Source organism: Streptomyces sp. CNZ287, from assembly GCF_007827615.1.
This window is the reverse complement of the sequence record NZ_VISV01000010.1, coordinates 113,633-170,485: the sequence shown is the minus strand read 5'-3', so window position 1 is coordinate 170,485 and position 56,853 is coordinate 113,633. Positions and strand designations below refer to the sequence as shown.

General features: G+C 73.7%; 48 protein-coding genes, 2 tRNA genes and 4 pseudogenes (2 of these 54 only partly in view). 32 read left to right on the top strand and 22 right to left on the bottom strand.

Features of this window, described 5'->3' with window-relative positions:
- On the bottom strand, positions 1–290 hold the beginning of the coding sequence (sigJ, locus tag FB457_RS19615) for an RNA polymerase sigma factor SigJ (protein WP_047017172.1). 646 nt of this gene lie to the left of the window's left edge; only the first 290 of its 936 coding nucleotides appear in the window; the start codon lies at positions 288–290; its stop codon lies off the left edge, out of view.
- A gap of 155 nt (positions 291–445) precedes the next feature.
- Between sigJ and FB457_RS19610 the strand changes: the two genes are divergently transcribed.
- On the top strand, positions 446–2,620 hold the full coding sequence (locus FB457_RS19610) for an MMPL family transporter (protein WP_173534865.1): 2,175 nt from the start codon (positions 446–448) through the stop codon (positions 2,618–2,620).
- A gap of 144 nt (positions 2,621–2,764) precedes the next feature.
- Here FB457_RS19610 and FB457_RS19605 read toward each other — a convergent pair whose 3' ends face one another.
- Positions 2,765–3,541: a FadR/GntR family transcriptional regulator gene (locus FB457_RS19605; protein WP_216725714.1), complete on the bottom strand. Its 777-nt coding sequence runs from the start codon at positions 3,539–3,541 to the stop codon at positions 2,765–2,767.
- A gap of 101 nt (positions 3,542–3,642) precedes the next feature.
- On the opposite strand from FB457_RS19605, the gene FB457_RS19600 reads away from it, so the two are divergent.
- The 3 genes from FB457_RS19600 (at position 3,643) to FB457_RS19590 (ending at position 5,976) form a co-directional block, all read left to right on the top strand.
- Positions 3,643–4,203 carry a gluconokinase gene (locus tag FB457_RS19600; protein ID WP_145782594.1) on the top strand — a complete coding sequence of 187 codons (561 nt, stop codon included), beginning with the start codon at positions 3,643–3,645 and terminating at the stop codon, positions 4,201–4,203.
- Positions 4,204–4,347: 144 nt separating this feature from the next.
- Positions 4,348–5,754 carry a GntP family permease gene (locus FB457_RS19595; RefSeq protein WP_145782592.1) on the top strand — a complete coding sequence of 469 codons (1,407 nt, stop codon included), beginning with the start codon at positions 4,348–4,350 and terminating at the stop codon, positions 5,752–5,754.
- 149 nt (positions 5,755–5,903) lie between these two features.
- A tRNA-Glu gene (locus tag FB457_RS19590) sits at positions 5,904–5,976 on the top strand.
- Between the two features lie 27 nt (positions 5,977–6,003).
- Here the strand turns inward: FB457_RS19590 and FB457_RS19585 are convergent.
- Positions 6,004–6,587, bottom strand: a pseudogene (locus FB457_RS19585) (GNAT family N-acetyltransferase).
- 112 nt (positions 6,588–6,699) lie between these two features.
- Here FB457_RS19585 and FB457_RS19580 point away from each other — a divergent pair.
- The 4 genes from FB457_RS19580 to FB457_RS19565 all read left to right on the top strand — a co-directional run bounded on the left by FB457_RS19580 (position 6,700) and on the right by FB457_RS19565 (position 9,415).
- Positions 6,700–7,494 (top strand): SAM-dependent methyltransferase, encoded by a 795-nt coding sequence (locus FB457_RS19580; protein ID WP_047017176.1) that lies wholly within the window; start codon positions 6,700–6,702, stop codon positions 7,492–7,494.
- A 45-nt stretch (positions 7,495–7,539) separates the two neighbouring features.
- Positions 7,540–8,217, top strand: coding sequence for a class I SAM-dependent methyltransferase (locus FB457_RS19575; RefSeq protein ID WP_047017177.1), 678 nt, complete (start codon positions 7,540–7,542; stop codon positions 8,215–8,217).
- 126 nt (positions 8,218–8,343) lie between these two features.
- Positions 8,344–8,862, top strand: coding sequence for a DinB family protein (locus FB457_RS19570; protein ID WP_047017178.1), 519 nt, complete (start codon positions 8,344–8,346; stop codon positions 8,860–8,862).
- Positions 8,863–9,004: 142 nt separating this feature from the next.
- Positions 9,005–9,415, top strand: a complete 411-nt coding sequence (locus tag FB457_RS19565; RefSeq protein WP_052770382.1) for a hypothetical protein — start codon at positions 9,005–9,007, stop codon at positions 9,413–9,415.
- Here the strand turns inward: FB457_RS19565 and FB457_RS19560 are convergent.
- Both FB457_RS19560 and FB457_RS35700 read right to left on the bottom strand, forming a co-directional pair.
- The gene (locus FB457_RS19560) at positions 9,390–10,325 is read right to left on the bottom strand and encodes a polyprenyl synthetase family protein (protein WP_486589084.1); all 936 of its coding nucleotides are present in this window, start codon (positions 10,323–10,325) and stop codon (positions 9,390–9,392) included. The genes FB457_RS19565 and FB457_RS19560 overlap by 26 nt on opposite strands.
- 138 nt (positions 10,326–10,463) lie before the next feature.
- Positions 10,464–11,399 (bottom strand): annotated as a pseudogene (locus FB457_RS35700) (4-hydroxy-3-methylbut-2-enyl diphosphate reductase); the annotation flags it as partial.
- A 397-nt stretch (positions 11,400–11,796) separates the two neighbouring features.
- On the opposite strand from FB457_RS35700, the gene FB457_RS19555 reads away from it, so the two are divergent.
- On the top strand, positions 11,797–12,711 hold the full coding sequence (locus FB457_RS19555) for an aromatic prenyltransferase (protein ID WP_052770383.1): 915 nt from the start codon (positions 11,797–11,799) through the stop codon (positions 12,709–12,711).
- A gap of 115 nt (positions 12,712–12,826) precedes the next feature.
- Positions 12,827–13,210, top strand: a complete 384-nt coding sequence (locus tag FB457_RS19550) for a peptidase inhibitor family I36 protein (protein ID WP_047017179.1) — start codon at positions 12,827–12,829, stop codon at positions 13,208–13,210.
- 73 nt (positions 13,211–13,283) lie between these two features.
- Here the strand turns inward: FB457_RS19550 and FB457_RS19545 are convergent, their stop codons facing one another.
- Positions 13,284–14,318 carry a LacI family DNA-binding transcriptional regulator gene (locus tag FB457_RS19545; protein ID WP_047017180.1) on the bottom strand — a complete coding sequence of 345 codons (1,035 nt, stop codon included), beginning with the start codon at positions 14,316–14,318 and terminating at the stop codon, positions 13,284–13,286.
- A gap of 134 nt (positions 14,319–14,452) precedes the next feature.
- On the opposite strand from FB457_RS19545, the gene FB457_RS19540 reads away from it, so the two are divergent.
- A complete protein-coding gene (locus tag FB457_RS19540; protein WP_047017181.1) occupies positions 14,453–15,280 on the top strand; it encodes an endo alpha-1,4 polygalactosaminidase in 828 nt (275 codons plus the stop codon).
- Here FB457_RS19540 and FB457_RS19535 read toward each other — a convergent pair.
- Positions 15,259–16,776: an MFS transporter gene (locus tag FB457_RS19535; RefSeq protein ID WP_145782588.1), complete on the bottom strand. Its 1,518-nt coding sequence runs from the start codon at positions 16,774–16,776 to the stop codon at positions 15,259–15,261. The two genes, FB457_RS19540 and FB457_RS19535, sit on opposite strands and share 22 nt — an antisense overlap.
- Before the next feature lie 79 nt (positions 16,777–16,855).
- Here FB457_RS19535 and FB457_RS19530 point away from each other — a divergent pair, with 79 nt between their 5' ends.
- Positions 16,856–17,677 (top strand): TetR/AcrR family transcriptional regulator C-terminal domain-containing protein, encoded by an 822-nt coding sequence (locus FB457_RS19530; protein ID WP_486589076.1) that lies wholly within the window; start codon positions 16,856–16,858, stop codon positions 17,675–17,677.
- Positions 17,678–17,738: 61 nt separating this feature from the next.
- The gene (locus FB457_RS19525; RefSeq protein ID WP_047017183.1) at positions 17,739–18,752 is read left to right on the top strand and encodes a Rossmann-fold NAD(P)-binding domain-containing protein; all 1,014 of its coding nucleotides are present in this window, start codon (positions 17,739–17,741) and stop codon (positions 18,750–18,752) included.
- A gap of 115 nt (positions 18,753–18,867) precedes the next feature.
- Here the strand turns inward: FB457_RS19525 and FB457_RS19520 are convergent, their stop codons facing one another.
- Positions 18,868–19,326, bottom strand: coding sequence for an Lrp/AsnC family transcriptional regulator (locus tag FB457_RS19520; protein ID WP_078898368.1), 459 nt, complete (start codon positions 19,324–19,326; stop codon positions 18,868–18,870).
- Between the two features lie 62 nt (positions 19,327–19,388).
- Between FB457_RS19520 and FB457_RS19515 the strand changes: the two genes are divergently transcribed.
- The gene (locus FB457_RS19515) at positions 19,389–20,090 is read left to right on the top strand and encodes an AzlC family ABC transporter permease (protein ID WP_047017184.1); all 702 of its coding nucleotides are present in this window, start codon (positions 19,389–19,391) and stop codon (positions 20,088–20,090) included.
- Complete coding sequence (locus tag FB457_RS19510) at positions 20,083–20,418, top strand: branched-chain amino acid transporter permease (protein ID WP_047017185.1); 336 nt, start codon at positions 20,083–20,085, stop codon at positions 20,416–20,418. Before FB457_RS19515 ends, FB457_RS19510 begins: the two co-directional genes overlap by 8 nt.
- A gap of 158 nt (positions 20,419–20,576) precedes the next feature.
- Here FB457_RS19510 and FB457_RS19505 read toward each other — a convergent pair whose 3' ends face one another.
- Positions 20,577–23,318, bottom strand: a complete 2,742-nt coding sequence (locus FB457_RS19505; protein WP_047017186.1) for an NPCBM/NEW2 domain-containing protein — start codon at positions 23,316–23,318, stop codon at positions 20,577–20,579.
- 103 nt (positions 23,319–23,421) lie between these two features.
- The gene (locus FB457_RS19500; protein ID WP_047017187.1) at positions 23,422–25,062 is read right to left on the bottom strand and encodes a metallophosphoesterase family protein; all 1,641 of its coding nucleotides are present in this window, start codon (positions 25,060–25,062) and stop codon (positions 23,422–23,424) included.
- 60 nt (positions 25,063–25,122) lie between these two features.
- On the opposite strand from FB457_RS19500, the gene FB457_RS19495 reads away from it, so the two are divergent.
- Complete coding sequence (locus FB457_RS19495) at positions 25,123–25,473, top strand: metallopeptidase family protein (RefSeq protein WP_186462007.1); 351 nt, start codon at positions 25,123–25,125, stop codon at positions 25,471–25,473.
- A 98-nt stretch (positions 25,474–25,571) separates the two neighbouring features.
- Here the strand turns inward: FB457_RS19495 and FB457_RS19490 are convergent, their stop codons facing one another.
- The gene (locus tag FB457_RS19490; RefSeq protein WP_253911344.1) at positions 25,572–26,123 is read right to left on the bottom strand and encodes a hypothetical protein; all 552 of its coding nucleotides are present in this window, start codon (positions 26,121–26,123) and stop codon (positions 25,572–25,574) included.
- Positions 26,124–26,457: 334 nt separating this feature from the next.
- Between FB457_RS19490 and FB457_RS19485 the strand changes: the two genes are divergently transcribed.
- Complete coding sequence (locus FB457_RS19485) at positions 26,458–28,617, top strand: DEAD/DEAH box helicase (protein WP_253911345.1); 2,160 nt, start codon at positions 26,458–26,460, stop codon at positions 28,615–28,617.
- Between the two features lie 128 nt (positions 28,618–28,745).
- Positions 28,746–28,818 (top strand) — tRNA-Lys (locus FB457_RS19480).
- Positions 28,819–29,625: 807 nt separating this feature from the next.
- Here the strand turns inward: FB457_RS19480 and FB457_RS19475 are convergent.
- The 3 genes and pseudogenes from FB457_RS19475 to FB457_RS19465 all read right to left on the bottom strand — a co-directional run bounded on the left by FB457_RS19475 (position 29,626) and on the right by FB457_RS19465 (position 30,780).
- Positions 29,626–29,958: a hypothetical protein gene (locus FB457_RS19475; RefSeq protein WP_145782586.1), complete on the bottom strand. Its 333-nt coding sequence runs from the start codon at positions 29,956–29,958 to the stop codon at positions 29,626–29,628.
- Between the two features lie 34 nt (positions 29,959–29,992).
- Positions 29,993–30,142, bottom strand: a pseudogene (locus tag FB457_RS36280) (NADP-dependent oxidoreductase); the annotation flags it as partial.
- Between the two features lie 188 nt (positions 30,143–30,330).
- On the bottom strand, positions 30,331–30,780 hold the full coding sequence (locus tag FB457_RS19465) for a winged helix-turn-helix transcriptional regulator (RefSeq protein WP_047017294.1): 450 nt from the start codon (positions 30,778–30,780) through the stop codon (positions 30,331–30,333).
- A gap of 89 nt (positions 30,781–30,869) precedes the next feature.
- On the opposite strand from FB457_RS19465, the gene FB457_RS19460 reads away from it, so the two are divergent.
- From FB457_RS19460 to FB457_RS19445, 5 genes are all read left to right on the top strand, one after another.
- Positions 30,870–31,313 carry a VOC family protein gene (locus FB457_RS19460; protein WP_078898389.1) on the top strand — a complete coding sequence of 148 codons (444 nt, stop codon included), beginning with the start codon at positions 30,870–30,872 and terminating at the stop codon, positions 31,311–31,313.
- 9 nt (positions 31,314–31,322) lie between these two features.
- Positions 31,323–31,661 carry a hypothetical protein gene (locus tag FB457_RS19455; RefSeq protein ID WP_145782584.1) on the top strand — a complete coding sequence of 113 codons (339 nt, stop codon included), beginning with the start codon at positions 31,323–31,325 and terminating at the stop codon, positions 31,659–31,661.
- A gap of 64 nt (positions 31,662–31,725) precedes the next feature.
- The gene (locus FB457_RS35295; RefSeq protein ID WP_186462006.1) at positions 31,726–31,866 is read left to right on the top strand and encodes a hypothetical protein; all 141 of its coding nucleotides are present in this window, start codon (positions 31,726–31,728) and stop codon (positions 31,864–31,866) included.
- Positions 31,867–31,905: 39 nt separating this feature from the next.
- A complete protein-coding gene (locus FB457_RS19450; protein WP_145782582.1) occupies positions 31,906–32,376 on the top strand; it encodes an NUDIX domain-containing protein in 471 nt (156 codons plus the stop codon).
- A 109-nt stretch (positions 32,377–32,485) separates the two neighbouring features.
- Positions 32,486–32,902 (top strand): hypothetical protein, encoded by a 417-nt coding sequence (locus FB457_RS19445; protein ID WP_047017297.1) that lies wholly within the window; start codon positions 32,486–32,488, stop codon positions 32,900–32,902.
- A 36-nt stretch (positions 32,903–32,938) separates the two neighbouring features.
- Here the strand turns inward: FB457_RS19445 and FB457_RS36275 are convergent.
- Together FB457_RS36275 and FB457_RS19440 are read right to left on the bottom strand one after the other, a co-directional pair.
- Positions 32,939–33,149, bottom strand: a pseudogene (locus FB457_RS36275) (IS5/IS1182 family transposase); the annotation flags it as partial.
- 27 nt (positions 33,150–33,176) lie between these two features.
- Positions 33,177–34,202 carry a zinc-binding dehydrogenase gene (locus FB457_RS19440; protein ID WP_145782580.1) on the bottom strand — a complete coding sequence of 342 codons (1,026 nt, stop codon included), beginning with the start codon at positions 34,200–34,202 and terminating at the stop codon, positions 33,177–33,179.
- 141 nt (positions 34,203–34,343) lie between these two features.
- Here FB457_RS19440 and FB457_RS19435 point away from each other — a divergent pair, with 141 nt between their 5' ends.
- On the top strand, positions 34,344–34,799 hold the full coding sequence (locus tag FB457_RS19435) for a MarR family winged helix-turn-helix transcriptional regulator (protein ID WP_052770418.1): 456 nt from the start codon (positions 34,344–34,346) through the stop codon (positions 34,797–34,799).
- Between the two features lie 112 nt (positions 34,800–34,911).
- On the opposite strand, the gene FB457_RS19430 is transcribed toward FB457_RS19435, so the two are convergent.
- On the bottom strand, positions 34,912–35,892 hold the full coding sequence (locus FB457_RS19430) for a helix-turn-helix domain-containing protein (RefSeq protein WP_145782578.1): 981 nt from the start codon (positions 35,890–35,892) through the stop codon (positions 34,912–34,914).
- Positions 35,893–36,003: 111 nt separating this feature from the next.
- On the opposite strand from FB457_RS19430, the gene FB457_RS19425 reads away from it, so the two are divergent.
- Entirely contained in the window at positions 36,004–36,945 is a 942-nt protein-coding gene (locus FB457_RS19425) for an MBL fold metallo-hydrolase (protein WP_186462005.1), read from the top strand.
- Complete coding sequence (locus FB457_RS19420; protein ID WP_145782576.1) at positions 36,942–38,168, top strand: MFS transporter; 1,227 nt, start codon at positions 36,942–36,944, stop codon at positions 38,166–38,168. Before FB457_RS19425 ends, FB457_RS19420 begins: the two co-directional genes overlap by 4 nt.
- Before the next feature lie 253 nt (positions 38,169–38,421).
- Here FB457_RS19420 and FB457_RS19415 read toward each other — a convergent pair whose 3' ends face one another.
- The 5 genes from FB457_RS19415 to FB457_RS19395 are packed head-to-tail and all read right to left on the bottom strand — an operon-like array spanning position 38,422 to position 44,897.
- Complete coding sequence (locus tag FB457_RS19415) at positions 38,422–39,441, bottom strand: hypothetical protein (protein ID WP_047017299.1); 1,020 nt, start codon at positions 39,439–39,441, stop codon at positions 38,422–38,424.
- Positions 39,438–41,939 (bottom strand): Hsp70 family protein, encoded by a 2,502-nt coding sequence (locus tag FB457_RS19410; protein WP_145782574.1) that lies wholly within the window; start codon positions 41,937–41,939, stop codon positions 39,438–39,440. The genes FB457_RS19415 and FB457_RS19410 overlap by 4 nt, the downstream gene beginning before the upstream one ends.
- The gene (locus FB457_RS19405) at positions 41,936–42,574 is read right to left on the bottom strand and encodes a hypothetical protein (RefSeq protein WP_145782573.1); all 639 of its coding nucleotides are present in this window, start codon (positions 42,572–42,574) and stop codon (positions 41,936–41,938) included. The genes FB457_RS19410 and FB457_RS19405 overlap by 4 nt, the downstream gene beginning before the upstream one ends.
- Positions 42,575–42,603: 29 nt before the next feature.
- Positions 42,604–43,797, bottom strand: a complete 1,194-nt coding sequence (locus FB457_RS19400) for a hypothetical protein (protein ID WP_145782571.1) — start codon at positions 43,795–43,797, stop codon at positions 42,604–42,606.
- Positions 43,794–44,897 (bottom strand): serine/threonine-protein kinase, encoded by a 1,104-nt coding sequence (locus FB457_RS19395; RefSeq protein ID WP_047017303.1) that lies wholly within the window; start codon positions 44,895–44,897, stop codon positions 43,794–43,796. Before FB457_RS19395 ends, FB457_RS19400 begins: the two co-directional genes overlap by 4 nt.
- Positions 44,898–45,340: 443 nt before the next feature.
- Between FB457_RS19395 and FB457_RS19390 the strand changes: the two genes are divergently transcribed.
- The 6 genes from FB457_RS19390 to FB457_RS19365 all read left to right on the top strand — a co-directional run.
- The gene (locus FB457_RS19390) at positions 45,341–47,410 is read left to right on the top strand and encodes a BTAD domain-containing putative transcriptional regulator (RefSeq protein ID WP_145782657.1); all 2,070 of its coding nucleotides are present in this window, start codon (positions 45,341–45,343) and stop codon (positions 47,408–47,410) included.
- A 5-nt stretch (positions 47,411–47,415) separates the two neighbouring features.
- Positions 47,416–49,596 carry a TOMM precursor leader peptide-binding protein gene (locus FB457_RS19385; protein WP_145782567.1) on the top strand — a complete coding sequence of 727 codons (2,181 nt, stop codon included), beginning with the start codon at positions 47,416–47,418 and terminating at the stop codon, positions 49,594–49,596.
- The gene (locus tag FB457_RS19380) at positions 49,583–51,637 is read left to right on the top strand and encodes a TOMM precursor leader peptide-binding protein (RefSeq protein WP_145782565.1); all 2,055 of its coding nucleotides are present in this window, start codon (positions 49,583–49,585) and stop codon (positions 51,635–51,637) included. The genes FB457_RS19385 and FB457_RS19380 overlap by 14 nt, the downstream gene beginning before the upstream one ends.
- Positions 51,638–51,701: 64 nt before the next feature.
- Positions 51,702–53,330 carry a nitroreductase family protein gene (locus FB457_RS19375; protein WP_047017306.1) on the top strand — a complete coding sequence of 543 codons (1,629 nt, stop codon included), beginning with the start codon at positions 51,702–51,704 and terminating at the stop codon, positions 53,328–53,330.
- 10 nt (positions 53,331–53,340) lie between these two features.
- A complete protein-coding gene (locus FB457_RS19370) occupies positions 53,341–56,130 on the top strand; it encodes a lantibiotic dehydratase (protein ID WP_145782563.1) in 2,790 nt (929 codons plus the stop codon).
- Positions 56,127–56,853 carry the 5' portion of a lantibiotic dehydratase C-terminal domain-containing protein gene (locus FB457_RS19365; RefSeq protein WP_145782561.1) on the top strand. It continues 362 nt past the right edge of the window, so 727 of the gene's 1,089 nt are visible here — the first part of the coding sequence; the start codon lies at positions 56,127–56,129; its stop codon lies off the right edge, out of view. Before FB457_RS19370 ends, FB457_RS19365 begins: the two co-directional genes overlap by 4 nt.

Here is a 56,853-nt window from a genome sequence, read left to right as displayed (position 1 = left end):
TCGCGCCGTGCCCGCGCGCTGCTCAGCGCGTCCAGCGCCAGCCGGCTGACCGTCGTCGTCAGCCAGGCCGTCAGGTCGCGGACATGGCCGGGGTCGTCGAGCCGCCGCAGCCGCAGCCACGCCTCCTGCACGCAGTCCTCGGCCTCCACCAGGGAGCCGGTCATCGTGTACGCCACACGGAGCAGCCGCGGCCGGTTGGCCTCGAAAGACCGCGCGAGCCGTTCTTCCGTGTCCCGCGGGGCGCCCTCTAGGGTGTCCGGTGCGGCTTCCTGCGCGTCCCGATTCGTCATTCCCCTGTCCCGTTCAGCCGAAGGGCCGGTCACATGGTGACACGGCCCGGTTCCGACGAGTGTCCATGTCACACCTCGAAGGGCTACGTCGTCAACAGGCTACGGAAGCCCGGGGCCACCCCGGGGACGCTTGACGACCCTCCGGGGAAGAGACCATGACGATGACCGATAATCGAGAAGAGACCGCGGAACCGCCCCTGCAAAAGGGGGTGTTCGTCCGGGTCGGGGGTTTCGCCTACCGACGCAAATGGATCGCCGTGATCCTGTGGGTGGCGGTCCTGTTCGGCGTGTACGGCGTGGCCACCGCCGTGGGCGACACCTACAAGGACGACATGTCCCTCCCGGGCACCGAGGCGCAGGCCGCCGCCGACCTGCTGGCGGAGCACGGTGCGGAGCGCGCCGGGGACACCATCGACATCGTCCTGCACGACGAGGGCGGGCTCGCCCAGGTGCAGCAGCGCGTCGACCCGATGCTCGCGGAGGTCGCGGAGCTGCCCAACGTCGGCGGCGTCCAGAGCGTCTACGAGAACCCGAACGCCATCTCCGAGGACGGCACGATCGGCTACGCCACCGTGCAGCTCGAGGTGCCGTCGGTGGACATGCCGGTGGAGGACACCGAGCGCATCCTCGACGCCGCACAGGAGATCGAGGGCGAGGGACTCCAGGTCGAGCTGGGCGGTGAAGCCGTCCGGGCGCTGGCGGAGGGTGAGACCGGCGTCGGCGAGATGGTGGGCCTCGTGGCCGCGCTGGTCATCCTGGTGGTGATGTTCGGCACCTTCATCGCGGCCGGCCTGCCCATCGTGATCGCCCTCTTCGCGGTCGGCTCGACGGTCGGGGTCATCATCCTGGCGTCGCACCTCTTCACCATCGCGTCCTGGACGCCGCCGGTCATGTTCCTCGTCGGCCTCGGCGTCGGCATCGACTACGCGCTGCTGATCTTCGCGCGCTACCGGACCGAGCTCGTGAAGGGCGTGGAGCCGGAGCGGGCCACCATCACGGCCATGGACTCCGCGGGCCGGTCGGTCTTCTTCGCCGGCTGCACCGTCCTCCTGGCGCTCCTCGGCCTCACCGCCCTCGGGCTCGGCTCGATCCAGGGCATGGCGCTCTCCGTGGCACTGACCGTGCTGATGACGATGATCGCCTCGCTGACCCTGCTGCCCGCGCTGCTCAGCATCTTCGGCAAGCGCTTCGCCCGCCAGTTCCTCGCGCGGGCCGAGAAGCGCAAGGCCAAGGGCAAGGCCCAGGACGGCGAGCGGTGGCGGAAGCTCGCGACGGCGGTGCAGAAGCGCCCGCTGGCCGCCCTGCTGACGGCGGCGGTGCTCCTCGGCGCCCTCGCCTTCCCGGCGCTGAGCATCCGCCTCGGCTTCAACGACGCGGGCAACGACCCGAGCGACTCCACCAGCCGCCAGGCGTACGACCTGCTCTCCGACGGCTTCGGCCCCGGGTTCAACGGCCCGCTGCTGGTCGTGACCGAGGGCGGCGACGGCACCGCGGAAGAGGCCGCCACCGCGGCGGCGCAGACGCTGGGCGAGACCGAGGGCGTCGCCGCCACCGCGCCCCCGATTCCCACGCCTGACGGCGAGGCCGCGATGGTCCTCGTCTACCCCGTCACCTCGCCGCAGGACGAGAAGACCACGGAGCTGGTCGGCACCCTCCGCGACGACGTGCTGCCGGGGCTGACGGCGGACAACGGCGCGGAGTACTTCGTGGGCGGCGGAACGGCCGCGTCCGAGGACTACGCCGGCAAGCTCGCCGACCGGATGCCCCTGTTCATGATCATCGTCGTGGGGCTCGCGATCGTCCTGCTCATGGCGGTCTTCCGATCGATTCTCATCCCGCTGAAGGCCGCGTTCCTCAACCTCCTCAGCATCGGCGCCGCGCTGGGCGTGATGAAGCTGGTCTTCCAGGACGGGCGGTTCGGCTTCGAGGGCGGACCGATCGAGGCGTACGTGCCGGTGATGATCTTCGCGATCGTCTTCGGCCTCTCGATGGACTACGAGATCTTCCTCATCTCCCGCATGCACGAGGAATGGGTCAACTCCAAGGACGGCGACCCCTCGCGCGCCGTACGGGAGGGCCTGGCCCACACCGGCTCGGTGATCACGGCGGCGGGCTCGATCATGATCGTGATCTTCGCGGCCTTCATCCTCAGCCCGACCCGGATGCTCCAGCAGTCGGGCCTGGCCTTCGCGGTGGCGATCTTCGTCGACGCGGTCATCATCCGGTGCATGATCGTGCCCGCGGCGATGGAGCTGATGGGCAAGCGCGCCTGGTGGCTGCCGGCGCCGCTCGCGAAGATCCTGCCGAAGGTGGAGCTGGAGAAGCACTGACGGCCTCCGGCTCACAGGAGCCGGAGAGCCGAGGGGCCCCGCCGGTCGTCGAAGGACGACGGGCGGGGCCCTTTGCCGTACGGGGACGGGCGTACCGGACGCAGGCGCGCGTCACCGGTGGGCGTGAGGTGCCCGTACGTGCGCTCACCCCCTGCGCGTACGCGGCTCCCACAGCGGCAGCATCGCGTGCCGCACCTCCGCCAGCAGCTCCCGCATCCCGGTCTCCGCGTCCCGCGGCCGGCCGCCCGCGACCGCGTCGGCGACGGCCTCGTGCAGCTCGAGGGCCGCGGGCTCGGGGTGGTGGGGCATGAGGCCGAGCTGGGTACGGCCCTGGAGGACGACGGCGACGACGTCGGCGAGCGCGCCGAACATCTCGTTGCCGCTGGCCTGGAGCAGCAGGGTGTGGAAGGCGATGTCCGCCTCCAGGAAGCGGTCGAGGTCGCCGGCCTCGCCGAGGGTGCGGAGGGTGGCGGCGATCTCGGTGGCCCGTTCGCGTTCCGCGGCGGAGGCGCTGCGGGCGGCGGCACCGGCGGCGAGCGGCTCGACGGCGATGCGGAGTTCGGTCAGCGAGCGGAGCTGGGCGTTGCGGCCGGGGCCTGAGAGGCGCCACCAGATGACGCGGGGGTCGTAGACGTTCCACGAGGCGCGGGGCTGGACGGTGATGCCGACCCGGCGGCGGGAGCGGACCAGGCCCATCGACTCCAGGATCCGCATGGTCTCGCGGGCGACGGTGCGGGAGACGCCGAAGCGCTCGCGGATCTGCTCCAGGGTGAGCACGTGGCCCTCGGGGAGGGCGTTGCCGGTGATCTCCTCGCCGATGGTGTCGAGGACCGAGCTGTGCAGGACGGCGGAGTCGGTGGCGGGGGGCGGCGGGGACGTCGCGTTCTCCCGCTTCCCATGGCCAACGCCCTGTAGCTCCACCGCTGAAGAGTATCCCGGGCAGGGTCCTTCCCCGATCTCGCACATTGGTGCTACCTTTCCCGGCGATTGGTAACACCATTCTTGGTTCCAGGGAGGTCTTGATGTCCCCGCCTTCCACGCACCGGCGGGCCACTCCGGGCACCCACACCGGGCTCGTGGTCATGGGCGTCTCCGGCGCCGGCAAGAGCACCGTCGCCCGGCTTCTGGCCGACCGGCTCGGCTGGGCGCTCGCGGAGGCCGACGACTTCCACCCCCGTACGAACATCGCGAAGATGCGCGCCGGTACACCCCTCACCGACGCCGACCGCGAGCCGTGGCTGCGGGCGATCGCCGCGTGGCTGGCGGGGTGGGCGGACGCCGGTGAGAACGCGGTCGTCACCTGCTCCGCCCTCAAGCGCGCCTACCGCGACATCCTCCGCGAAGCGGGCCCGCGCGTGCGCTTCGTCCACCTGCACGGCGACCACGACACGCTCGCCCGCCGACTGGGCGGCAGGTCGGGGCACTTCATGCCGCCGGCGTTGCTGGATTCGCAGTTGGCGGACCTGGAGCCGCTGGCGGGGGACGAGGACGGGGTGGCGGTGGACATCGGGGGGACGCCGGAGGAGGTGGCGGAGGAGTCGCTACGCCGCCTGGGCCTGCCCCAGCCCCCACCGGCCGGCTAACGCCTCGCCCCTCAACCCGCTCACCCCTCACCCTCCCCTCAACCCGCTCACCCCTCACCCTCCCCTCAACCGCTCACCCGATCCGCCCCCTCACCCCCGACCGCAACCCCGTCCCCGTACCCGAGAAGCGATGGAGCTTTTCCGATGACGACGGTGCATCTCGCCCAAGAGGTCGAAGACTGGACCCAGACGATGTCCGCGGGCCCGCTGCTCGCGATAGCCGGCGCGGCCGTGGCCGTGCTCCTCTTCCTGGTGATCTACCTGCGCGTGCACGCCTTCCTCGCGCTGGTCACCATCAGCATCCTCACCGCCTTCGCCGCCGGCATCCCGGCCGCCCAGGTGATCCCCGTGGCGACCGCCGGCTTCGGCACGACGCTGGGAAGCGTCGCGCTGCTCGTCGGTCTCGGCGCGATGCTGGGCCGGCTGGTGGAGGTGAGCGGCGGCGCGCAGAGCCTCGCGGACGCCATGATCCGGAAGTTCGGCGAGGACCGCGCCCCGTTCGCGCTCGGCGTCGCGTCGCTCATCTTCGGCTTCCCGATCTTCTTCGACGCCGGCCTCGTCGTGATGCTGCCGATCGTCTTCACCATCGCCCGCCGCCTCGGCGGCGGCGTCCTGCGCTACGGGCTGCCCGCCGCCGGCGCGTTCTCCGTCATGCACGTCTTCGTGCCGCCGCACCCCGGCCCGGTCGCCGCCACCGAGCTGCTGGGCGCGGACGTGGGTCTGGTCGTGGCGATCGGCGTGGTCATGGCCATCCCGATCTGGTACGTCACCAGCTACCTCTACGGCCTGTGGATCGGCGAGAAGATCGTCCTCCAGGTGCCGGACATCCTCACCGGCGGCCCGCAGGAGGAGAAGGACACCGACCCGCCGAGCGCGGCCACCGTCATCGGCCTGCTCCTCCTCCCGCTGGTGCTGATCTTCGCCAACACCGGCCTGGACACCGCCCGCGCGGCGGGCTGGGTGGAGGACACGGAGTCCTGGTACAACGTCGCCCGCGCCCTCGGCTCGACGCCGGTGGCGCTGCTGCTGACGGTCTTCGTCGCGTCGTACGTCCTGGGGACGCGCCGCGGCAAGGGCCTGGAGATGATCGAGAAGCTCGTCGACTCGGCGCTCGGCCCGGTCTGCGCGATCATCCTCATCACCGGCGCCGGCGGCATGTTCGGCGGCGTCCTGCGCGCCAGCGGCATCGGCGACGCCCTCGCCGACGCCATGAGCGACCTGGGCCTGCCGGTCATCATCGTCGCGTACGTCGTCGCCACCGCACTCCGCATCGCCCAGGGCTCCGCGACGGTCGCCCTGACGACGGCCGCGGGACTGATCCAGCCGGTGGTGCTGGACGCGGACTACAACGCGGTACAGCTCGCGGCGATCGTGCTGGCCACGGCGGCGGGGTCGGTGACGGCCAGCCACGTGAACGACTCGGGCTTCTGGCTGGTGGGGAGGTTCTTCAACATGGACGTGAAGACGACGCTGAAGACCTGGACGGTGATGGAGACGACGATCGGCCTCTCGGCCTTCGGCCTCGCCTCACTCCTCTTCGTCATCGCCTGAGCCGCCCGGGTCCCTCCGGGCCCCCCGTCCCACGGCCCGCCGGATGCGCGCGAGGGCTGGGCAGGAATCGTTTTGGCGATCTCCCCCGCCATCCCATATCCTGCTGGAGCCCCCGAGCGCAGCTCAGCCAGCGCCCCGGCGGGCCGTCGGCCCTCATCGTCTAGTGGCCCAGGACGCCGCCCTTTCAAGGCGGTAGCACGGGTTCGAATCCCGTTGGGGGCACCCACACACCAAGGCCCTGACCAGCAGCTATGCGGTCGGGGCCTGGTTGTCGGCGGCTCCTGGCCGCAGGTGCAGAACCATGGACTCGTACAGAGGGGCGGAGGCACTGGGCTGCGACGTGCCGAGCTTCCGGTACCCCCACGACTCGTACGCGGCCCGCGCCGGCGCCGCCTCGGGCTCCGGCCGCACGGTGAGCGTCACCCGCTCCACCGCCAGGCCGTCGAGGAGCGCGGCGTGCAACCGGCGGGCGACCTCCTGCCGCCGCCAGGGCTTGCGCACGGCCGGCTCGATCACGGCGAAGGTGCGCTGCCCGTCCGCGGCGGTGAACTCGGCGGGCGGGGGCCGGGGGAGGTTGCGCCACCACCCGGTGCCGGGCGGCAGGCGGAAGCCGTAGGCGAAGCGGGCGACCTCCTCGCCGCGGTCGAGGGCCAGCGCCACACGGAAGCCGGGCCGCCGGACTGCACGGCGAACAACTCGGCGAAGCCCGCGACGTCCTCCGGGCCCTCGCGGTACGGCGGCTCGGCGTAGATCTCCCAATACGCGGGCAGGAACGCCTCAAGCTTCGCCGCCGCCGCGGACCCCTGGTAACACCGCACCGTCACCTCAGCCATGCGGCTCCCTCCACGTGGCTGTCGCCGTGCGCGATGACGGGCAGGAGGGTCGAACCGGGGTCGTACTGCCGTTCTGCCGTACTACTGTGGCGCACGTCGAGAGGAGCGCAGTGTGGCAACGGAGGGCTTCCGTTTCGAGGAGATCGACGTCAGCAGGCCGCATCCGGCGCGGATCTACGACTACCTGCTGGGCGGCAAGGACAACTACGAGGTCGACCGCCAGGCCGGCGAACAGCTCGTCGCCGCCGCCCCCGAGGCGCGGATCGGGCTGCGCGCCAACCGGGCGTTCCTCCAGCGCGCCGTCCGCCACGTCGTCGCCGACGGCATCCGCCAGATCCTCGACATCGGTACGGGCCTGCCCACCGCGCCGAACGTGCACGAGACCGCCCAGGAGACCGCGCCGGAAACCCGGGTGGTGTACGTCGACAACGACCCCATCGTCCGCGCCCACGCCGACGCGCTCCTCAGCCAGGCCGGCGCGACGAGCATCGTGCAGGCCGACGTCCGCGACGTGCGGTCCATCCTGGACCACCCCGACGTCCGCCGGGTCCTCGACTTCGACGAGCCGGTCGCGGTGTTCCTCGTGGCCGTGCTCCACTTCCTCACCGACGCGGACCGGCCCCGGGAGATCGTCGCCGCCCTGCGCGACGCGCTGCCGTCCGGCAGCTTCCTGGTGCTCTCGCACGCCACCGGCGACTTCGCCGACCGCACCGACGCGCAGGCCGTCTACGACAAGGCCACCGCGGGCCTGAACCTGCGCACGTACGCGGAGATCGAGCCGTTCTTCGACGGCTTCGGCCTGGTCGAACCCGGCTTGGTGCAGGTCCCGTTCTGGCGCCCGGACATGCCGCCGCCCGAGCGGTACCAGGAGATCGGCATCTACGCGGGCGTCGGCCGCAAGGACTGACCGGCGCCCCGCGGCGTTGTCAGACCCCTGCCCTACCTTTACGGGATGCGCGCTGACACCCCCCGTATCGACCGCCCCGCAGACCTCGACGCCGTCCGCACGTCCTATGACCACGTGGCCGACAACTACGTGCAGTTGATGCGGACGACGGGAATGGGCGACATCCGCCGGTACCCCTGGCTGAAGGCCGCGGTCGACGTGTTCGCCGACGCCGTGGGCGACTCCGGCCCCGTCCTCGACGTCGGCTGCGGGCCGGGCCAGGTGACCGCGTACCTTGCCGAACGCGGCCTGGACGCCTCCGGCGTGGACCTCTCGCCCGGCATGATCGAGAACGCCCGCCGGCTGCACCCGCAGTGCCGCTTCAGCGTCTCCTCCGCGACCGACCTCGAACTCGCCGACGGGTCGCTGGGCGGCGTGCTGGGGTGGTGGTCGCTGTTCAACCTTCCGCGGGACGTCCTGCCGCAGGTGCTCGGTCTGTTCGCGCGGGCGCTGAAGCCGGGCGGGCACTTCCTCACCGGGACGCACGTGGGGGAGGGGGATCTGGTCCGGACGGAGGCGTACGGCAAGGAGGGCGTGCGCTGGACGACGCACAGGTGGCGGCCGGAGGAGTTCGTCGCCGTGATCGAGGGAGCGGGGCTGCGGCCGGTCGCGGAACTGCGGCTGCCGGCCGACGGGCAGACCGGTCCGGGGGTGGTGGTCATGGCGAAGAAGCCGGAGGCGTAGGCGGGGAGGGGGCGGGGGCCGGCCCTGCCGGTCCCTCGCGTGGCGGGGGCCGGTTCCCGCGGGGCCCGCCCGCGCCCCGCAGAAAACCCTGCGACACCCTGACCCCGCGCGCTAGCGTCCCCCACCATGTCTCATGTCTTCGAACGCCCTCCCCTCCTCGCCGACGAACACACCTCGCTCACCGGCTGGCTCGAACTCCAGCGCAGAATCCTGCGCTGGAAGTGCGAAGGACTGAGCGAGGCGGACGCGCACCGCTCCGTCGTCCCGACGTCGCCGCTCATGACCATGGCGGGGCTCCTCGTCCATATGCGCTGGACCGAGCACGCCTGGCTCGACGTCATCTTCCTCGGCGGGGACAGCTCGCGGAACCCGGCCTTCGACGAGTCCGCGGGGGAGGACGCGGACTGGTCCACCGCCGGCGTCACCCTCGCGCAGGCCGTCGCGGACTACGAGGCCCAGTGCGCGCGTAGCGACGAGATCATCGCCGCGGCCTCCCTGGACGACGTCGCCCGCCACCCCGGCTTCCCCCGGAAGCGCGCCAACCTCCGCTGGATCCTCACCCACCTCATCGAGGAGACCGGACGGCACGCGGGCCACGCGGACATCGTCCGCGAACTCGTCGACGGCACCAAGGGCTACTACTGACGACAGGCCGGAGGGAGCGGCATGGCGGCGTCACGGGCGCGCCTGACCCGGGACGGTCTGCGGGTGCGGATCGTCGTACAGAAGGTGCGGGTGGCGGGGACGGAGTACCGCGTGGTCCGGCCGGCCGAGCCGCTTATCCCGCGTGAAGGCGGAGGAGTTCTCCAAGGGCCGCATCGACCCCTACGGCGGGCGGGGCTTCTCGGAGGGCGTCCCCTCCATCTGCCTCACGCCGGAGCCGGGCGCGTTCGCCCGCCGTACCGAAGAGATCACCGTCTCCTGGAAGATCGAGGAGGACGACGAGGACCCGGCCGGCGCCGACACCGACGAGCCCGAGGGGACGTCCGCGTTCTTCACGCTCGAAGTCAGCGATCCCCGCTATCTGGAGCACTTCGCCAAGAACGCGTTCTTCCAGACCGCCTTCACCGGCCATCTCCCGGGCGCGTGGCCCCGCCCCGCCCGAGGTACGGGCCCGCGCCTTCGTCCCCGGCCGACCCGGGGGCGAGGGCGCGGTGTCCGTCCGTCGGTGATCAGGTCTCGCGGTAGGCGACCTTGACGGCCATCTCCTTCAGCCGCTCCCGCCAGCCCGGTGCCAGCGGGGCGTCCTCCAGGGCCTTGTGGGCCGTCGACACCAGGTCCTCGATGCGCTGTTCCACTTCCTCCCGCATCCCCGACGCCCGCAGCGCCTCGTGCAGGCGGTCCGCGTCCCAGTCGCCGCCGTCCGCGACCAGGCGCGCCACCTCCGCGTCCTTCGTCGCCGCGAGCGCGAGCAGCAGGTTCATCTTGTGCTGGCGGATGTCGAGGCCCGCCGGCTTGCCCGTCACCTCCGGGTCGCCGAAGGCGTCGAGGAGGTCGTCGCGGAGCTGGAACGCCTCGCCCGCCGCCACGCCGTACGCCTCGAAGGCGTCGTCCAGGTCGTCGCGGCCGGCGATGACCGCGCCCAGGGCCAGGGGCCGGTGGATCGTGTACTGGCCCGACTTGCAGACGGCGACGTAGCGTGCCAGCGCCGGGTCCGGGACGAGTTCGGCGGCCAGGGACATGTCGAGCTGCTGGCCGAAGATCATCTCGGTGCCGAGGTGGTTCCACACCCGGCGCGCCGGGCCCGACAGCGCCTCCACGGCCGTGTGGGCGTAGCCGTACGCCAGGTCGCCCGCGATGATCGCCGCGCCGTCGCCGTAGCGGCGGGGCTCGCCCGCCCAGCCCTGGTCGGCGTGGACGGCGGCGTGCCTCATGTGGACCGTGGGCCGGCCGCGGCGGGTCGGGGCGTTGTCCATGACGTCGTCGTGGATCAGGGCGAAGGCGTGCAGCAGCTCCAGCGCGGCGCCCGCCGAGACGACCGCGTCCTCTGCCTGCGAGCCGTCGAGCACGCCGCCGGCGGCGAGATAGCCGCTGATGCAGAACGTCGGCCGCAGCCGCTTGCCGCCCGCCGCGACCAGGTGGGCGATCGCGTCGATCGGCCGCGTCATCCGGGCGTCGACGTCGTCCCAGGTCTTGCGCTCCGCCGCCAGCAGGTCCTCGATCCGGGCGGAGACCCGGGTGAGGAGCTGTCCTGTGGCCGCGCCCGGGTCCGCGGCGGGCTCCGCCCCGTCCTTCTCGCCCGTCGTGCGCGTCAGGCCCGCAGGCGGCCGGAACACCACGTTCTCCTTCGCGGTCACGACCGCATCGACCTCCCCGTAGCCCAGTTCCGCGAGCCGTGCCACCACCTGTTCGACCAGCACCTCCGGCACGCTGGCGCCCGAGCTGACGCCGACCGTCTCCGCGCCCTCCAGCCAGGCCGGGTCGAGCGAGTCGACGGACGGGAGCAGCCGCGCCGGGGTGCCGGCGGTCTCGGCGACCTCGACCATCCGTACGCTGTTGCTGGAGTTCTCCGAGCCGACGACCAGCACGAAGTCGCTCTCGGCCGCGATGGCCTTGACGGCGTTCTGCCGGTTCTGGCTCGCGTAGCAGATGTCCTCGCTGCCCGCGCCCACGATCCCGGGGAAGCGCTCCCGCAGGATGTCGACGATCTCCGAGGTGTCGTCCACCGAGAGGGTCGTCTGGGTGAGGAACGCCGACCGCGTGCCCTCGGGCAGCTCGATCCGCCGCGCCTCTTCGGCGTCCTCCACGATGAGCGTACGGTCCGGCGCCTCGCCGTACGTGCCCTCGATCTCCTCGTGGTCCGCATGGCCGATCAGCAGCAGGGTCCGCTCGTCCCGCGCGAACCGCCGCGCCTCCTGGTGCACTTTCGACACCAGCGGGCAGGTCGCGTCGATCACGTTCAACTGCCGGTCCGCGGCGTTGCTGCGCACCTGCGGGGAGACGCCGTGCGCGGAGAAGATGCAGACCGCGCCCTCCGGCACCTCGTTCTCGGAGTCGACGAAGATCGCGCCGCGCTCCTCGAGTTCACGTACCACATGCTCGTTGTGCACGATCTGTTTGCGCACGTACACCGGTGCGCCGTGAATGTCCAGCGCACGCTCCACGATCTCGATTGCCCTGTCGACACCGGCGCAGAAGCCTCGGGGCTCGGCCAGGAGGACCCTGCCTCGGGGAGTTGGCATGTTCGCCTCTCGGTATTCTTCGTACATCTTCGAGGTCGACGCGGATGGGTCCCGTCCGTCGCCGGGAAATCCCCGTTCCGGCCATGGTGCCGTCAGCATCTGGTAGCTGCCTTGTGCGGCACTGGGGGCTGAGTTGGTGCCGACTTGGGCCTGCCGGACACCGCGGGTCCCGGTGCATAGTGCCGGCTACCGCCGCCGCCCGTGGCCGGCGCCAAGTGGACGCCAAGCGGATTCACAGTCCGGGCCCGTAGGCTCGGCGAAAATCGGGGGAGTGGAGCAGCAGGCGGCGGCCACGGTCTGGGGACACCCCCCGATGAATGCCGATGTGCCGACCTGGCTCCACCCAGTCCGACCAGGCCCCCCACGTAGTCACTCGTGATTGAAAGCGGAGGATTCCATGTCCGGGGCTAACGACGTCGAACGTGTCTATTCCGCCATGGAGGAAGCGGCCGGGCTCCTGGGTGTGCCCGTCGCACGGGAAAAGGTCCGGCCGGTCCTGACCGCGTACCAGGACGCGCTGGCGGACGCCGTCGTCGTCTTCTCGATGGCGGGCGGCCGCCGGGCGACGGAACTCGACTTCAGCATCTCGGTACCCACGGACCACGGCGACCCGTTCACCACGGCGCTGCAGCGCGGCCTTACCGAGAAGACCGGCCACCCCGTCGACAATCTCCTCGCGGAACTGCGCGAGGGATTTCCGCTCGGCATGTACGCCATCGACGGAATGGTCAGTACCGGATTCAAGAAGACGTACGCCTCCTTCCCGACCAACGAGCCGCAGCCGCTGGACGATCTGCTCGACGTGCCGTCGATGCCGGCCAGTGCGCGGGCGAACGCGAAGCTCTTCGCGAATTACGGGCTCGACAAGGTTCAGATGGTTTCCGTGGATTACCCGAAGCGGCAGGTGAACCTCTACTTCAGCGAGTTGAACACCGATTACCTGCAACCGGCGCAGGTGAAGGCGCTGGCCGCGGAGATGGGCCTGATCGAGCCGAGCGAGCTGGGGCTGGAGTTCGCCAAGGGATCGTTCGCGGTGTACCCGACGCTGAGCTACGACACCGACGCCAGCGACCGCCTCTGCCTGGCCGTCATCAGCTCCGACCCCACCCTGGCGCCGACGACGTCGGAGCCGGAGGTCACGCAGTTCTCGACGTACGCGAACAACGCCCCCTACGCGTACGCGGGCGAGAACCGCACCCTCGTCTACGGGCTCACGTTGACGCCCAAGGAGGAGTACTACAAGCTCGGTTCTTACTACCAGATCACGGACTATCAGCGGAAGCTGGTCAAGGCGTTCGAGGCCCTGGACTGAGACACTCCGGTAACCGGGCGGCGGCGACCCGCCGCCGCTCGCGCATGCTCCCCGCCGCCCCGGGTTGCCCGTGGGCGGCGGGGTGTTCGGGTTCTGCCCCCCACCGAGGAGAGAGATGACCAAGAAGCTCCACGCCGCCCTCGTCACCGCCGCGGCCGCCGCTGCCCTGCTGGCCGCCCCGGGCGCGTCCGCCCAGGCGGTGGCCGACGGCTACGACCGCTGTCCGGCCGACCACTACTGCCTCTTCTCCGGCCTGGACGGCACCGGCGACATCGTGGCACTCCAGGACGACACCCCGAACCTCGCCGCGGTCGGCATGGACGACCGCGCCAAGTCGGACTGGAACCGGACGGGGTACTGGATCAACCTGTGGTCCGACGCCGACTACACCGGCTGCATGGCGGTCACCAGCCCGGGCGGCAAGGGCAATTTCTTCTCCTCGTTCCGGGACTTCTTCAGCTCGGTCGAGATCGACGAGCCCAACGGCATGTCCTGCTGACGACGCCGGTACGCGCCGCACGCGCGCTACGCCCCGCGCCGGGAACCCGCCCGGCGCGGTGGTGCGCGCCGGTTCACTCCGGCCCGTAGCGGATGACGTGTGTCGGCAGGACGGTGCGCCGCGGCGGCCAGGAGGCGGTGGGGCCGCCGTTGATGCGGTCGATGAGGAGCCGTGCGGCCTGCCGGCCCATCTCGTCCGCGTCGTACGACACGATGGTCAGCGGCATCCCGAGGACGTCGGCGAGGTCGAAGTCGTCGAACCCGGCGAGCACGACCGGCAGTTCGAGGGCGCGGACCGCGCGGATGGCGCCCTGGGTGAGGCGGTTGTTGGTGCAGAAGAGCGCCGTGGGCGCGGTGCCGGATCCGGGCGCGCCGCCCGGGGCCAGCAGCTCCCGCGCCGCCCGCTCCGCCGTCGCCACGTCCGTCAGCCCGCGCCGGACGAGCCCGTCGTCCGGCTCCAGACCGGCCGCCTCGTGGGCGGCGCGGTAGCCGCGGAATCGCTCGGCGCCGGTGTGGATGGCCGGCGGGTTGCCGAGGAAGCCGATCCGGCGGTGGCCCGCGGCGAGCAGCCGGGCGGTGGCGTCCCGGGCACCGCCGAAGTCGTCGACGAGGACGCAGTCCGCCTCCAAGCCGGACGGCGGCCGGGAGACCAGCACCACCGGCATGTCCCGCAGCGCCGCGGGCGTGAGATGGCTGTGGCTGCCGCCCGCCGGGACCACGATCATGCCCGCGACCTGCCGCGACGCCAGATCCTCCACCAGCCCGCGCTCGCGGTCCAGGTGTTCGCCCGTGTTGCCGAGGAGCATGCTCAGCCCGTGCTCCGAGGCGACTTCCTGGACGCCGAGCGCGAGCCGCGAGTAGAACGGGTTGGCGAGGTTGGTGACGATCAGCCCGATCATGCCGCTGCCGCCGAGACGCAGGCTGCGCGCGGTCGCGTTGAGCCGGTAGCCGAGGGCGTCGACGGCGGCCAGGACGCGGCGCCGGGTCTCCTCGCTGACCCGGGCGTCGTCCTTCAGCACCCGCGAGACCGTCATGGTACTGACCCCGGCGCGGTGGGCTACGTCACGCATCGTCGGTGCCCCGGCGTCGCCCGGTCGCTGCTGGGACATGCCCGATTCCTCCGCCCGCTCCGCCCCGGTGTCCGCGGGCAGTCGGGGCCGCGAACCCGCCAATTCTAGGGAGGCGCCGCGGAGGTGGCGGCAGGGCCCGCCCGGGCCGTCGGCGTCCGCGCGATAGTGGCGGGGTGACCCGTGTACGCACCCGCCGTGCCGGCGCCGCCCTCGCCGGCGCCGCCGTCGTGGCCGCCGCCCTCCTCGTGGCCCTGGTCGTCGTCCCCCGGGACGACGGCGACGGGGCGCGGGAGCCCGTGCTGCCCCCGCCGGGCGCCGGGGTCGACTACCAGATCGGCGGCGCGTACGACCCGCCCCCGGGCGTGGAGGTCGTGGTCCGCGACCGCGGCGACGCCCCCGCCCCCGGCGCGTACAACGTCTGCTACGTCAACGCCTTCCAGGCCCAGCCGGGGGCCGAGGACCGGTGGGACACCGACCTGCTGCTGCGCGACGCGGCCGGCGAGGTCGTCTACGACGAGGACTGGGGCGAGGCCGTCCTCGACCTGCGCACCGCGGGCAAGCGCGAGCGCATCGCGGCGAAGGTCGGCCGGTGGATCGACGGCTGCGCCGAGCGGGGCTACCAGGCCGTCGAGCCCGACAACCTGGACACGTACACCCGCTTCCCGCGCCTGCTGACGGCCGGCGACGCCCGCGCGTACGCCGCGCTCCTCGCCGACCGCGCGCACGCGCGCGGGCTGGCCGTCGCGCAGAAGAACACCGCGGAGCTGGCCCCCGACCGGGCGCGTACCGGGCTGGACTTCGCGGTCGCGGAGGAGTGCGGCGAGTACGACGAATGCGCCGCCTACTCCGCGGCGTTCGACGACCGGGTGCTGGTCGTCGAGTACACGCCGGACGGGCTCGCGGCGGCCTGCGGCCGGTGGGCCGACCGCCTGAGCATCGTCCGCCGCGACCGCGCGGTCTCCCCCGAGGGCGCCGCGGGCTACGTCCGCGAGACCTGCTGAGCGACGGCCGCCTCCGGCTCCGCGGCGGCGTGTCCGGGCTCGCGCTCCGGCCCGGCCCCCGGCTCGCGCTCCGGGCGCGGCGTCGTCAGCAGCGACGTCAGGCACGCCGCGCCCAGCAGCACCGCCGCCCCCACCGTCAGCGCCGTCGTGTACCCGTGCACCGTGGCCGCCGCCGCCGTGGTGCCGCCCGCCGACGTGAGGTGCGCGGCGGCGGCGCTCGCGGCGAGGGTGTTGAGCAGCGCCGTGCCCAGCGCGGCGCCCAACTGCTGGGACGCGTTGTACGCCGCCGAGGCCGCGCCGATCTCGTGCGGCCGCATGTGCGCGGTGGCCAGCGCCGCCGTCGGCGGCATGACGCAGCCGAGGCCGAGGCCGGTGAGCACCAGCGCCGGTACGAGGTACGCCCCCAGCACCGCCGAGGTCTCCGCCGTCAGCCGGGTGAGGATCAGCATGCCGAGCGCCGCCGCGACCAGCCCCGGCACGATCAGCGCCGCGGGCGCGACCCGCCCGTGCAGCCGCCCGGCGATGAGCATGGAGCCGGCGAGCGCGGCGGCGGCGTTCACGATGAGCGTGAGCCCCGACTCCACGGGCGAGTAGCCGAGGACCGTCTGCGTGTAGTAGCTCATGAACAGGTAGAAGCCGAACATCGCGACGAACATCAGCGTGATCGCCGCGAACGCCCCGCCCCGTGCGCGGTGCAGCAGGACGCGCATCGGCAGCAGGGGATGCGGCGCCCGCAGCTCGACGGCGACGAACGCCGCCAGCAGCAGCACCCCGGCGCCGAGCAGCGCGAGCACCTTCGGGTCGCCCCAGCCGTGCGGTTCGGCATCGCTGAAGGCGTAGACGAGGGCGGCGAAGCCGGTGGTGCTGAGCAGCACGCCCGGCACGTCGAGCCGCCCCCCGGTGCGCAGCGGCGGGGCGTGCGGCACGAACGCGGTGCCGAGGGCGGCGAGGAGCGCGACGGGCACGTTGACGTAGAGGCACCAGCGCCAGCCCGCGTACTGCGTCAGCAGCCCGCCGGCGATCAGCCCGACCGCCGCGCCAGCCGCGCCGACCGCGGCGAACACCCCGAAGGCGCGCCCGCGTTCACGTGGCCCGGTGTACGCCGTCGTCAGCAGCGACAGCCCCGCGGGCGCGAGGAGCGCGGCGAAGACGCCCTGGAGCGCGCGGGCGCCGAACAGCATCCCCGGCCCGGTCGCGGCGCCGCCGAGGGCGGAGGCGGCGGCGAAGCCGACGAGGCCGGCGGCGAACGCGCGGCGGTGGCCGAGGAGTCCGCTGACCCGGCCGCCGATCAGCAGCAGGCCGCCGAAGGCGAGCGCGTACGCGGTGACGGCCCACTGGCGGTTCGCGTCGGTCATGCCCAGCGACTGCTGGGCGGAGGGCAGGGCGATGTTCACGATCGTGCTGTCCAGCACGACGAGCAACTGGGCCGTGCTGACGGCCAGCAGGGTCCACCAGCGGCGCCGGCCCCCGGCGCGTGCGTGCGTCTCATCCGGCACGGGATCCCTCATTCTCTAACGACGTATGAGTTCCCTAACAGTGTTAGGGAGCACCGCACACCGTACTACACTGGGCCGGGTGGGCAGCGAGAGGAAGCCGCGTGACCAGCGGAAACGTGGCGCAGGAGGCGAAGCGCAGAGCATCTGGCTGCGCCCCGGGCGGACGTCGGCCAGGGGAGAGCCGCCGCTGACCCGGGCCCGGATCGGGACCGCGGCCGTCGCGCTGCTGGACGAGGACGGCATCGACCGGCTCACCATGCGCCGCCTCGCCGACCGGCTCGCGGTCGTCGCGCCCTCCCTGTACTGGCACGTCGACACCAAGGACGACGTCATCGACCTCGCGGTGGACGCGATCTTCGGCGAGGTGGAGCCGCCGGCGGCCGGGGCGGCGGCCCCCGATACCGACTGGCGTGAGGGCGTCGCCGCCGTGCTCGGCACCTGGCGCGCCGTGCTGCTGCGCCACCCCTGGTCCGCCGCCGTCCCGGCCCGCCGCAAGCCCGGCATCGGCCCCCACTTCCTCGCCTGGATGGAGGTGTTGCAGGCCACGCTCGTACGGGCCGGCTTCACCGGCCGCGACCTCCTCGCCGCCACCTGGGCGCTGCACAACCACGTTCTCGGCTCCGCCTCCACGCAGGTGGCGCTGGACGTGACGGGCGAGGAGCGGGACAGCGCGCAGGAGCGGGTGCGCGCCGCGGCCGACCGCTACCCGACGCTCGCCGCCAGCGACTACCTCCGCGACGACGACTGGAACGGCACCTTCGCCGCCGGGCTGGACTTCATCCTCGACGGCCTGGAGGCGCGGCTCGCGCGGACGGCGGCGGGCACGGCGGGGGCGCCGGGTAGCGCGGGGGCGCGGGGCGGTCCGGGCACGGGGCGCGGGGGCGTAGCGCGTTCGCGGTGACCGGCTCTGCTGTCGGCGTAGCGATGCTGTGCCGGGGCGGGATGGGTGCTTGGGTGCGGGGATGGACATTCTCGTGCTGGGCGGTACGGCCTGGGTGGGCCGTGAGGTGTCGCGGCTGGCGCTCGCGCGCGGGCACCGGGTGACGTGTCTCGCACGCGGCGAGAGCGGCGGGGTGGCGGACGGCGCGGAGCTGGTGGCCGCCGACCGGCGGGACCCCGGCGCGTACGACGCGCTGCCGGCCCGTACCGCGGACCGCCCCTGGGACGCCGTGGTCGAGGTGTCGTGGCAGCCCGGCTTCGTCCGCGGCGCCCTCGCCGCGCTCGCGGACGTCGCCCGGCACTGGACCTACGTCTCCTCCGGCAACGTCTACGCCACCCACCACCGGCCCGGGGCCGACGAGTCCGCGCCGCTGATGGAGCCCACCGACCGCGACGAGGTCGACCGCGAGCTGTACGGCGAGGCCAAGTCGGCCTGCGAACAGGCCACCCGGGCGGCGGTCGGCGGCGACCGGCTCGTCATCGCCCGCGCCGGCCTCATCGGCGGCCCCGGCGACCACACGGGCCGTACGGGCTACTGGGTCGCCCGCGCCGCCCGCGACCCCGAGTCCCCGATGCTGGTGCCCGCGGGGCCGCATCTGTCGACGCAGGTCGTGGACGTCCGCGATCTCGTCGCCTGGCTGCTCGACAACGCGGACTCCGGCCGCACCGGCACGTACGACACGGTCGGCCCGGTCGTCTCGCTCGACGACTGGATCCGGCTCTCGCGGGAGGTCGGCGGGCACACGGGGCCGGTGGCCGCGGCCGGTTCGGCGTGGCTGCGGGGGCAGGGTGTGGAGCAGTTCATGGGGGCGGAGTCGCTGGCGATGTGGCTGGACGAGCCGGGCTGGGAGGGCTTCACGTCGCGCAGCGGCGCCGCGGCGGTGGCGGCGGGGCTGACGCACAGGCCGCGCGCACAACTGCTGGCGGACACGCTGGCGTGGGAGCGGGAGCAGGGGCTCCACCGGCCGCGGCGGGCGGGGCTGAGCCCGGCCCGGGAGCGCGAACTGCTGGCGGCGCTGGCGGAGGCGGAGGCGTAGGGGCCGCTCCGGGTCAGTGCTGCCCGCCTGGCAAGAGATCCCACGAATTGAATGCGATTTCCCCGCCTGCTGCATGTCAGGCCGTTTATCTGACGAGATCGCACGCGCCGGTAAATCAGTCCACGACCTTGATCTTCTTCATCGTGGGCTGCGAGATGACCCGGGCGACGCCCGGGATCCCGATGATCTTCCCGGTCTGGAACCGCTCGTACGCCGCGTAGTCCGCGACCAGCACCCGCAGGAAGTAGTCCGGCGTGCCGAACACCCGCCGGAACTCCACCACCTCGTCGTACGCGCCGATCGTCGCCTCCAGTCCGGCGAGGGTGTCGAGGTCGCTCACCGACACCTCGATCGACACGATCACTTCGAGCCCGCGCCCCGCCGCCTCCTCGTCCACCCGCGCCCGGTACCCCGTGATGATCCCGGCCTCCTCCAGCCGCTTCACCCGCCGCAGGCAGGGCGGCGGCGTCAGCCCGACGCGGCGGGCCAGCTCGACGTTCGTCAGCCGGCCGTCCCGCTGGAGCTGACGCAGAATTTCACGATCAAGCTCGTCAAGTTTTCGTTCATTGCTCATCGCGCCAGACTAGCGCCATAATCCGCAACCATATGAGCCGCGGAAGTTTCTAGGATCGGCACATGCCGCACCAGCTACGCGCCGATCTCTCCCGGGCGCTCGCCGACTCCGGGTCCGTCGGGCTCGGCGCCTTCCCCATGGGCGTCGCGTTCGGCGTCCTCGTCGTCCACTCGGGCCTCGACTGGTGGTGGGCGAGCGTCTTCTCGGGCCTGATCTACGCCGGTTCGCTGGAGTTCCTCTTCCTCGGCCTGGTGCTGGCCGCCGCGCCGCTGGGGCAGATCGCGCTGACGGCGTTCACGGTCAACTTCCGGCACGTCTTCTACGCCCTGTCCTTCCCCCTGCACCGCGTCCGCGGCCGCGCGGCCAGGGCGTACAGCACCTTCGCGCTCTCCGACGAGGCGTACGCCGTCACCGCGCACCCCGCCGCGCAGTCCTACCCGGGGCGCCGCGTGCTGTGGCTCCAGGTCTTCATCCACCTCTACTGGGCCGGCGGCGCCACCACCGGCGCCCTGCTCGGCGCCGCCGTCCCCGCGGGCGTCGAGGGCCTGGACTTCGCCGTCACCGCGCTCTTCACCGTGCTGGCCCTCGACGCGCTCCGCGACCGGCCCGGGCTCGCCGTGCCCGCGCTGGCGCTGTGCTGCGCGCTGACGGCGCGGTTCGCGGTGCCGGGCGGGCAGCTCTTCGCCGCGTTCGTGCTCTTCGCCGCCGCGCTCCTCGCCCGCTACGCCGCCGTACGGCGGCGGGAGGCGGGCGCACGTGCCTGACACCCCCGCCGCCGGATACCTGCTCGCCGCCGTCGCGGTCGCCGTCGCCGTCACCTGGGCGCTGCGCGCGCTGCCGTTCGCCGCGCTGGCGCCGCTGCGGTCCAGCCCGCTCGTGGCGTACCTCGACGCGGCGATGCCCGTGGGCGTCATGGTCATCCTCGCCGCCTACACCCTGCGCCACCTCGCGCCGCGCGACCCCGGGGCGGCGTGGCCGACGGTGCTCGCGCTGGCCGCCACCGTGGCCGTCCACCTGTGGCGGCGGAACGTGCTGCTGTCGATACTCGGCGGCACGGCGGTCCATGTGGTGCTCGCCAGCGCGGTGTTCTGAGCACCTCCGACCTCTGTGCCTGCCTTGTCCCGGTGAGTGCGGGATCGCCGGGGAAAAGTGGATTGCTCTCGACTCCCGTGCGGGGAATGGGCTTTGCGGCCGGCACATGCCGCGGCCCGGCGGACGAATCCGCCGGGCCGCGAGGGGGGTGGTGCCGCTCAGCCGCAGGTGACCTTCGGGTCGGCCCAGTCCGCGTGGTCGTAGCTGATGCCGTCGCCGCCGTCCGCCACCTCCAGGGTGAGGAGGTCGACGCCGGTCACGTCGGCCGTCACGGACTGCGCGGCGTCCGTGCCGCGCAGGGTGCCGGTCGCCGTCAGCTCGGTGCCGTCGCCGAGGACCCGGAAGCTCACCGAGCCGCGGTCGCCGACCTCGTCGTCCACGCCGACCTGCGCGGCGAAGGAGGTGCACGCGCCGCCGAGGTAGACCGTCACGCGGGACGGCGCGTGAGCGCCGAGGCCCTTGGCGTACGTCGTGCCGCCGATGGTGAGCGGCGCGCCGTCACCGGCGCCGTCGTCACCGACGCTGGTGTCGATCTCGACCGGGCCCCAGCCGTTCGACGCCGTGAGCAGGTGCAGGTCGCCCACGTGCGCCTCGCCCTGTGGCACCGGCGGGGCGACCAGCACCCGCACGGCCCGCTCGACGTGCACCCGGGGCTCCGCGGGGCCCGCCCCCGGCGCGCTGTACTCCGCGACGACGGGCACGTCCACGTACCCCGGCTCCGCCGACTCCGGGACGCGTACCGTCCAGCTTCCCGACACCGCCTGCCCCGGCCGGAGCGCCGGGCGCGCCACGTCCTCGCCCGCCGCCGTCCAGCCGGCCCGCGGCCGGGCGCCGAGGGTGACGTTCCGCAGCGTCGCGGACTCCCCGTCGGCGGCGGCGAAGCGGCCGGTGACCTCGATCTCGTCGCCGGACGACACGGTCGCCGAGCCGGGAGTGATCGCGAGCCCGGTCGCCGGCGTGGTCCGTACCGGCTCGTCGCACGTCGACCGGCCGTTCTCGGCGGCGCAGACGACCGCCACGAACCCGCCGTTCTCCGCCACCGGCACGGTCAGCCGGGCGTCGCCGCCGACCCTGCGGGTCTCGCGGGCCAGCCCGTCCGCGCCGTCCGTCACCAGCTCCACCAGCAGCCGCTCGCCGTCGTCCGCGCCGAGCCGGCCGAGGTCCACCTCGGCGGTACCGGCCGCGCCCGCGTGGATGCCGCCGACGAACCAGCGGTCGCCGGCGCGGCGCGCCAGCACCGCGTCGTCGCCCGGCCGCCCGCCGAGGTAGCGGGTCTCGTCCCACACCGTGGGCAGTTGGTCGAGCACGCGCTCGGCCTCGGGCAGCGTGGCGTACGTCTCCGGGCTGTCCGCGGGGTGCTGGAGCCCGGACTCGTAGACGACGGGCAGCGCCAGCTCGTGCGCGTCGCTGTGCGTCCTGTTGGTCATGGAGAAGGTGCCGGGCGTGACGTCGGCGGAGCCGACGACGTTCCGGGTGAACGGCAGCATCGTGTTGTACGTGGGCGTGAGCGGCTGGTTGAAGGAGTAGTACTCGTGCCCGCGCACCGCCTCGTACGTCATCAGGTGCGGCCAGGTGCGCTGGAGGCCCTTCGGCAGCGTCGCGCCGTGGAAGTTGACGAGCAGCCTGTGCTCGGCGGTGGCGGCGAGCACGTCCTCGTACCAGGCGTGCCTGCCGACGCCCTCGGGCTCGCCCCCGCCGGAGTTCATGAAGTCGACCTTGACGCCCTTGACGCCCCAGTCGTTCAGCTCGCCGAAGACGGTCTCCATCTCCTGTGGGGTGTCGACCTCCCACCAGCGGAACCAGAGCAGGATGTCGACGCCCTTGGTGCGCGCGTACCGCACCAGCTCCGGCACCCACTCGCGGCTCCAGCCCTCGTCGACCAGCGTGTACTCCCAGCCGTGCGCGGCCGCGTAGTCGACGTAGTCCTTCTGCCGCTCGAAGTCCCGCGGACTGTCGTGCTCGACGAGCCAGGACCAGGAGACGGTGCCGGGCCGGATCCAGGAGGTGTCGGAGAACTCGGCGTCCGGCGCGAGGTCGCTGACGAGCGTCGACTCGGTGACGGTCGCCAGGTCCCCGACGATCGCCGTACGCCACGGGGTCGCCAGGTCGCCGGGGGAGACGACCTCGGCCTCGGCGAGCGCCACGTCGTACGCGCCGCCGCCGGCATGCGCGAGCTTGCTGCCGGGGTACGTGGAGTCCATGCCGGACTCGGTGAGCAGCACGTAGTCGTCGGCGGCGACCTCGAAGAGCGCGGGGTAGCCGTAGTCGTCCGCGGCGGCGCCGCCCGCGGTGGTCTCGCCGCGTACCTCCTCGTACCAGGAGGTGTGCGGCAGCAGCCAGGCGGGGGCGTCGGCGGGCAGCCGGTAGCCGCTGGCCTCGCCGGTGACGACGGTGCCCTCGGAGTCGGGCAGTTCGTAGCGGAAGGCGACGCCGTCGCGGGCGACGCGGACGACGAGGTCCATGCGCACGCCGCCGTCGCCGCGCAGCGCGAAGCGGGACTCCGTCATGGGGGAGTCCACGCGGCGCTGCTTGCCGGTGGTCATCTCGTACCGCTCGCGCAGGCTGCGGTCGTCGCGGCCGAGGACGTCGAGCCCGCGGGTGAGGTCGGCGCCCTTGGTGCGCAGGCCCAGCGGGGAGTCGGGGAGGACTTCGTCCCCGCCCCGGCGGACGGTGAGCGTGAGGGCGCCGGTCGCGTCGTCGCGGACGACGTCGGCGGCGAGTTGATCGTTGTTGCCTTGTGGTGGGGCCACGGTCCAGACATCGGAGGTCGTGGCGGTAGGGGTCGGGGAGTCGGGGACGGGCGTCGCCGCGGCGGGTGACAGCCAGGCGGTGGCCAGGACAGTGAACGCGGTCAGCATGGTGCCGGCCGGCCGCCGTCCCAGCGGGCCGAAGAGGGGCACGGGTGCTCCTTACACATCGGATGAGCAGGAGGAACCGATGAACTGACGTGTTGCACTCTGTTGGTTCGCGTCTGGTTGAGTTAATTCTTGTGAGGGAGGGCTGTCAAGAGTCCTCGCCGGGCGGGCCCGACGGGTCCGTCCCATCGGCGCCACCGGGCTGGTTCTCCTCCACGAGATGGCGGCTGACCTCCGCCGACGTCAGCCCCAGCCCGCCCAGCGTGATCTCGTCCCACGCCTGCAGCCTGCGCGTACTCCGGTCGAGATAGAGCACGGACGCGCTCACCTTCTCCGGTACGTCCTGCTCCACCGCGCGCAGCCCGCCGCCGCCCGCCGAGCCCTCGACCATCAGCCGCGTGCCGTCCGGCAGGTCGTGCTGCTTGCGGTTGTGGCGGTGGCCGGCCAGCGCCAGCGGCACCAGACCGTCGACCTGCTCCAGCGCCACCGGGTTGTGCGCGATGGCCAGGTCCGCGGGCCGGCCCCGGTCCCGTAGCCCGGCGAGCGCCGCGGCCAGCCGCTCGCCGGCCGCCGTCTCCGCGGGGTCGCCGGCCGCGGCGACGGAGCGGTCCGGGGTGAACTGCGGGTCCCCGATCCCCGCGATCCGCACCCCCGCCACGACCACCGACTCGCCGTCGTCCACGACCCGCGCGTTCTTCTGCCGCTCGACGGCGGCCTGGGTCGCGAGCGAGTCGTGGTTGCCGCGGACCCACACGTACGGGACGCCGAGCGTGGCGATCGGGTCGAGGTAGACGTTCTCCGCCTCCGAGCCGTGGTCCATCGTGTCGCCGGTGTCGATGACCGCGTCCAGCTCGTACTGGTCGACCAGCGAGCGGATGATGCCCCACGCGGCGGGGTTGAGATGCATGTCGGAGACGTGCAGGAAGCGGACGGTGGAGGGGTCGGGGCGGTACGCGGGGAGGGTGGACGCGGCGTCGTACAGCTTGCTGACGTTGGTCACCAGGCGGGCCAGTTCCTGCTGGTACACGTCGAACTCGGTGACGATGCTGCGCGCGTCGCCGATGACGCTGGGCGCGCTGGTCAGCAGCCCGGAGTACTTCGGCTCCAGCACGGACTTGGGGTTCCACGTCGCGAAGGCGGCGGCGCCGGACGCGGCGAGCAGCGCGAGCGCCAGCCCGCCGGCGGCCAGCGCCCGGCGCGGCGTGCGGTAGACGGCGAGCCCGAGCGCGGTCGCCCCGACGAGGGCGGCGCCCCCGGAGCGTACGCCCAGATCGAACGTGCTCCGGAGGATGTCCGCGGCCACCTCGTCCTCCAGCCCGGAGAACTCCTCGGGGTGCGCGACGAGCGCGCGGGAGCGGTCCGGGTCGAGCCGCTCGACCTCGACGTCGAGGCGGAGGGGGGCGTCGTGGCTGTCCATGTCGATGGCGCCGAGCGGCGAGACGCTGATGCGGGTGTCGCCGGTGACGCTCGGCGTGAGCGCCATCCGGGTGTCCACGGGCCCCACCGACGTCTCCACCCCGCCGACGACGAGCAGCCCGAGCCCGGCCCCGACGACCGTGACGGCGGCGAGGCCGAGGGCGCGCGCGTACGGGTGGGGGCGCTGGACGAGGGACGACTCGACCCGGCGCCGCCGGGGGGCGCGCGGCGGGCGCGCCGGCCGCGCTCCGCGCGCCCGGTCGGCCAGGCGGCGGACGGCGGCGGGGAAGCGGCGGACACGGGCGGGGGCGCGGCGGAGCCGCTCGAACAGTGCGCGGACGGGCGAGACCGCAAAAGGCACTTCGCGGGCCATTCGCAACGTATGCCCGGTGTGACCCGTCACTATTCGGCGGCCTGAAGCAGAATGGGCCGCGTGCTGGACATGTCGAACGAAGAGTTCGAGGAACTGGTCGCGCAGGCGCTCGACCGGATCCCTGCGGAGCTGACCCGGCTGATGGACAACGTCGCGGTCTTCGTCGAACCCGAGCCGCCGCCGGACGACCCCGGCCTGCTCGGCCTCTACGAGGGCACTCCGCTGACGGAGCGCGGCGAGTGGTACGCGGGGGTGCTGCCGGACCGGATCACGATCTACCGCGGACCGACGCTGCGGATGTGCGAGTCGCGGGAGGACGTGGTCGCGGAGACGGAGATCACGGTGGTGCACGAGATCGCCCACCACTTCGGCATCGACGACGACAGGCTGCACGCGCTGGGGTACGGCTGAGGCGCGCTCCCGGGGCGGCGCGCGGCGATCACGCAACTCACCGTGCGGGACGGCCTGATGACGGCGGTCCGCGCATCCGTCTACGGCGGTGGCGGCCGTCAGGCGGAGGGGAGTCGGGGGGAGGAGCCGCCGGCGCCCGCGGCCGCGCCGCCGCCGGTCGTGTCGTCGCCGGTGGGCGTCGGGGTCGGGGTCGGTGTGGGGGTCGGCGTCGGGTCCGGGACCGTGGGGGTCGGGGACGGGGTCGTCGGCTGGGGGCGGGGGCGCGGGGTGGTGGGCCGCGGGGGGTCCGGGGTGCCGCGGGTGCCGCCCGCGTCTGCGGGTTCGCGGGTGCCGGGGGACGGCGACTCCGGGTCGGCCGCGCCGTCGCTCCTCCGGCCCGTGGCGGAGGGCTCCTTCTGGTCGCCGTCGCGCTCGCCGGCGGGCCCCCGGGCCCCGCCCGCCTCGCGGGTGCCGGTGCCGCCGGCCGCGGCGGACGGTGCGTCGTTGACCCGTACGCCGCCGTCGGGCTCGGTGCCGCTGCGGCCCGAGCCGGGGTCGGGGGCGCCGGGCCTGCCGGAGCCGGAGACGGTCATGCACCCGCCGAGCGCCAGCACCGCCAGCGTGGCGGCTGAGATCCGCAGGGCGGCGGCACGGGCTGTCGGCTCAGGCATGGGGAGCCCCTTTCAGGACGTGTCGTACGCTCAACTCCCCAGCGCCCGCGGAGGACACGGGGCGCGTCGCGGGGCGCACCGACCGGCGCGTACCCGATCCGCGCGCCCTGGGGCACCACCCCGCGAGCCGTGCCCGCGGAACGGATTTGCCAGCCGGGCCCCCGGGTGCGTACTCTGGTAGATCGTTTGATCCCATTTGCCCGGCGCCCCACCGAAGCGCGCCGTGTGTGGCGCGTTCCCTTCCCTGCCGTGGCAGACCGCAAGAGGCGGTCCGTGTACCTCCGCCGCGGAGTCGTGGCGCGTGCCGACGACTGCGGAAGGCTTTAACTCGTTCATGTCTGAAACCCCTGTGCTCGCCCCTGCCCTCGACGAGGCGGAGACGCCCGAGGTGACCGAGATCACCGAGGCGCCCGAGACCGCCGCCGCCGACGGAACCGGCGACACCACCGTCACCGGGGAGACCGGCGACAGCACCGACACCGGCGGTACCGTCACCGGCGATGCCCCGGAGGCCGCCGCGCCGACCTTCGGCGACCTCGGCCTGCCGCGCGGCGTGGTGGCCAAGCTCGCGGACTACGGCGTCACCACCCCGTTCCCGATCCAGGCCGCCACCATCCCCGATGCCCTCGCCGGGCGCGACGTCCTCGGCCGCGGCCGTACCGGCTCCGGCAAGACCCTCTCCTTCGGCCTGCCGCTGCTCGCGACCCTCGCCGGCGGCCACACCGACCCCAAGCGCCCCCGCGGCCTCATCCTCACCCCGACGCGTGAGCTGGCCATGCAGGTCGCCGACGCCCTCCAGCCGTACGGCGACGTGCTGCGGCTGTCGATGAAGGTCGTCTGCGGCGGTACGTCCATGGGCCGCCAGATCGGCGCGCTGGAGCGCGGCGTCGACGTGCTCGTCGCCACCCCCGGCCGGCTGCGCGACGTCATCGACCGCGGCGCCTGCTCCCTCGACCGGGTGCAGATCGCCGTGCTGGACGAGGCCGACCAGATGGCCGACCTGGGCTTCCTGCCCGAGGTCACCGAGCTGCTCGACCAGGTGCGGCCCGGCGGCCAGCGGATGCTGTTCTCGGCGACGCTGGACAAGGGCGTCGGCACGCTCGTCGAGCGCTACCTGGTCGACCCGGTCAGCCACGAGGTGGACCCGTCGGCGGGCGCGGTGACCACGATGACGCACCACGTGTTCGTCGTGAAGCCGCGCGACAAGGCGCCGGTCACGGCCGCCATCGCGGCGCGCAAGGGCCGCACCATCGTCTTCGTACGCACCCAGCTCGGCGCCGACCGCGTCGCCGACCAGCTCCGCGAGACCGGCGTGCGCGCCGCCGCGCTGCACGGCGGCATGACGCAGGGCGCGCGCACGCACACGCTGGCGGACTTCAAGGACGGCCGGGTGCACGCGCTGGTGGCGACGGACGTCGCCGCGCGGGGCATCCACGTCGACGGCATCGACCTGGTGCTGAACGTCGATCCGGCCGGCGACCACAAGGACTACCTGCACCGCGCGGGCCGCACGGCCCGCGCCGGCGAGTCCGGCACGGTCGTCTCCCTCGCGCTGCCGCACCAGCGCCGCACGGTCTTCCGCCTGCTGGAGGACGCGGCGGTGGACGCCTCGCGGCACATCATCAGCGGGCGCGGCGCGTTCGACCCGGACGTGGCGCGGATCACGGGCGCCCGGTCGATCGACGAGGTGCAGGCGGAGTCGGCGGCCCAGGCGGCGACGGCGGCGGAGCGGGACGTGACGCAGCTGGAGGCCCAGTTGGAACGGGCCCGCAAGCACGCGGCGGACCTGCGCGCGGAGGCGACCCGCCTGGCGACGCGCGCGGGCGTGACGCCGGAGCAGCCGGCGCCGGAGGCATCGACGGCCGAGCAGGCCGGGGCCGACGCGGGGGCGGAGACCGCACCTGCGGAGCCCCGGTCCGAGGCCCGCTCGTACGACGCCCGCGCCGACCGCGGGTACGACCGTACGGACCGCAACGGGACCCGGCAGGACCGCAGGGAGCAGCGCTTCCGGGAGTTCGACAGGTCGGCCGACTCGCGCCGCACCGACCGCGAGTACCCGCGCCGCGACAACAGGGACGGCCGGGAGACCCGGGACTACCGGAACGACCGCCGCGACGACCGTTCCTACGACCGCAGGGACGACCGCCCGTCGTACGACCGCCGCGACGACCGTTCGTACGGCACCCGTGAGCCCCGCTCGTACGACCGCCGCGACACCCGCCGCGACGACCGCGGCACCCGCCCGTACGACCGCGGCACCCGCTCGTACCCCCGCCGCGACGACCGCGGCGCCGCCCGCCCCTATGACCGCGACAACCGCCGCCCCTACGAGCGCCGCGACTCCGCCGACCGCTCCCGCTTCGGCGGCGACCGCCCGGCGGGCCGCGACCGCCGCGACGGCCGCCCGTACAGCCACGACAGCCGTACCACGGACGACCGCCGCACGGACAAGCCCCGCTGGAAGCGCCAGGACCGCAACAACCGCAAGGGCTGACCGCACCCCCACGGGCCCCCTCCCCCGGGAGGGGGCCCACACGCGTCCGTGCCGTCGCGGCCGGCGCCCCGCCCGCCAGGGGATATCCGCTCGGGGGCACGCCGGGGTCCGGGCTATGCTGGCCGGGCGGGCCGCTAGCTCAATTGGCAGAGCACCGGACTTTTAATCCGTTGGTTGTGGGTTCGAGTCCCACGCGGCCTACCGCTGAAGCCCAGGTCAGAGCGTCTCTGCCCTGGGCTGATGACGAACACTGGCGGCGACGGGGCCGGGGCCGGCGAGCTGGACGTGTGACGAGCCCTCCTGGGCACCACGGTCGCCCACACCGCGGCCACCGCCCGGCGCACCTGCCCGCGGACCACCCTCCACAGCTCCACACCGGCGGCGGTGGAGGAGGCGGATCCCCCTTCTCCTGTTCGGCGACCAGCCGGCCGAAGATCCGTTTCGCGGTGTGCCGTTGCTTGCGCGGCGCTTCCGGTTCCGCCCGCCGGATCGCCGCGAACAACTCGGTGCATACGCCCCCGAGGTGAGCAGCCCACATCCCGCTCCGACGGACACGGTGGGGCCAGAACTCGCTGGCGCCGGTAGGGCCGCCTCTCGGCGGGTCTTTCGGCCGGCTTTCGTGTCAGTGCCGGATGCTCGGTCCACCGAGTCGACCGAACACCGCGGAGGATGACGTGACCCCGAACCCCGATCGACGCCGCCTGCTGCGCGGCACCGCCACCGGCGCCCTGCTCACCGGGATCGCCGCGACGACGCGCGTCCGGCGGCCCTGGCGTTCCTGGAGGTGGCCCGCGCACTCCGCAAATCCGTAGCCGATTCCGCCCCGTCCTGACCGGGCCCGGAGATCCCCGGTTTCAGGACGCCGTTCCCGAAGGAGCGCTGGGTTGCCGCCGCCTCCGCGCCGCCGCCGGTCTCCGGCACGCGTTGTTCCGGCGCAGGGCCTTCAAGGACGGCGGCCTGGGGCCGTGCCCGTGATCAGGGCCGTTGCCCCGGCCGTGAGACAGATTCTCAGCCGGGGACGGGCGGGCATTCGATGACCTCGATCGAGTTACCGGGGACCAGACCGATATGGGGGTGGTCGCTGAAGAGCGCGGCCGCGGCCTCGTGCGACGTGGCCTCCACGATGGCGTATCCGGTCTTCGCGTCGGTGAAGTCCTCGACGCCCTTGGCCGTCACCATCTTCTTGCGAAACAGCGGGGCGCCGGGATCGACGAGCCTGTGCTCGTTCTTCTGCGCCCACGATGCCCAGGCGTTCATGAACTCGGTTTGCTGCTCTTCGGTGAACTCGGCCCTGTCAGCCTCGTCGGCCGCGCCGTTCAGAATCGCGAGATACTTCCCCATGTCCCGGAGCGTAGTCGGCGAACAGTCCGGTGAGTCCCTTCCGGATCGCGCTCTCCCCCGGGTTGATGCCGGCGGCCCGCACCCGGACCAGCACCTCGTCCGGCCCGGGGACCGGGCGTTCGACATCCACCACCCGGAGGACGTCCACGTCGCCGTAGCCATCGAACCTCACCGCGCGGGGCATGCCGGTCTCCCGCGGTCAGCGACGGTCGTCGTGCGCACAGGGGCGCATGCGGCCACTGTGGGCCGACGCCTGCACTCGCACCACTCGACGGCCACCGCCCGGCTGTACGTTCATCCGATCAGCCGAGTGCGTGAACGGGCTCCGATCGCAGGTCGCGACCTGCAAGACGGTGTCACGGCCTTGGGCCGTCAGGCCGAACCCGGGCCCGGGAGGAGGTCGACGTCGCCGGCGTGCATCGGCTCGCCGCAATGACTGCAGCGCGGGTCGACGTGACCGATCTGCCCGCAGGCATGGTGGCGGTACAGGACAGGGGGCCCGGCCTCGCCGGCGAGCCAGCGGTCTCCCCACCGTGCCATCACCATGAGCATCTCGACGAGGTCGGCGCCCTTGTCGGTGAGGTGGTACTCGTAGCGGGGGCGGGCGTCGTAGGGCAGCCGTTCGAGCACCCCTTGGCCGACCAGGTGGTTGAGCCGTTCGGTGAGTACCTTGCGGGAGATCCCGAGGTCGGCCTGGATGTGGTCGAAGCGGTGCACCCCGGCCCACACGTCGCGCAGGATCAGCGGCGACCAGGGCTCGCCGATCACGTCCAAGGTGCGCGCGATGGAACACGCCATCTCCCCGAACCGCGTTCGCTGCATGGCGGCAATCTATCAAGCGGGGTTCCCTTACGGAACCCAGGATGCTACCGTCCTCGGCGTCTCTTGAAGAAACCTCGAAAGGGGGCCCGGTGACATTCATCAGGCGGTTCGACCACGTCGGCATCACGGTCGCCGATCTCGACGCCGTGACGGCGTTCTTCGTCGGCCTCGGTCTGGAGGCCGACCGGAAGATGGCCGTCGAAGGCGAGTTCCTGGACACGGTGATCGGCATGACCGGCGCCCGCACCGAGATCGTCATGCTGCGACCGCCCGGCGGAGGTACGACGCTGGAGCTGTCGAGCTTCACCCGGCCGGACCACCTCCCGGGTTCGCCTGCCGCACCGGCCAACGAGCTGGGCCTGCGCAACGTCGCCTTCGAGGTGCACGACCTCCAAGCCGCGGTCGACCATGCCGCGGCCGGCGGCTACGGCCTGGTGGGAGGCATCGGCGAATACGAGGGCGAATGGCGGATGGCCTACGTCCGCGGGCCCGAAGGAATCATCGTCTCGTTGGCCGAGCGCATCGGGAAGTAGGGAGACCTCATGAGCACGACCGTGACTGACGAACAGATCCGGGATCTGGCCGCGACCGCGAAGCCGTACAGCGTGGCGCTCCTTCACTGGGGGCCGGAGCGGACCATGGACGGCGCGGATGCGATCGAACTCGAACACCAGCGACGCATGGTGTCGCTGCGCGCTGAGGGTGTGATCGCGGTCCTCTGCCCGGTTGCCTCCGACACCGTGGCCGGTGTCGCGATCATGACCGTGCCGGCCGGGAAAGCCGCGGAGATCATGGCAGGAGACCCCTGCGTACGAGCCGGGATGATGCGCTGCGAGGTCCACCCGTGCCACGGCTTCCCCGGAGACGCCCTCCCCGCATGAACGACCCGGCCACGGCGATCCGCACCTGCCCGATCCCGACGTAGGCTGTCGCCGCAGGCGGCCGATGAATCCTGCCCGTGAACCTGGTACGCCGCATCGGGAGACGGCCGGCTGCGAAATCCCGGCGAGCGAGAGCTACGCCCAGATCGAGGTCCCCCCGGACCGGGAGCCCGAGACCGCCGTCTTCGCGGGCAAGGTCGACTGAGCCGCCCCCGATGCGCCGCCCCCCGCGCATCATCTCCTCATGACCCGTACCGAGTACTACGACGACCCCGCCGCCCCCGAGCCCAACAGCCTCGTCGCCGCCGCCTCCGCCGTGGTGACCGACGACGCCGGCCGGATCCTGCTCCAGCGCCGCCGGGACAACGGCCTGTGGGCGCTGCCCGGCGGCGGGATGGACCTGGGCGACTCGCTGCCCGGGTGCGCGGTGCGGGAGGTGAAGGAGGAGACGGGGCTCGACGTCGAGGTGACGGGGCTCGTCGGCACGTACACCGACCCGCGGCACATCGTCGCGTACAGCGACGGCGAGGTGCGGCGGCAGTTCAACGTCTGCTTCACGGCCCGCGTCGTCGGCGGGACACTGGCCATCTCGGAGGAATCGACGGAGCTGCGGTTCGTGGACCCCGGCGAGTTGGGCGCACTGCCGATGCACCACACCCAGCGACTCCGGCTGCGCCATTTCCTGGACCACCGGTCCACGCCGTACCTGGGCTAAGCCGTTTCGTCCGGACCCTCGAACCCTTGGCATGCGAGCGCGCCTGTCGAGTGCGGTGCCTCCGAGGGCCCCTGTAGCCTGACGTCGCTGATGTGGGGGGGGGCTGATCGTGGAGAACATCCTGTCCGTGGCCATTGGGGCCGCTATCGGCCTCATAGGGGTGCTGTTCGGTTCGTGGTTTACCGCTCGCCGGCAGGACCGCATGTGGCTGCGCGAACAGAAGCTCAAGGCCGGGATCGGCTTCAACACGGCCGTAGTTCAGCTCCTGGACTACCTGAAGGAATCACAGCTGAGTGACGACGGCCCTGGAGCCAACGAATTGGCGAACCGGATGCAGGAAGCACGCTCAGCTCTCTACCTGCTCTGCGCCGGCGACACTGTCGATCTCGCCGATGCTCTCGCGCGTCGGGTGTGGCGCACCCGGCCCACCGACGGCAGGGACGACCGCCGGGCCGAGTTCCGGGAGACGCTGGACCTCCTGCGTCGCTTCACCCGCCGGCTCCGGCAGGAGATCGCCGGCTCGTAGTCCTCGTCCGGTCACCGGGCGGACCAGAGGAAGATGCGCGATGTGCTGCCCGGCCAGGTATACGGTGGCGGTCTTCTCGTAGCGAGTGGCGATGCCCCGCCACTGCTTCGCGGTTGATGCACCGCTCGACGGTGTTGCGCTGCTTGGAGGCAACGCGATCGAAGGCCGGTGGTCTGCCTCTTCGTAGCCGGTGGCCCTGCTGGTCCTCGGGGACCGCTATCCCGACGACTTTCGGTCCCCTCTTCCTCTTTAGTGCTCACTGCGTGGTTGGTGCTCACTGGGTGGTGAGCACCACCTTGCCGGTGATCTCCCGGCGTTCGAGAGCCGTATGGGCGTCGGCTGCCCGGAGAAGAGGATAGGTACCCGCGATTCGCGGTGTGATCTCGCCGCGTTGTGCCAGGCCGAGGATCCGGGTCAGGGCGCTGTGGTACCAGTCGTGGTCTGCCCTGATCTCACGCGGCACCATGCTCAGGGCGGTGCGGCGGCGGGGCCGGAGGTTCATCAGTTGTATCTGGACGGCGCCGCGCACCGTGTCGCCTGCCATGCGTCCCGGGCGGCCGCTGAAGGCGTAGCTCACCAGCACCCCGCCCGGGGCCAGCACCCGGTAGCCCTTGCGCAGGTTGGCGCCGCCGATGTGGTCGAAGACCGCTTGGATGCCGTCCGGTTCGCGCTGACGCAGAACCGTTTCGAAGTCCTCGCGCCGGTAGTCGATGAGGGTCACGCCGTGGCGGGCGAGCAACTCGGCGCTGCCCGGCGCGGAGGCGGTGCCGTACATGCGCAGACCGCGCAGGGCGCCCAGGCGGCTGACGGCCTGGCCGACGCCTCCGCCAGCGCCGTGGATCAGCACGCTGTCACCGCTTTGGAGGCGGCCATGGGTCTCCAGCAGGCTCAGGGCGGTCAGGTGGTCCAGCGGGATGGCGGCGGCGACGTGGGGATCGAGCCCTCCGGGTAGCGGGACGAGCTGCCACAGCGGCAGCGTGAGGTACTCGGTGTAGGCCGCCATCTTCGTCAGGGCAGCCGCGACGCGCACGCCCGCTCGCAGCCAGGAAGGCTGGAGGCCGCCGGGAGTGAAGTCGACGACTTCTGCGGTGAGTTCGTAGCCGGGGGTGAAGGGCACCGTGCGCTGCAGCAGGTAGTCCCCGGACCTGGCCATCAGGTCGGTGAACCCCACACCGGCGGCGAGTACCCGCAGGCGGGCGTGTCCGGGTGGGGGTTGCGGCAGGGAGGCCGTCACGGGCCGCAGCACGTGGCCGGCGCCGAACCGTTCCACGACGATCTTCTGGTACGTGATTTCGCTCATGCGGGCCTCCAACGGCATCATGTGTTGTGTCATTAAGTTACACGACACATAGCTGCCGCGTGACGTCACCGGCTTTGCGGAGCGTTAGTTTCATGTCGTGTACTGCGGTCCGGCAGCGTCGACCCCCGAGGAGAGCCGTCCATGGAGCCGGTGGAGGAGCTACGTTTTCTCGTACTAGCGGCCCAGCGCGAGGGAAACCGGCAACTGGCCCGTGGGCTGAAGCCGTTGGGTGTCACCCCCGCGCAGGCCGAGGTCGTCAGGCTCCTCGCGGAGCGGCAGCCGCTGACCCTGTCGGGACTGGGTTCCCTGCTGGTGTGCGAAAGCGGCAGCAACCCCAGCAGGCTGGTGGACCGCCTGGTCACCGCGGGCCTTGTCCGCCGCGAGGAAGCCCCCCACGACCGTCGGCACGTGGAGCTCACCCTCACCCCGGCCGGGCATCAGACCGCCCGGGGTGTCGCCCAGGTGGAGGCCGCCCTCCACGCCCGTATCGCCGACGCGGCCAGCGCCCACGACCTCCAGGCGGTCCGTGATTTCCTGCGCGCCCTTGTCGCCGGAGAGAGTTCCGGCGAGGCCATCGAGCGGCGCGCCGGACGGTGAACGGCGTGTCCCTGCCCCTGCCGCCCGCCGTCCCGGGTGGGGCTGATCCTCTCCCCTGTCGCGCCGGACCCGGCGTCGGCTGGCCATGGCGTCACCGGCGTCCGCCGCCCACTCACCGCGTCGGCAGACCTTCCGTGTCCCTGGCGCGGAAGGTCTGCCGGTAGGCCGTGGGCGACACCCCGATGGCGGCGGTGAGCCGCTGGCGCAACGAGGCGCCCGTACCCAGACCCGCCCGGTCGGCGATGACGTCCACCGTCCAGTCGGTGGTCTCCAGCAGCCGACAGGCGTGGTCCAAGCGCTGCTGGGCGAGCCACTGCCCGGGTGTCATGCCGACTTCGCTGTGGAAGTGCCGGGTGAGGGTGCGTACGCTCATGCCCGCGTGCGCGGCCATACCGGACAGCGACAAGGGCTCGTGCAGCCGCTCCAGCGCCCAGGCCCGGGTGTGGGAGGTCGAACTCTGCGACGGCTCCGGCATCGGGCGCTCGATGTACTGGGCCTGTCCTCCCTCGCGCCACGGCGGTACCACGCACATCCGCGCGACCCGGTTGGCGATCTCACTTCCGTGGTCGCGGCGTACGAGGTGCAGGCACAGGTCCACTCCCGCGGCGACTCCGGCGGCGGTGAGCACCCGGCCGTCGTCAACGAACAGCACATCGGCGTCGACCCTGACCTCAGGGAAGGCCCGCTTGAAGCGCGGTGCCTCGTTCCAGTGCGTGGTCGCCGGGCGGCCGTCCAGCAGACCGGCCGCGGCCAGCGCGTAGGAGGCAGTGCAGATCGACATGACGCGGGCCTCGGGCCGGATGCGGTCCAGCGCCTCGGCCAGGCCCTCGGGCAGCCACTCCCGCTCCTCATCGGGGCCGCAGACGAACGGCGGGATCACCACGGTGTCCGCACTGGGCAGCACCTCGCCACCGTGCTGGACCGTGAGGGAGAAGTCGGCGCTGGTGACCACCGGGCGCCCGTCCAGGCTGCAGGTGAGGACCTCGTAGAGCGGCTCGCCCCGCGAGTTGGCCGCGGTACCGAAGATCCGGACCGGGATGGTCATTTCGAAGGGATAGACGCCCTCAAGGGCGAGTACGACCACACGATGCATGACCACATTCTTTCGACCCATGTCCACATGGTCACTCCCGGGTCTCCCCGACCCACGGCAGCCTTGATCGCAGTCGGCCCGGCCGGGCCGCACCCCAAGGAGTAACGCGCCATGACCACACTCCAGTCGGACAACGGTGCAGGCGATGCCTGCGCCGTCCCCCCGCACGGCGAACGGCTGCGCCGGCCCTCCCGGCTCCGCTCCCTGCACCTCGGCGAAACCAAGGTGACCTACCTGCCGGACGGCGCAGTGCAGCTCTCACCGCGCGGCTGGCTGCCCGACACCCACGACGACACCTGGGCCGACCACCCCGAATACCTGGACGACACCGGAAACCTCGCCGCCGGCATCGGCGCACTGCTGGTGGAGCATGGCGACCGGGCCTTGCTGATCGACGCCGGTTTCGGGCCACAGGCGCTGCCCGCTGAGCCCGGCAACCCCCACGGCGCCATCCACGGCGGTGCCCTCCTGGACAGCCTTACCGCCGCAGGTCGCACGCCGCAGGACATCGAGGCGGTGGCGTTCACACACCTGCACATCGACCACCTGGGCTGGACCCGGCATCCCGCGCCCGGCGGCGGCCGCGTCTTCTCCCAGGCCGACTACCTGGTGGCCCAGCCCGAGTGGGCCCAGCGCCACCTCCTGCACGCCCACGGCACCACCGCCGACATGCTCAAGGCTCTGGCGCCCCACGTGCGCACCGTAACCGATGGCCAGGAGATCTTCCCCGGTCTGCGGGTCCAATTCCTCCCCGGCCACACACCCGGCCACACCGCGTACGTCCTGACCACCGACGGGCAGCGGCTGATCGCCTTCGGGGACGCACTGCACTCGCCGGTCCAGATCGCTCATCCCGCATGGTCCGCAGCCTCCGACCACGACCCCGCCCAGGCCGCAGGATTTCGCCGCCGCCTGATCACTGAACTCGCCGAGCCCGGCACCGTCGGCTTCGGCGTCCACTTCGCGGACGTGGTCTTCGGACAGGTCAGGCAGGACGAGGACGGCCGCCCCCACTGGCATCCAGCCGACACCTGGCCCGGAATCCCGACGTGATCACCACACCTGCCTGCGAACCCGCCCCTCCGCCCCAGCGCTCGCGGCACTGGCCGGCCCTCACCGCCGCAGCGCTGACCGCAACCGTGACCGTCATGCCCGGCTTCGCCATCGGAGCACTGGCCCCCGCAATCGAGACCAGCCTCGATATCTCCCGCACCACGCTGGGACTGGCACTGAGCTCCTTCTACGCCGCCACCGCGGTGGGCTCGCCCATCGCCAAGCGGATCGCCGCACGGCTGCCGGTGCACGCCGTCCTTTCGGCCGCGGCCCTGATCGCCGCCGCCGTACTGCTGGCCGCCGCGCAGGCACACGGACCGACCCTCCTGACCGCGGCCCTGGTCGTGGGCGGGCTGGGCAACGCCCTCGTCCAGCCGGCGGCAGGCCGGCTGATCGCCGCTCGGACACCGACCCACCGACGGTCGCTGGCCGCGGGCATCGTGGGCGCCGCGCTAGCAGCAGCCACACTCATACCGGGACTGCTCGTCGCCCTGGTCCTGCCGGACTACGGATGGCGCAGCGCCCTGGTGACCGCCGGCCTCCTAGCACTGATGCCGGCGGCGCTTACCGCGCGGATGCGAACCCCGGCAACGCCCCTGCCGCCCCCACCGGCACCCGCTCCGCGGCGCCAGGCCAGGGCAACGCTGATGATGTGGTCCTTGGCTGCCGCGCTGTCGGCAACCGGCAACAACGCGGTCGCCACCTACTTCGTCCGACTCGGGACCGACTCCGGACTACCCGCCCGCACTGCCGGCAACCTGCTGGCCCTCAGCGCACTGCTGGCCATCGCAGTACGGATCACGGCGGGCATCCTCACCGACCGTGCCCCACGCCGCAATCCGGCGGTGATCGCATCAATGATGCTCGCCGGAGGACTCGGCCTCGCCCTCATCTCCACCGGCACACCGGCAACGTTCGTCCTCGGCGCGATGCTGGCATTCTCCGCCGGCTGGGGCTGGACCGGCCTGCTCCTCGCCACCGCGCTCCACCTGGTACCCAACAGGACAGAAAACGCCGGACACACCGTCCAAGTCGGCATCTACACCGGCGCCGCCGTCGCTCCCTTCGCTTTCGCCGCCCTGTCCGACACCGTCGGCCACACCGCCGCCACCCTCGCCTGCGCCGCAGCCGCTGTCGCCGCAGCCGGGGCCGTCGTCACCGGATCACTACTGTTCGCAGGTGCTCGTCGAGGCGGGCGGAGTGGATACCTGGGGCGAGGGTGAGGACTTCGTGGGCGATGGCGCTCCCGCTTCGGCGTCCCCGGCGCGCATCTGCGCGGTCGCGGCCCGCGAGAGGAACTGCGCGGTTGTTCGGCTCTCGTCACGTCGCAAGACGTCACGGGCAGAGGTAACGCCTCAGCAGCGCGAGTTGGTTGTCCCAGCCAGGCCACGCGATGGGGATGTCCAACCACCTGGACGCGGACATGAAGTGCCCGCGGTGCGGCGAGCAGTGTGCGGCGGAGGTCGGGTTCAGGGCCTACTTCGGGGTGATCACCACCGTGACCGTGCGGTTCCTGGCGTCCTCGGTGTACGGGGCGTCTCGCTGGTCCGCGCTCGACGTCGTGAACGCCGTCAGTGGTTCGCCGCTTGCCGCGCTCAGTTCGCGGGCCGCGATCAGGGCGCGCCACAGTGCCAGCACCGAGCCGCCGCTGCGGGGGGCGTCGGGGACCGTGGCGGCGTGGCCGTGGACGGCGATGCGGGCGTCGAGCCGGGCCAGGTGCTCGCCCAGGGTTGCGAGACGGGCGGCGCCTTCCGGGGTCAGCTCCGCGCCTTCGGAGAAGACACCCTCCGTGAAGACCACCTCCACCGAGCCGCCCCGTACCTGCGGGCGGATGCCGGGGGAGCGGAGCGTTGCCGCCAGGGCCTCGGCCGCTTCCTCCCGGCGGGTCTCCTCGCCCGTGCGGTCCGCCTCCCGCGCCGCCTCCAGTTCGTTCCGTACGCGCTCCTCGATCTGCTGCTCCGTCGCCCCCGCCCGCTCCGTACCGCCCGGGTGTCCCGGCTCCTCGTCCCCCGTCAGCGCCACCGCGCCCGTCGCCACCGCCGCCAGCGCGCAGACCGCCGCGACCACCGCCGTGCGGGTGCGGTGGCGGGCCAGGGAGGCCCGGGGGCCGTCGGCGGTGAGGCGGGTGATGCGGGTGAGGCCGGCCCGGGCGGCGGGGTCGGCGGGGTCGCGGGCCTGGAGGCGGCGCCAGTAGGTGGCGGCGGCGTCCAGTTCGCCGCGCTGGGCGTGGACGCGGGCGAACAGGTCCAGCACCTCCGGGCGTTCGCCCACCGTACGGGCGTCCCTGGCCTCCGCCGCGCGCAGGAGGCGCAGCGCCTCGTCCAGGTCGCCCGCCCGCGTCGCCGTACGGACCCGCGCCACCAGCAGGGCCGCCCGCAGCGTGCTCGACGCCGGGGGTGAGGTGCCGGCCGCCGGTGCGGGGCTGCCGCCCGCGGACGTATCGCCAGGCGGCGTACCGCCCTCGCCCGCCGTCGTCGTGCGCGTGTCCGTGCTCACCTGACCCCGCCCTCCTTCCTCCCCAGCTCGTTCCCCGCCGCCTCCGGCGGCAGCAGCCGCCGCAGCCGCTGGTTCACCGCCGCGATCGCCCCCCGGTCGCCCACCGCCATCGCCCTCCTGCCGTCGCGGATCGCCGCGTCCGCCTGATGGCTCGGGTGCATCGAGTCGCGCATCTCCACCAGCGCGTTGAACACCACGAAGTCCCACTCGTCCGTCCGCCGCAGCAGCTCCACCTGGAACTCCTCCGCCCGCTTCACCAGCTTCCGCAGCTCCGCCGGCGTCGCGTCCCCGTCCGGTGCGCTCGCGCGCCCGCGCAGGTTCTCCAGCTCCCTGCGGTCGGCCGGGGTCCCGCCGACCTGCGTGATGATGCCCTCGCACGCGCCGAGCACGTCCCACAGCCGGCGTTCGAGGCCGGGGATCTCGATGGCCTCCTCGATGTCGTCGAGTTCGGCCTCCAGATCGCGCATCCGGCGTTCGCTCGTCACCGCCGCGCCCGTGTCCACGTCCGCGGCCTCGACCTCCCTGCCGAGCTGCGTGAGCGGGCGGTGCTCCTCCAGCTTCCGCAGCCGGGCCCCGGCCTGCTCCGCGTGCTCGGACGCCGCGTCGTCCTTCAGGCCGCGCAGCCGCTGCTCCAGGTCCCGCAGCCGGCCGGCCAGCTCGTGCTGCTCGGGCGCGCGGAGTTCGGTGCGGTTGATGGTCGCCTCGAACTGCTGCTGGACCAGCGGGATATGGGCGGTGACCAGGGCCTCCCTGCTGCTCGCCTCGATCTCGAACGTCACCTCGACCTCGCTCTCCGCCGGCAGGTCGATCCGGACGTCCCGCGGCCGGATCTCCAACTGCCCCACCCGCGTGTTGCGTTCGGCGCGCGCCCGTTCGCCCTCCAGCAGCGGGATACGGATCACCGCGTCCGGCTCCGAGCGGTGCAGCGGGATCGTGGTGCGGTAGATCTTCGTCACCATGGCGGGCAGCGTCGTGCCCTTGCGGAGCAGCGGGTCGAACGAGCCGTCGGCCCGGCCGATGCCGAGGGTGCCCGTCAGCACCGCCTCGCCGGGAACCACCTTCGCGTGCGTGATCGCCAGGGTGCCGCCGGCGAGCTTCTGCCGCGTACCGGAGGTGTCGGTCAGCTCGACGGTGAAGCGGGACGTGGCGCCGGCCGTGAGTGCGACCTCGGTGTAGAAGGTGCCGTCCTGGGAGAGCGCGGTACGGGGGCCGCGGAACGGCGGCTGTCCGTCCGGGTTGGCGAGCACGACGGCGTACCGGGTGAAGTCCACCGTGCTGCCGCTGGTCACCTTCCCCGACACGGGGATGTCCGTGGTGTCGACGGTCTGCGCGGGGTAGTTCAGCTCCACCGCGAACGCGCCCGGCGCCGCCGCCCGCACCTTCCGCGGCCGCCGTACGGTACGGGCGAACGCCGCCGCGCCGCGGGCCACCACCGTCGTCGGGTCCTGGCTGTGGTCCACCTCGATGCCGAGCCCGGTGTACCGGTCGGTGAGCAGTGCCCGCAGCCCCGGGCTGAGCGTCGAGCCGCCGGCCAGGAGCAGCCGGTCGATGTGGTCGGGGCGCAGCGCGCTCTCGGCCAGCGCCTCCCGGCAGAGCTTGATCGCACGGGTGTAGAAGGGGAGCGCGAGGTCGTCGAGCGCGCCCCGGGTGAGGGTGAACTCGAAGTTCTCGGTGTCGCCGCTGCCGTCGTCCAGGTCGCAGGCGATGTCGATCTTGTCCATCCGGGAGAGCGCGATCTTCGCGTTCTCCGCCTCCGCCTTGAGCTTGGCGAAGTTGCCCAGCCAGCGGCGGTTGCTCCGGTTGAAGTCCGGCAGCCCCAGGTCGCGCCGGACGGCGGGGGCCAGCAGGTCGTCGACGACCGCCCAGTCGATGAGCTTCCCGCCGAGGTACGGGTCGCCGGCGTGCTGGATGAGCTGGAGTTCGCCGTCGCGCTTGCTCATCACGGCCGCGTCGAAGGTGCCGCCGCCGAGGTCGAAGACCATCCAGTGGGCGGAGTCCGAGGTGTCCTGCACGCCGTACGCGATGGCGGCGGCGGTCGGCTCCTGCACCAGCGGGCAGTGCTCGCTGAGCCCGGCCAGGGCGGCGGCCTCGGAGGTGGCCGTGTTCTGGTTGAGGGCGAAGGCCGCGGGCACGGTGATCACCGCGACCTCCGGCGCGTATCCCGTCTCGGCGGCGGCGTCCTGCCGCAGCGACTTCAGCACCTCGGCGGAGAGCTCCTCGGGCGTGAGGGACAGCCCCGCGCGCTCGAACCGGCGCGCCGCCCCCGCCACCCCCATCTCCAGCTTGAACTCGGAGTGGGCGTTGGCCGGGTCGGATTCCGTACGCTCCTTGGCCCGCCGGCCCACGTGGACGATGTCCTTCTTGGGGATGTAGACGGCGGAGGGGGAGTAGTCCCACTGCTCGTTGTTCTTGACGATGCGTACGCCGCCGTCCTCCGCCACCGCGATCGCGCTGTTCGTGGTGCCGAGGTCGATGCCGTAGTCGATGGTCTCGCTCACTCCGGGGTCTCCTTGGTCGTCTCGTCACCGGGGTCCTGCGGGGGCCTGCCGACGATGACCTGGCCCATCTGGATGCGCCGGCCGCGGAAGTAGACGGACGGCCGTACGGTCTCCAGCACGACCTCGCGGGTCAGCTCCGGGTCCTCCTGGAAGACCAGCGCCTCCAGGGAGAGACCGGTGTCGAAGGGCTCGCCGTCGTGTTCCTGGATCTCCAGCCCGTCCTCGGCGAGCGCCTGGCGGCTGGCGCGGACCTGGAGCCTGACCTGCCGCAGATCGGCGGGGGAGAGCGTGCCGGCGTCCTGGTCGAGCTTGCGCAGCGCGCGCCAGATGCCGGTGGCCGCGCCGACCAGCGCGCCGGCGCCGGCCCCTGCGCCGGTGGCCGCCGGGCCGGCGGCGCCGGCCGCACCGGTCCCCGCCGCGTCCGTCCCGGCGTCCGTGTCCGTTCCGGCGTCCGCGGACGACGCCGCAGCCGCCAGCGCCTCCGCCGCCTCCACCTCCGCCAGCACCTCCGCGACCCACGCCGTCTGGGCCGGGTCGAGCTGCGGCGGCGGAACGCGGAACTCGGGCGGCTGGCGCCACTGTCCGAGCGCGGCGCCGAGTCGCCCCCTCGCCCGGTGGCGGGCGTGCTGTGTCATCGGAGCCCTTCCTTCGGTGCGTAACGGGTTCATGAGGCGAACATCCCGGCGAGCACGAAGCCGCCGACGATGATGCCGACCGCCCAGGGGGCTCCCGCGGTGATCCCTCCGACGATTCCGCCGATGATCGCCAGCAGCAGGACGACGCACCCCGCGCACTCGCTCGGCTTCAACTGCTGGGCGGCCCCCGCGCCCGCGCGGCCCTGCCGTACAGCCGCCAGGTTCTGGTCGATCTGCGCCTTGTCCCGCCGCGGGGCGATCCGGCTCGCGTGCTCCATCACCTCGATCAGCTCGCTCCGGAACGGCTTCTGCAGGCCCGCCTCGCAGACGCCGAGCGCGACGTTGTTCAGCGCCACGGTGACCGTGTGCGCCATCTCCTCGGACCGCGACTCCGAGACGAACCCCTTCAGCGACTCGAACTCGTCGTACGCCGGCAGCACCCGCTGCTCCAGGGCCGCGAGCGCGTCCGCGTGCTCACCCGCCTGGTGCCGCTCGCCCGCGGTCCGCAGCGCGTCCTTGAGCCGGTCGACCGACTGCTCGACGGTGTTCTCGAAGACGTCCGGGAGCGGCGTCGCGAAGACCGGGTACGCCGACCAGCCGGCGCTGACCTTCGCCAGCCGCGGCCGCGCGGACCGGTCGTCGGCGAGTTCGCCGAACGGGGAGAGCAGCAGCCCGGGGACGCCGGCCAGGAAGTCGTCGGGGGAGTAGCCGTCGAGCCGCGGGTCGGCCAGGGCCGTGATGCGGTGGGCGACGTGGCCGCGCAGGTCGGGGTTGTCCAGCACCGACGCCCAGGCCGTCGCGGCGGCGGTCCAGAGCCCGTCGGGCCCGTCGCCCCGCGGGCCGGCGCCGCCGGTCTCCGCCTCGATCGCCCGGCTGTGCAGGCGTACGGCCTCGTCGTGCCGCCGGTGCGTGGAGGGGGCGCAGCCGCAGCCGAGGTCGGCGTCCCGCCAGAACCACAGCAGCTCGTCCACGAGCCGGCGCCGCGGGTCCTGGAACTCCTCGAAGGCGTGCCGGACCTCCTCCCTACGGTACCCGCCCGGCGCGGGCGCGGCGGCGTCTCCCGCCCAGGTCTCCTCGACCGCGAGCCGGGCGTCCAGCCGCTGTCTGTGCCGCCGTACCGCGGGGCCCTGGGCGGCCACGGGCAGTCCGGTGACCGCGAAGATGTTCCTGCGGTACAGCCGCAGGCCCGCCAGGTCCGCGAAGCGGGCCGGGGACTCCTTCACTGAACGACTCCTCTACGCCAGGTCGTGAGCCGGGTCAGATGCCGCTCCCGCAGGCGGGGCCGGCGGCTGAGGGCGGCTTCGAGTTGGTCGGCCGCGTCCGCCAGGCGGCCGGGAACGCGGGAGAGCGCGATGGCGGCGCGGACGGGATCGTCCGCGGACGGGGCCGCCGTCGCGGGCGGCGGCGCGGGCGGCCGCTCCGCGGGCGGCGCCGCCGGGTGCCCCGGGAGTACGGCGCGTTCCGCCACCTCGCGCATCGCCGGCCGCTCCGCCGGGTCGACCCGCAGCATCTCCGCCACCAGCCACTCCAGCGCGGCGTCCACGTCGTCGTTGAAGTCGCCCGGCGGGCGCAGCGGTTGCTCGAACCGCGCCGGCGAGAATCCCCGCGCCGGGTCGTCCGCGTCGTACGGGAAGCGGTTCGTGAGCAGGTAGTAGACGATCGTGCCCAGCGCCCACACGTCCCCGGCGGCCGAGTAGCCGCGCCCGCGGATGAGGACTTCGGGCGGCATGTACGCGACCGTGCCCTGCGCGCTCGCCGCCCGCGTGACCGGGTCGGTCTCCCGCGCCAGCCCGAAGTCGCCCACCTTCACCCGCAGTCCGGACTCGTCGTACGCGACGAGGACGTTGGCCAGCGACAGGTCCCGGTGCACGACCGGCTGCCGCCGCCCGTGGGCGACCGACAGGCCGTCGGCCACCTGCCGCAGCACGGCGCCGACCTGGGGGACGGGGACGAAGCCGCCGTGGCTGCGGACCAGTCGGTGCAGGCTGCCCCCGGCGGCGTACTCCATGGTGAAGTAGCCGCGCACGCCGTCCGCCGTGTCCACGGTGCCGGCGTCGAACACCCGGATGATGTTCGGGTGGCCGAGGGTGGAGAGGATGCGCGCCTCGTCGAGCCTGCTGACGTGGGCGCCCGGGGAGGCGCCGTGCTTGAAGAGTTTGAGCGCCTGCCGGCCGAGCACGTGGTGGCGTACGCGGTACACCTCGGCGAACGCGCCCTCGCCCAGCCTGCGGTCCACCACCAGCCCGTCGTGGACCCGCTGCCCGGGGGTGAGCAAGGGGCCGCGCGCGCCGGTCGCGCCGCCCGTCGTCCGGTATGCCGCCATCGGCACGCTTCCCCCTCTCCCCCTGCCCCTCTGCGCTCGCGGAGCCTCCGTACGGCCGTACGGCCGTACGGCCGGAGCCCGGTGGCCCATCGGCTCCGTTGTATCCCGGGAGCCCCGGGACCCCTCCCGCACGCGGTCCCGCCGCAGGGGACACGGCGGGCGCGGGACAGACCCCAGGCACGCGGTAGACCCGCGGTTGGACACCGGTTGGCGGGCGGTTGGCCGGGGTCCCGCTTCGGGGGGATCTGGCCGCTTGCTGCGCGCGCCGATGCAGGTTCATGACAGCTTCCGCCCTGCCGGGAGGGGGGTTCACGTGGGTAGCGTCGCGGGCGTCCGATCCCCCAGACAGGACACAGGTGGCCTCGCATGACGACCCGGACCACGCCCTCGCCCGCACCCCCGTCGCACGGCTGTGCCGGCCCCCGGGGGCGCCGGTGAGCGCGGTGCGGTTCCAACTGCTCGGGCCGCTGAGCATCACCGACGGCGGCGAGACCGTCGTCCTGCACCCCTCCAAGCCGGCCAACCTGCTCGCCGCCCTGCTGCTCAACGCGGGCTCCATCGTCTCCGTCGACTACCTCCAGCGCATGGTCTGGGGCGACGAGCAGCCCGCCACCGCGCGGGCCGCGCTGCAGACCTGCGTGCTGCGGCTGCGGCGGCTCTTCACCAGGCACGAGGTGGTCGACACCCCCATCGAGGCGGTGCCCGGCGGCTACCGGATCACCGCGGGCGGGCGCTCCCTCGACCTCGTCGAGTTCCGCGAGCGGGTACGCCGCACGCAGAAGCCGGGCCTCTCCGCGGAGGCGGCGATGGGGGCGCTGCAGGGGGCGCTGGCGCTGTGGCAGACCGGGGTGCTGGCCAACGTGCGGTCGGAGGCCATCCACCGCGACGAGGTGCCGCGGCTGCTGGAGGAGCGGCTGCGGGTCGTGGAGCGGCTGTGCGACCTGCGGCTGGAGCTGGGGCTGTGCGGGCAGGCGCTCGTGGACCTGTGGAGCGTCACCCGCGCGCATCCCGACCACGGCCGGTTCCGGGAGCAGTTGATCGAGGCGCTGTACCGGACCGGGCGGCAGACGGAGGCGCTTGCGGAGTACCGCAGCTTCAAGGCGTACCTCGCGGACGGCCTCGGCGTCGGTCCTTCGGCCGCGCTCCAGCGGCTGGAGCTGTCGATCCTGCGCGGCGAGGACCTGGGCCCGGCGAGCGAACCGCCCGCGCTGGCGGGGCTCCCGGCCGGGACGCCGGCCGCGCCCGCGCCGGTCGCAGAACCGCCGGGGCTGCCGCCGGTGCCGTGGTTCACCGGGCGGGCGGAGGCGGTGGCGACGCTGCGGCGGCGGCTGACCGCGGCGCCGGAAGGCGCGGGTACGCCGGTGGCGGAACTCGTCTGCGGCGGGCCCGGGATCGGCAAGACCGCCCTCGCCCAGCAGGTGGCGCACCTCGTACGCGACGACTTCCCCGGCGGCCGGACGCTGGTCCCCATGGCGGCGCCCGACGGCTCGCCGCGCGCCGCCGCGGAGGTCGTCGGCGAACTCGCCGCGCGGCTGGGCACGCCGGACGCCGGCTCGGGACCGCGGGCGCTGCTGATCCTGGACGACGTCGTCGACGCGGCGCAGGCCCGCGACGTGCTGACCGCGGTACCCGGGCACGGGGTGCTGCTCACCAGCCGGCTGGGGCTCGCCGGGCTGGTCGCCACCCACGGCGTACGGGTCCACCGGCTCGGCCCGCTGGACGGGGCGGAGGCGCGGGAGTTGCTGACGGCGGTGCTGGGCGCGGAGCGGGTGGCCGACGAGCCGAGCGGCGCGGAGGAACTGGCCGCGGTGTGCGGCCACCACCCGCTGGCGCTGGTCATCGCCGCCGCCCGGCTCGGCACCCGGCCGGCGCTGCGGCTCGGCGACTGCGCCCGCTGGCTGGCAGACGACCCGCTGGGCCGGCTGTCGCTCAGCGGCCACCCGCGGATGTCGGTGGTGGAGTTGTTCGACGCGGCCCTGGCCCGGCTCGACCCCGACCTCGCGGCGGCGTACGTCGCGCTCGGCGCGCTCGGCGGACCCGGCTGGCACGCGGCGGACGGCGCGGCGGTGCTGGGGCTGCCGGTGGCGGAGTGCGAGGCGGTGCTCGAACGGCTCGCGGACGCGGGGCTGGTGGAGGACGGCCCGCCGGGTCCGTACCACCCGCATCCGCTGCTGCGGCTGCACGCGCGGCTGGTGGCGGGGCAGGCCGGCGAAGGCGAGGCGCGGGGCCCGGCCGGTACGCCGGGGGGTGCCGGAGCGCCCGGCCAGGCCGGTACGGCGGGTCGGCCCGCTCCGCCGGGCCGGACCGGTCAGTCCAGCCACCCCGCTCAGTCCGGTCCGTCCGGCCAGTCCGGCCCGCAAACGGGCCAGGGCGGCCGGCCGGGCCACGTCCCTCCGCCCGGCCCGGCAGGCCGGGCCGGGCAGCCCGGCCCGGCCGGCTTCGCCAACTCGCCCAGCCAGCCCAGTCGGTCGACCCAGTCGAACCGGACCAGTCAGCCGAGACAGAAGGTGTGAGAGGGATGCCACGAGCGTTCGACGACCTCGCCGCGATGCGGCCCAGGCTGCGCCGGGACGTGCTGTTCACCCAGACCCCCGGAGGCGTGCTGTTCCACAACGCCGACGGCGGCTTCCACCTGACCGGACGCACGGCGTACCGCTTCGCCTCCCTGATCGTGCCGCACCTCGACGGCAGCCGCCCGCTCACCGACATCTGCGCCGGACTCGGCGCGCCCCAGCGGGCGATGGTCGCGGAACTCGTCGGCTCGCTGGTGGAGCGGGACTTCGCCCGCGACGCCGCGCCGGCCGCCGAACCGGGTCCGCCGGCCGCGGTCGCGGAGCGGTTCGCGGCGCAGATCGCGTACGTGGACCACTACGTGGACGAGGCCGCGGCCCGCTTCGCCCGCTTCCGCGGCACCCGGGTGGCGGTTCTCGGCACGGGCGAGGCGGCGCGCTGGTGCGTGCTGGGGCTGATCCGCAACGGGCTCGCCGCGGTCGCCGCCGAGGAGCGGCCGGAGGCGGCGCTCGCCGAGGCCGACGAGCTGACCGCCGCGGGCGCCCCGGCCGCGCTCGACGCCGTCGACGCCGGCGCGCTCGGCTCGTACCAGGTGCTCGTCGTGACCGGCGCCGACGCACCCGCCCGCACCCACGAGCTGCTGCGGGCCGGTCTCGCCGAAGGCCAGCTCCTCATCCCCGCCTGGACGTTCGGCGACCGCGTCGTCGTCGGCCCCCGCTCCGGCGGGCTGACCGCCGGCTGCCTCGGCTGCGCCCTGCTGCGCCTCGGCGACACCACGGACCCCGCGGCCGCGGCGGCGCTCCTCGCGGAGCTGGCGGGGGTCGCCGAGCCGGCCGCGGTGCCGGCGGGCGGTGCGCTGACCGGGCCGGTCGCGGCGATGGTCGGCAACCTGCTCGCGTACGAGGTCTTCCGTACCGCCACCGGCGCGCTGCCCGCGGAGACCGAGGGCCAGGTGCTCATCCAGGACCTCGACTCCCTCGACGTCGTCGCCGAGCCGCTCCGCCCGCACCCGCGCTGCCCGCGGTGCGCGGAACCGGCTTCGGGGCCCGGCGCGGACGGCGGCTCGGAACTGCGGCCCGAGGAGCTGACGGTCGCGGAGCCGGTGACGGTGGAGACGGCCCGCGACGCGGAGGAACTGGTCGCCGGGCTCAACCGGCTCGGTGACGCGCTCATCCGGCCGCACGTCGGCGTCTTCACCCGCTACCGTGACGAGGAGCTGACGCAGACCCCGCTGAAGGTCAGCCGCATCGAGGTGCCGCTGGCCGGCGGCACGCGGCTGGTCTCGGCCTTCGACGTGCACCATCTGGCGGGCGCCCGCGGCCGCGGGCTGCGCGCGGCGGCGGCGCTCTACGCCGAGTACGCCGCGCCCGTACGGCCGCTGCCGGAACTCCCGGCGAGGCTGCGGCGGCTGGAGCCCGGGGCGCTGGTGGCCTCCGGCGGCACGGGGGTCACGGCGGACGGGGTGACGGCGTGGGCGCGGGTCACCTCGCTGCTGACGAAGGACGAAGTCGCCGTGCCCGCGGCGGCGTTGAGCCCCTCGGGGGCGGCGAACCGGGACGGCCTGGTGTTGCGCGGTTCGTGGGGAACAGGTGCGGGGGAGTGCGCGGGCGAGGCGGCGGGGCACGCCCTGCTGTCGGCGCTGGCGCACGAGGCGTTGCTGCGCGCGGCTCGGGGTGGTCACGGGGCTACCCCGGTCCGCGCGCAGCCAACGTCGGATGACCCGGAGTGGGTGTTCCTGGCCCGCTCGGCGGAGACGCTGGGCGTGCCGGTGGAGCTGCTGGACCTGGGGGAGCCGGAGCGCAGCGGGGTGTCGGTGGCGCTGGCCCGGGAGCCCGGGGTGGGCGCGCGCTGGGCGGTGGGGGCGTCGTTCACCCCCGCGGGGGCGGCGGTCGCGGCGCTGCGTGACCTGCTGGGGCAGGTGCAGGTGGCGGCGGAGACGGGCGCGGCGCCGGACACGGGCGACGAGTTGCTGCCGGACCTGGCGCCGGGGGCGATACAGCCGTCCGGCGGGGACGGCGGGGACGGCGGGGACGGCGGCCCGGTGACGTTCCCGGCGGTCCTGGACCGCCTCCGCGCGGCGGGCCGCGACGTGCTGTGGCGGGACACCACCCCGGCCGACCTGCGCTCGGCCGGCCTGTACACCGCCCGGGTGCTGCTGACCACGGAGCTCGCCGGTGCCGACGACTGACGCGTGGACCGCCGGGTGCGAGGCACTGGCCGCGGACCTGGGCGACCGTTTGTCGGCGCTGCTTGCCGCGCCTCCGGGGGTGGACGTGGCCCCGCTGGGCCTGACGAACGCCTTCGCGGAGCCGGTGGCCGGCCGGGGTGGTGCCGGTGGCGGTGAGCCGCCGGGCCGTAGGGCCGCGGCGTCCGCGGACGCGGTGCCCGTACGGATCTACGGGCGGCACGCCGTCGTCGGGCCGCTCGCGACGTCCGGGCGGCGCGGGTGCGTGCGGTGTCTGGAGCGGCGGTGGCAGGCCGCGCGGTCGCGGCAACTGCGCGAGGCCGTCGAACTCGGGGGTGACACCGGGGCCGCCGGGGTGCCCCCGCACTGGGGACCGTTCGCCGCCGAGGCGCTCGCCGGTGTCGTGGCCGAGGCCGTCTCCGCGGCCCGCCGTGAGACCACCGCCCGCCGTGAGACCGGTGACCGCCGTGAGGACACCGCCGCTCGCGATGCCTCCGCCCCCCGCGCAGCCGGCGGTCTCCCCACCGCCGAACCCCGCCCCGCCCCCTTCCCCCACGTCCACCAGCTCGACCTCGGCGACCTCACCGTCCGCCGCTACCCCCTCGTCCCCGACCCCGAGTGCCCCCGCTGCGGCCCCAGCGAGCGCGACTCCGCCGACGCCGCCGTCCTCGACCTCGCGCCGTCCCCCAAGTACCGCCCCGGCGCCTTCCGTACCCGCGCGCTCGCGGACTACGACCTGCCCATCGCCGCGTTCGCCAACCCCGTCTGCGGCGCCCTCGGGCCCACCGTCGTGCTCGACGTGTCGTCCACCTCCACCTCCGCCACCATCGGCTGCTTCTCGCTCCGCTCCGGCGACTACCTCCGCGAGACCTTCTGGGGCGGCCACGCCGACACCTTCCGCGACAGCCTGCGCATCGGCGTCCTGGAGGGCCTGGAGCGCTACGCCGGCATGCGCCCGCGCGCCCGCGCGACCACCGTGCGGGCCAGTCTCGACCAGCTCACCGCCGCCGGGCGGCCCGCCCTCGACCCCAGCCGCTGCGGGCTCTACGCCCCCGAGTTCCACGCCGCGACGGGCATTGCCCCGTTCACGGCAGACCGCGAAATCTCCTGGGTCTGGGGCCACTCCCTCACCGGGGACCGCCCCCTGCTCGTACCCGAGGTGCTGACGTACTACCACACCCCCGGGCTCGCCGACCGGTTCGTGCAGGAGAGCTCCAACGGCTGCGCCTCCGGCGGCTCCGCGGCCGAGGCCGTCTACTACGGGCTCATGGAGGTCGTCGAGCGCGACGCCTTCCTCCTCGCCTGGTACGGGCAGCAGCCCCTGACCGAGCTGGACCCCGCCTCCGCCACCCGCCCCGCCACCCGGCAGATGGTCGCGCGGCTGGAGATGTACGGCTACCGCGCCCGGTTCTTCGACGCCGCGCTCACCTTCCCCATCCCCGTCGTCACCGGCGTCGCCGAGCGCTACGACGGCGGTCCCGGACGGATGTGCTTCGGCGCCGGCGCCGGGCTCGACCCCGAGGCGGCGCTCGCCTCCGCGCTGGACGAGATCGCCACCGACGCCGTCAACCTCGCGGGCCGTACGGAGCGCGAGGAGGTCAGGCTGAAGGCGATGGCCGCCGACTTCGGCCGGGTCGCCGCCCTCCACGACCACCCGCTCGTCTACGGGCTGCCGGAGATGGCCCGGCACGCCGACTTCCTCCTCGGGGCCGACCGCCCGCCCGTGCCGCTGCACGAGCGCTACGGCACCCGCACCCTGCCCGTCTCCGACGACCTCGCCGACGACGCCGCCGCGTGCGTGGCGGCGGTCGCGGAGGCCGGGTTCGAGGTGATCGTCGTCGACCAGACCCTGCCCGAGCAGCGGGAGCGGGGGCTGTGGACGGTAAGCGTGCTCGTACCGGGGCTGCTGCCCATCGACTTCGGCTGGTCCCGGCAGCGGGCGCTGCGCATGCCCCGGCTGCGCACCGGGCTGCGCGAGGCCGGCCTCCGCGACCACGACCTCGCCGACGCCGAGCTGAACCCCGCACCGCACCCGTTCCCCTGACCGGCCCGAGAACCCCGAGAACCCCGCGAACCGCCGAAGCCACCACCCGGAGAAGGAGCAGACGATGGGATACGCCCACGGATACGCGACCGCGATCATGCATCGCGGCCGGGTGCCGATGGAGCCGGTGGACTTCGTGCCCGACTGGGCGGACGGTCCCCGCAAGACCAAGCACTACCCCGGTACGGACCGGCTGCCGTTGCCCGCCGGGCCCGCCTACCCCGCGTACGCCACCGTCGAGCGCGGGCTGCTGACCCCCGCGGGCGGCGGGGGGCCGGCGTTCGACCTCGGGCTGCTCGCCGGGCTGCTGCGGGACTCGTACGGGCTGGTGGGACGGCGCCTCGGCGTGCAGGCCAACACGGACCTGGGCGCCCTGCCGTTCTACCCGCTCGCCAACTGGTCCCGCGGCACCGCCTCCGGCGGCGGGCTGTATCCCGTCTCCGTCTACTGGGTCAGCGGCCCCTCCGCGCCCGTACCGCCCGGCGTGCACCACTACTCGCCCCGCCACCACGCGCTGCGCCGGCTGCTCACCGGCGACGTCAGCGGCGTGGTGCGCGAGGCGCTGGGGGAGGGGGCGCCGGGTCCCGAGACGGACCAGTTCCTGGTGCTGGGCGTGAAGTACTGGCAGAACTCCTTCAAGTACAACAGCTTCTCCTTCCACGCCGTGAGCATGGACGTGGGCGCGCTGCTGGGCACCTGGCGGACGTGGGCGGGCGCGCGGGGGACGGCGCTGGAGCCCGCGCTCTGGTTCGACGAGGAGCGGCTGGCGCGGTTGCTCGGGGTCGCGGGCGACGAGGAGGGGATCTTCGCCGTCGTACCGCTGCCCTGGGCGGGGTACGGGGCCGCCGCGCGGCCCGGGGACGGCGCCCCCGCCGCGCCGCTGCCCGCGCCGCCACCGGAGGTCTCCGTCCGCCACCGCGACCGCGAACGCTCCCGTACCGTCCTCGACTTCGAGGCCCTCACCGCCATGCAGCGCGCCACCGCCGCCGACGCCACCGCCCGCCCCGCCCCGGGCGCGCTCGCCGCCGCGGCCGCCGCGCCCGTGGCCGGGCGGCCCGAGACGCCGCTGCCGCGGCGGGCGCCGCTGGCCCGGGACGTACGCGGGGCGCTGCGCGCGCGGCGCAGCAGCTTCGGCCGGTTCGCGGCCGAACGGCCGCTGGACGGCGCCCATCTGACGTCCTGCCTGGCCGCAGCCGCGGGCGGCGCCCGGCTCGGCGGGGACGCGGCGGCGGCGGGCGCGGACGGTCTCGTCACGATGTACGCGCTGGTCAACCACGTGGCCGGGGTGGAGCCCGGCACGTACGCGTACGTGCCGGACGGCGACCCCGGCGCGCTGCGGTGCGTCTCGGCGGAGCCGCCCGGCGCGTTCCTCCAGGAGAACTACTTCCTCGCCAACTACAACCTGGAGCAGGCCGCCGCCGTCCTCGTGCCCACGGTCCGCACGCACAGCGTGCTGGACGCGGTGGGCGACCGCGGCTATCGCCTGGTCAACGCGCTGATCGGCGGCGTCGCCCAGGCCACGTACACCGCCGCGGCGGCGCTGGACGTCGGCTGCGGGGTGGCGCTGGGCTTCGACAACATCGCGTACCGCGAGCGGTTCGAGCTGCTGGAGACGGACGAGATGCCGCTGCTGATCATGATGCTGGGCCACGAGCGGCGCGGCGCGGCCGACTTCCGCTTCGAGATCGCCTGAGGGGGCGGGAATGGCAACGACGACGGCTCCGGCCGACAGCGCGGTGCGCACCGCGCCCTCCCTCGGCCCGCGGTTCCTCGCCCGCATCGCCGGGCTGCCGGCCGATACCGTACGGGCCCTGAGGTCGCCCGCCGTACGGGACTGGGCGGACGGCGTGCTCGCCGCCGAGGCCCGGCTCGCGAAGAGCGCCGGGCCGCTGGGCGACCGGCTGCACGACCTCGTCGCCGGACGGGACGACGAGCAGGTGCGGCGCGACCTGCTGCGGCTGCGCCGGGAGGTGTTCAACGGGCGGCGCCCCGCCGACCCCGCGGCCGTGCTCGCGCTCGTCGGCGGGCTGGCGCCGCAGGTCGCCGAGGTGCTGCGGGGCTGGCTGGAGCTGCGGGCCCGGCTGGACGACGACCTGGCGGCGGGCGAGGAGCTGTTCACGGGCGAACTGCTGCGTACGCGAGGCGCGTTGCGCGCCGTGCTCGGCGAGGACCGGCTGCGCGGCGGCGTGCTGCTGGCCTCGCCCCTGCTCGACGCCCAGCTCGACGCCTTCGCCGCCTCCGACCCGGCGCGCGCGGACAAGCGGACGCGGAAGGTGGAGCGTTCGCTGCTCGCCTACCTCTACCGCACGGCGTGCAAGACGAGCCCGTTCGCCGCCTTCACGTCGGTCGCGCTGGGCCGCCTCACGGACTCCGCCCCGGCCGGGGGCGCGCCCCTGCGCATCACCGGCCCCTACACCCCCCGCAGCCACCCGCGCCTCAACGTCCTCGCCGTCGGCCGCCTCGCCGACGCCGTGCTCGCCGACCCCCGCCGCCGCGCCGACCTCCCCGTCGCGCCCGCGCCCGGCTGGGGCCGCGACGAGGACCGCGTGCGCTACGTGCGCCGGTGGGTGACCGCGGGGGACGACGACACCGCCGTCACCTTCGACACCGTGAAGGACCAGCTCTTCTTCCTGCGCCGCAGCGGTGTGCTGGAGCGCATGCTCGGGCTGCTGGAGAAGCGGGAGACCGTCCGCTACGGCGAGCTGGCCGACTGGCTCGGCGCCGACCTGGACGCCGACCGCGAGGCCGTCGACACGTACCTCGCCGCGCTCCTCGACGTGGGCATGGTCCGCGTGCCGTGCCTCGACCTGCGCGCCCACGACACCGACCCCCTCGGCGCCTTCCAGCGCGCGCTGCGCGGGCTGGAGCGGCCCTGGGCCGACGACGTCGCGGCGGCGCTGGAGGGGCCGGCGGAGCTGCTGGCCAGGTATCCCGCCGCCGGTCCCGCCGAACGGCGCGAGCTGCTGGGCGAGTTGCGGCGGCGGCTGGCGGACGTGCAGCGGGAGCTGGGCGTGGCGCGGCCCCGGGTGCCGCGCACGGTGCTGTACGAGGACACGACGGCGCCGGAGGTGACGGCCCCCGGCACCGGGCGGGCGGCCGGCGAGGGACGGCCCGGCACCGCACAGGCCGCCGGGCTCGTGGACGCCCTCGCCGGGCCGCTCGCCGCCGTGGAGCGGGTGCTGCCCGCGTTCGACCTGACGCTGCCGCAGCGGCTGACGCTGCGCGGGTTCTTCCTCGCCCGCTACGGCACCGGCGGGCGCTGCACCGACCTGCTGAAGCTCATCCACGACTTCCACGAGGACTTCTTCGACCAGTACCTGTCGTTCACCTCGCGCCGCACCCCGTTCGACGCGCAGGGGGCGTACGTACCGGAGGAGAACTGGCTCGGCCTGCCGCAGCTCCGCGCGGTCGACGCCGCACGGCGCGCGTTCCACGCCGGGGTACGGGCCCGCTGGGCGGAGCACCCCCGCGGCGGCGCCGAACTCGTCCTCGGCACCGGCCTCTTCGACTCCGTCGCCGCCGAACTGGCCGCGCTCCCCGCGGAGCCGGCGCTCCACAGCCACCACGTCCAGCTCGCCGGGTCCGAGCCGCTGGTGGTGCTCAACCGCTCGTACGGCGGGCTGCACTTCCCGTTCAGCCGCTTCACCCACTGCTTCGACGGCGCCGACGGCGCCCTCTCCGCCGAACTCCGCACCCGGGCCCGCGCGCTCCAGCCCGAGGGCGCCGTCTTCGCCGAGGTCACCGGCGGCCCCGTGACCAGCAACCTCAACCTGCACGGCCGGCTCACCGACTACGAGATCGTCTGCCCAGGCGAGACCAGCACCGTGCCCGAGCGGTACCGCATCGCGCTGGACGACCTCAGCCTGGAGCACGACCCCGCGACCGACCGGCTGGTGCTGCGCTCGGCGCGGCTGGGCCGCGAGGTGGTGCCGGTCTACCTCGGCTACCTCGTCCCGCTGGCGCTGCCCGAGATTCCCCGCACCCTGCTCCTGCTCTCGCCGACGTCCATGTCCCCGGTCGACGTGTGGGCCGGAGTCCCCGAGGGCGAGCCCGACGACGGCGTCACCCACCGCCCGCGCGTACGCCACGGCCGCCTCGTCCTCGCCCGCCGCTCCTGGCGCGCCCCGGCGACCGCGCTCCCGCCGCGCGCCGCCGGTACGGGGGACGCCGGGTGGCTGCTGGCCTGGCACCGCTGGCGGCGCGGGCACGGGCTGCCCGCCCGGGTCTACGCCATGGTCAAGGACGACGCGGCGCGCGGCGCGACCGGCGCCAAGCCGCAGTACGTCGACTTCGACAGCCCGCTCTCTCTGCTGGCCTTCGAGGGCCTGCTGCGCAGCGACGCCGCGCGCGTGACGTTCCGCGAGGCGCTGCCCGACGAGGACGGCCCGTACCTGACGACAGAACACGGCGGCCACGTCGTGGAGCTGGCCGTGGAGACGGCCCCCGCGCCGCCCGGCACCGGCATCGGCACCGCAGAAGGGGAGACCCCGTGACCGACCAGCCCGCGCCCGAAGCGCCCCAAGCGCCCGCCGCCGGGACCACACCTCCCGGCGAGTGGCAGGCACTCCACGTCTACTACGCCGCCAACCCCGTCCCCCTGCTCCTCCAATGCGTCCGTCCGCTCGTCCGCGAGCTGTACGACGACGGCCTTCTCGACGGCTGGTTCTTCCTGAACTACTGGCTGGAAGGCCCCCACGTCCGCCTCCGCCTCCGCCCCTCCTCCCCGGGGCGGGAGGCGGAGGTACGGGCGCGCGCGGAACGTGCCGTCGACGCCTTCCTCGCCGACCGCCCCGCGCTCTACCAGGTCGACTCCGGCTTCCTCAACGAGTTCTACAACCAGCTCTTCGACATCGAGTTCCGCCCCGAGGACCGCGTCGCCTACACCGACGCCGACGGCCGCATGAACCTGCGGCCCAACAACTCCCGCGCCTGGCTGCCGTACGAGCCCGAGTACGGCAAGTACGGCGGCCCGGCCGGCGTCGCGCTCGCCGAGTGGCACTTCGCCCGCTCCAGCGAGCTGGTCTGCGACGCGCTGCGCGGCAAGAACCTGCATCTGCGCACCGTGCTGCTCGGCACCTCCGCGCAGCTCATGCTCATCATGTCGACCGCGTTCCTGCCCGAGGACGACCGCCTCGCGGACTTCCTCGACCGCTACTACACCTTCTGGCACCGCGCGTTCCCCGACACCGGCTTCATCGGCAGCGCCGAGTACGAGC

What these genes read in the sequence shown, in the direction of transcription:
- FB457_RS19440 (WP_145782580.1), bottom strand. Translation starts at nt 34,202, where the DNA reads ATGAGCGAAATCACGTACCAGAAGATCGTCGTGGAACGGTTCGGCGCC.
- FB457_RS19450 (WP_145782582.1), top strand. Translation starts at nt 31,906, where the DNA reads ATGACCCGTACCGAGTACTACGACGACCCCGCCGCCCCCGAGCCCAAC.
- FB457_RS19455 (WP_145782584.1), top strand. Translation starts at nt 31,323, where the DNA reads ATGAGCACGACCGTGACTGACGAACAGATCCGGGATCTGGCCGCGACC.
- FB457_RS19560 (WP_486589084.1), bottom strand. Translation starts at nt 10,325, where the DNA reads ATGACGCGGCCGATCGACGCGATCGCCCACCTGGTCGCGGCGGGCGGC.
- FB457_RS35295 (WP_186462006.1), top strand. Translation starts at nt 31,726, where the DNA reads ATGAATCCTGCCCGTGAACCTGGTACGCCGCATCGGGAGACGGCCGGC.
- FB457_RS19465 (WP_047017294.1), bottom strand. Translation starts at nt 30,780, where the DNA reads ATGCAGCGAACGCGGTTCGGGGAGATGGCGTGTTCCATCGCGCGCACC.
- FB457_RS19430 (WP_145782578.1), bottom strand. Translation starts at nt 35,892, where the DNA reads ATGCATCGTGTGGTCGTACTCGCCCTTGAGGGCGTCTATCCCTTCGAA.
- FB457_RS19525 (WP_047017183.1), top strand. Translation starts at nt 17,739, where the DNA reads ATGGACATTCTCGTGCTGGGCGGTACGGCCTGGGTGGGCCGTGAGGTG.
- FB457_RS19550 (WP_047017179.1), top strand. Translation starts at nt 12,827, where the DNA reads ATGACCAAGAAGCTCCACGCCGCCCTCGTCACCGCCGCGGCCGCCGCT.
- FB457_RS19435 (WP_052770418.1), top strand. Translation starts at nt 34,344, where the DNA reads ATGGAGCCGGTGGAGGAGCTACGTTTTCTCGTACTAGCGGCCCAGCGC.
- FB457_RS19545 (WP_047017180.1), bottom strand. Translation starts at nt 14,318, where the DNA reads ATGTCCCAGCAGCGACCGGGCGACGCCGGGGCACCGACGATGCGTGAC.
- FB457_RS19485 (WP_253911345.1), top strand. Translation starts at nt 26,458, where the DNA reads ATGTCTGAAACCCCTGTGCTCGCCCCTGCCCTCGACGAGGCGGAGACG.
- FB457_RS19515 (WP_047017184.1), top strand. Translation starts at nt 19,389, where the DNA reads ATGCCGCACCAGCTACGCGCCGATCTCTCCCGGGCGCTCGCCGACTCC.
- FB457_RS19475 (WP_145782586.1), bottom strand. Translation starts at nt 29,958, where the DNA reads ATGGGGAAGTATCTCGCGATTCTGAACGGCGCGGCCGACGAGGCTGAC.
- FB457_RS19575 (WP_047017177.1), top strand. Translation starts at nt 7,540, where the DNA reads ATGCGCGCTGACACCCCCCGTATCGACCGCCCCGCAGACCTCGACGCC.
- FB457_RS19595 (WP_145782592.1), top strand. Translation starts at nt 4,348, where the DNA reads ATGACGACGGTGCATCTCGCCCAAGAGGTCGAAGACTGGACCCAGACG.
- FB457_RS19555 (WP_052770383.1), top strand. Translation starts at nt 11,797, where the DNA reads ATGTCCGGGGCTAACGACGTCGAACGTGTCTATTCCGCCATGGAGGAA.
- FB457_RS19375 (WP_047017306.1), top strand. Translation starts at nt 51,702, where the DNA reads ATGGGATACGCCCACGGATACGCGACCGCGATCATGCATCGCGGCCGG.
- FB457_RS19405 (WP_145782573.1), bottom strand. Translation starts at nt 42,574, where the DNA reads ATGACACAGCACGCCCGCCACCGGGCGAGGGGGCGACTCGGCGCCGCG.
- FB457_RS19600 (WP_145782594.1), top strand. Translation starts at nt 3,643, where the DNA reads ATGTCCCCGCCTTCCACGCACCGGCGGGCCACTCCGGGCACCCACACC.
- FB457_RS19520 (WP_078898368.1), bottom strand. Translation starts at nt 19,326, where the DNA reads ATGAGCAATGAACGAAAACTTGACGAGCTTGATCGTGAAATTCTGCGT.
- FB457_RS19490 (WP_253911344.1), bottom strand. Translation starts at nt 26,123, where the DNA reads ATGCCTGAGCCGACAGCCCGTGCCGCCGCCCTGCGGATCTCAGCCGCC.
- FB457_RS19425 (WP_186462005.1), top strand. Translation starts at nt 36,004, where the DNA reads ATGACCACACTCCAGTCGGACAACGGTGCAGGCGATGCCTGCGCCGTC.
- FB457_RS19370 (WP_145782563.1), top strand. Translation starts at nt 53,341, where the DNA reads ATGGCAACGACGACGGCTCCGGCCGACAGCGCGGTGCGCACCGCGCCC.
- FB457_RS19570 (WP_047017178.1), top strand. Translation starts at nt 8,344, where the DNA reads ATGTCTCATGTCTTCGAACGCCCTCCCCTCCTCGCCGACGAACACACC.
- FB457_RS19395 (WP_047017303.1), bottom strand. Translation starts at nt 44,897, where the DNA reads ATGGCGGCATACCGGACGACGGGCGGCGCGACCGGCGCGCGCGGCCCC.
- FB457_RS19385 (WP_145782567.1), top strand. Translation starts at nt 47,416, where the DNA reads ATGCCACGAGCGTTCGACGACCTCGCCGCGATGCGGCCCAGGCTGCGC.
- FB457_RS19500 (WP_047017187.1), bottom strand. Translation starts at nt 25,062, where the DNA reads ATGGCCCGCGAAGTGCCTTTTGCGGTCTCGCCCGTCCGCGCACTGTTC.
- FB457_RS19610 (WP_173534865.1), top strand. Translation starts at nt 446, where the DNA reads ATGACGATGACCGATAATCGAGAAGAGACCGCGGAACCGCCCCTGCAA.